Origin of the sequence: Micromonospora sp. SL4-19 (genome assembly GCF_047921475.1) — a bacterium.
Taxonomy (GTDB): domain Bacteria; phylum Actinomycetota; class Actinomycetes; order Mycobacteriales; family Micromonosporaceae; genus Micromonospora.
In genome coordinates this window covers 112,649-169,121 of record NZ_JBLROB010000006.1, presented here as the reverse complement: position 1 = coordinate 169,121, position 56,473 = coordinate 112,649, and the positions used below count along the sequence as shown (strand labels likewise).

The window sequence follows — 56,473 nt, the reverse complement described above, 5'->3', positions numbered from 1 at the left end:
CCTCGACCACGTGGTGGGCGTCCGGGTGGCCGCCGGGACGGGCCGCCCGCAGCACGTCGACGTGCAGGGTGATCCGGGCGGCCTGGCCGAACGACTCCCAGATGTGCCGGGTCATGCTGGTCGGGTAGACCGGCCCGATGTACGGCGCGAGGGCCGGCTCGTCGTGCACCACGTACGGCCGGCCGGACAGGTCGACCGCGGCCCGGACCAGGACCTCGTCCATCGGGACGGTTGCCGAGCCGTACCGCCGGATGCCGGCCTTGTCCCCCAGCGCCTGGTCGAAGGCGGCGCCGAGGGCGAGCGCGGTGTCCTCCATGGTGTGGTGGGCGTCGATCTCCAGGTCGCCGACCGTGTGCACGGTCAGGTCGAAGCCGCCGTGCCGGGCGATCTGGTTCAGCATGTGGTCGTAGAACCCGACGCCGGTCTCGATGTCGGCCTTGCCGGTGCCGTCGAGGTCGATCTCGACGAGGACCTTGGTCTCCTTGGTGATCCGCTCCACCCGGGCGGTGCGACTCATCCTGTGCAACCTTTCGTTCGCGACTGCGGGGCTCGCGAGAGCGGCTCACTCCTCGCGCTCACGGACCTTCTCCATGGCGGCGAGGAAGGCGTCGGTCTCGGCGGGGGTGCCGGCGGTGACCCGCAGCCAGCCGGGCAGTCCGACGTCGCGGACCAGCACGCCGGCGTCGAGCAGGGTGCGCCAGGCGGCGGCCTGGTCGCCGCCGACCTCGAAGAGAACAAAGTTGGCGTCGCTGTCGGCGACCCGGCACCCCCGCGCGCGCAGCTCCGCCACGATCCGGTCCCGCTGCTGCATGATCGCGGCGACCGTGCCGAGCAGGGCGTCGCGGTGCGCCAGGGCCGCGCGGGCGGCGGCCTGGGTGAGCGCGGAGAGGTGGTAGGGCAGCCGCACGAGCTGCACCGCCTGCACCACGGCCGGGTCGGCGGCCAGGTAGCCGAGCCGGCCGCCGGCGAACCCGAACGCCTTGCTCATCGTCCGGGTCACCACCAGCCGGGGATGGTCGGGCAGCGCGGCGAGCGCGCTGACCGTGCCGGGCCGAGCGAACTCGGCGTACGCCTCGTCCACGACCACCATGCCGGGCGCCGCGTCCAGCACGGCGGCGACCACCGCCGGGTCGAGCGCGGTGCCGGTCGGGTTGTTCGGCGAGCAGAGGAAGACCACGTCGGGCCGGTGCTCGCGAACCTGGGCCACCGCCTCGCCGGCGGTCAGCCCGAAGTCGACACCGCGCCGGGCCGGGACCCAGCCGGTACCGGTGCCGAGCGCCAGCAGCGGGTGCATCGAGTACGCCGGGGTGAAGCCGAGCGCGGTGCGCCCGGGGCCTCCGAACGCCTGGAGCAGCTGCTGCTGGATCTCGTTGGAGCCGTTGGCCGCCCACACCTGGTCGACGGTGAGCCCATGGCCCAGGTACGCCGCCAGGTCGGCGCGCAGCGCCACCGCGTCCCGGTCCGGGTAGCGGTTGAGGTCGCGCAGCTCGGCCGCGAGGGCCTTGGCGATCGCGTCGACGACCGGCTCGGGCACCGGGTAGGAGTTCTCGTTGGTGTTCAGCCGGACCGACACGTCGAGCTGCGGCGCCCCGTACGGCGTGAGCCCGCGCAGGTCGTCCCGGATCGGCAGGTCGTCCAGCGTGGTCACGACGTCTCCCCCGGAAAACGCACGCTGACCGCCTGGCCGTGGGCCGGCAGGTCCTCGACGGTGGCCAGGGTGACCACGTGCGGGGCCACCTCGCGCAGCGCGTCCTGGCTGTATTCCACCAGGTGGATGCCGCGCAGGAAGGACTGCACGGAGAGCCCCGAGGAGTGCCGGGCGCAGCCGCCGGTGGGCAGCACGTGGTTGGAGCCGGCGCAGTAGTCGCCGAGCGACACCGGCGACCACGCGCCGACGAAGATCGCCCCGGCGTTGCGGACCCGCAGCGCCCAGTCGCGGGCGTGCTCGGTCTGGATCTCCAGGTGCTCGGCCGCGTACGCGTCGACCACCCGCAGCCCCGCCTCGAGATCGTCGACGAGGACGACGCCACTCTGCTCGCCACCGAGGGCGGTGGCGATCCGCTCGGCGTGCTTGGCCGCCGGCACCTGCCGGGCCAGCTCCGCGTCGACCGCGTCGGCGAGCGCCACCGACGGGGTGACCAGCACGCTGGCCGCCAGGGGGTCGTGCTCGGCCTGGCTGATCAGGTCGGCGGCCACGTGCGCCGGGTCGGCCGTGTCGTCGGCGAGGATGGCGATCTCGGTGGGGCCGGCCTCGGCGTCGATGCCGACCACCCCGCGCAGCAGCCGCTTGGCGGCGGTGACCCAGATGTTCCCCGGGCCGGTGACCAGGTCGACCGGCGTGCAGCGCTCGGCGCCGTACGGGTCGACGGCCGCCCCGTACGCCAGCATGGCCACCGCCTGTGCGCCGCCGACCGCGTAGACCTCGTCGACGCCGAGCAGCGCGCAGGCCGCGAGGACGCGCCGGTCGGGCAGGCCGCCGTTGTCCTTCTGCGGCGGGCTCACCACCACCAGCGAGCGGACCCCGGCCGCCTGCGCGGGGACCACGTTCATCACCACGGTCGACGGGTACATGGCCAGGCCACCGGGGACGTAGAGGCCGACCCGGTCGACCGGCACCCAGCGCTCGGTCACCGTGCCGCCCGGCACCACCTGGGTGGTGTGATCGGCCCGGCGCTGGTCGGCGTGGACCTTGCGGGCCCGGGTGATCGACTCCAGCAGCGCGGCGCGGACCTGTGGGTCGAGATGTCCCTCGGCTTCCCGGATCGCCTCCACCGGCACCCGCAGGCACTGCGGGGAGATGCCGTCGAACCGTTCGCTCGCCTCCCGGATCGCCGGGTACCCATGCTCCCGGACCGCCTCCACCAGCGGACGGATCCTCTCGACGGCCACCGAGACGTCGAGCTGGGCACGGGGCAGCAGGTGGCGCGGGTCGCGCTTCCCGCCGCGCAGGTCGATCCGAGTCAACACCCCTGCGAGTCTAGGCGGGCCGACCCGGAGCCGACCCGCACCGCCCGCACGGCGGGACGGTGAGCCGGGACACGCCGATCGGGTCGGGTCGGACTACGCTCGGACGCGTGACCGCACGGCTGCCGGTGTTTCCGCTCGGGACGGTCCTCTTCCCCGGGCTGGTCCTCCCACTGCACATCTTCGAGGAGCGCTACCGGGCGCTGGTGCGCCACCTGGTCGGGCTGCCGGAGGGCGCACCCCGGGAGTTCGGGGTGGTGGCGATCCGGGCCGGCTGGGAGGTCGCCCTCGGCACGGGCCCGGCCGCGCCCGGCGGCGACGTCGCCCTGCACGAGGTGGGCTGCACCGCCGAGCTCCGGCAGGTCACCGAGCTGGCCGACGGCGGCTTCGACATCGTCACCGTGGGCCGCCGGCGGTTCCGCATCGCCGGGGTCCACGAGGGCGCCGCGCCGTACCTGACCGCCGAGGTGGAGTGGCTGCCCGAGCCGGCCGGCACCGACGAGGTCGCCGGCCTGCTCGCCGCCCGGGTGATCTCGGTCTTCCGGCAGTACCTCGGCCTGATCAGGCCGGGCCCCGAGGAGATCTCCGAGCAGTTGCCGGAGGATCCCGTCGTGCTGTCGCACCTGGTCGCCGCAACCGCCGCCCTGACCGTCGCCGACCGGCAGCGGCTGCTCGCGATCGACGACACCGCCGCCCGGCTGCGGGCCGAGCTGCGACTGCTCAACCGGGAGACGGCGCTGCTGCGCCAGGTCCGGGCGGTCCCGGTCCCGCTCAGCGAGCTGGCGGGTCCCCCGGCGCCGAACTGAGCTCCGGGCCGGCCGGCGGCCAGCCGGCGTCGGGCTCCGGGCGCAGCGACGGCCACCGCGACCAGCCGGCCAGCAGGGTGTAGGTCACGGCCGCGCCGAACGCGGGCAGCAGCAGGTTGCCGTACGGCAGCACGGGCAGCACGCCGAGGAGCCGCTCCACCCCGCCGGCCCGCAGGTCGGCCGGTTTGGTGAAGGCCGCCCCGTCCGGCGCGGTGGCCAGCAGTCGGTGGTAGGTGGCCAGTCCGACGCGGCGGCCCAGCTGCCAGGCCACCACCGCCGCGCCGAGGCCGCCCAGGGCCCCGGCGAACAGGCCCACCGGACCGCGCCGGCGACGCAGCAGGAACCACAGCGCGATCGCGGCGAGCACCCCGAAGCCGAGCCCGAGCAGGCTGAACCAGCCGTCGGCGGCGATCGGCTGCTCCGGCTGCGGGCTGGCGTAGATGGCGCCCTCGGCGGTCTTCCGCACCGGGGTGCCCGGCGCCACGGCCGCCCAGAGCAGCCCCAGCGGCGCACCCAACCCGGTCAGCAGGAACGCGGCGCCGAGGGTGATTCCGACCCCCCGACCCAGGCCGGCGGCCCGCCCTGTCGTGGGTGCCACACCGGGCATCGCCCCGGCGACGTCCGGGTGCCCGGCGAGCGGGTCCGCGCCGGGCGCGTTGACCGGGGTGCCGGCGGGCACCGGCAGGCCGGCCGGCCACTCGGGGAGATCCCCCTGGACGGGTGAGCCGCCGTGGGTCGGACGGTCGGGGGCCGGCATGGAACGGTGGAAGGCCTGCGGGCCGCCGGACGGGCGGTCGGCGGCACCGGGCTCGCGGGAATGATCGGCGGCCCGCTCGGGGTCAGGGGTGTCCGGACTCACCCGGTGATCCTCTCAGGCGGCGGGCCGAGGCGGGGCGGTGGTCAGCGGGTGAACGGCTCCAGGATCACCGCGGCGGCCTTGAGCCAGGCCTGCCGGGTCTCCGCCTGCAGCTGGTGGTACTCGATCGAGGAGCCGGTTTCCAGTGCCGGGTCGTAGGGCACCACCGCGACCGCCCGGGTCCGCGTGGCGAAGTGCCGCTCCAGGTCGCTCTGCAGCGAGCTACGCCCCGGCGTCGGGCAGGAGATCAGGGTGACCGCGTTGTCGGCCAGCTCGCCCATCCCCACCTCGTGCAGCAGGTCGAGCATCCAGTCCGCGCTGAACGCGGCGTCCTCGCGCGGCACGGTGGTCACCACGAGCTGGTCGGCGGCCTGCATGACGGTCCGCCAGTTCGGGCTCTCCACGTTGTTGCCGGTGTCCACGCAGACCACCTCGTGGGTACGCCCCAGCAGCTCCAGCACCCGCTTGACGGTGAACTGGTCCAGCCGCTGGGCGAACCGGGGGCTCTCCTCGCCGGCCAGCACGTCGTACGAGCCGTCGGAGGCGTGCCGCAGATAGTCGTCGAGCCGCTCCAGCAGGGCGGCGCCCTCCAGGATCTCGATCTGCGCGAGGTCGTGGACCAGGTGCCGGATGGTGCGGGCGTGCCGGGCGCTGCCGGCCCGCAGCCCGAGGGTGCCGCGCAGTTCGTTGTCGTCCCAGGCGAGCACCCCGCGCCCGCGCACGCTGCCCACGGTCGCCGCGGCGAGCACGGTCGCGGTGGTCTTGTGCACCCCGCCCTTCGGGTTGGCGAAGGCGAGCACCCGTGGGCGGCCCAGCTCGCGGCGGAGCACCGAGGTGGACCGGTCCAGCTCGCTCTCCGGCGCCGGGGCGCGCCACCCGACCCGGGCCGACTCGACCCGGCCGGCGTAGCCCTCCGCAGCCGGTGCCTGGTAGGTCGGCGGCGGGTAGGTCGGGGCGGACGGGACCGGCTCCGGGGGCGGCGGGGGCTCCGGGCGGTAGCGGCCCCGATCCAGCAGCGCGTACCGGGACTCCTCGGGCGGGTCGGGCTGGTAGCCGTTGTCGAGCAACGCGTACCGGGAGTCGACGGAGGCGGTGCCCCGGCCGCGCGCCGTCGGCTCCGGCCGGCTCGGCTCCGGGTCGGTCCGGTACGCCGGCTCGGCTCGCCAGGACGGCTCGGCCCGGTTGTCCGGCCCGGTGCGGTACGCCGGCTCCCCCTGGTACGCCGGTTCGGCGCCGTACCCGGGCTCGGCGCCGTACCCCGGGTCGGCCCGGTAGGCCGGCTCCACCCGGTAGGTCGCCTCGACCCGGTAGGGCGGCTCGGCGCCGTACGACAGCTCGGCGGGGTGCTCGACGGGCTGCGCCCGGCCGGTCCAGCCGGTGCCGGCGGCACGCCGGGGCAACGGCTCGGCGGGCGGCAGGGGCTCCTCGACGCGGCGATCCGCCTCGGTCTGCTCCGCGCCGCGGCCGCCGAGCCGGGCCCGGTCGAGCAGCGCCCGCCACCGAGGCGCCGGCTCGGCCTGCCGACTCCAGCCGGTCTCGCTGCGGTCCACGGCTCCGCCCCTCCCCAGACCTGTCGATCTCCGCCCGACAGGCTACGAGCGAAACCCTATGCGGACCACACCCTGCTTCGCACCTCCCCCCGGCACCTCTCGTCACCGCCGGTCCGGCGGCGGTCCGGCGGCGGCCACGTCTCAGGAGGTGGCAGCGGGATTCGGCGGTTCCCCGCCCGCCGCCGCCGGACCGCTGGGTGAGGATCCACTCACCGTCGGTGCGGCTTCCGACGAATCGCCCGCCTCGGAGGCGGCCGGGTCGGCCAGTCCGGTATCGGCGGGCGGCCGGACGACGTCCCGCTGCTCGGGCAGCGGCGGGGTGAACACCGTGCGGTCCAGTCGCCGCACCTCCGGCGCGGCGTCGACCACCCGTACGCCCGGCCGGGCGGCCAGCGCCCGCAGCGCTTCCGGGGTGTCCCGGACCACGGCGGCGTACACGCAGGCGCAGCCCGACCGGTACTCGGCCGCCTCCCGGGCCGAGACCGAGGCGCCCGTGTCGTACACCCGGCGGAGCTCGGCGTCGGCGGCGGCCGCCGGGGTGGCGGCGCGGGCCCGGTAGTCGGCGGCCTCCCGGTCCTTGCGGGCGGCCACCTCGGCCATCCCGGCGACCACGTCGTCGGGCAGGCGCATCGCGGCGATCCGGACGATCTCGGTCTGCCGGCCGGGCAGCGGTACCCGGGCGACCACCGCGGAGACCGGGGTGTCGCCGAGCGTGCCGGCCAGCCGCGCCGGCGTCAGGTACGCCGCGAACGAGACCAGGGCGTAGTCGCCCGGGCCCGGGGTGGCCGGTGCGGGCAGGGCGGCCAGCTCGGCGGCGGCCGCCCGCTGGTAGTCCGGGATGACGTCGCCGTCCGCCACGCCGACCCGGGTGACCTCGCCGACCGTGCGGTCCCCCACCGGCTCCCGCCGGCGGTCCCAGAACCCGGCGGCCAGCACCGCCAGCGCGCAGGCCAGCGCGATCCAGCTGAGCAGCCCGGAACGCGACGGCCCGCGCCGGGACGGGCGCGGCGGTACGTCGGCGGTCACGTGCTTCCCCTGTCGGGCGGGCGGTCGGGCGGCGGGCGCGGGTCAGTCGCGGAGGAGCTCCAGCGCCCGGGCCAGGTCGTCCGGGTACTCGCTGACGAAGGTGACCTCCTCACCCGTACGGGGGTGCAGGAAGCTCAACGACCGGGCGTGCAGCCACTGCCGGGCCAGCCCGAGCCGGGCCGAGAGCGTCGGGTCCGCGCCGTAGGTGAGGTCGCCCACGCAGGGGTGCCGCAGCGAGGAGAAGTGCACCCGGATCTGGTGGGTACGCCCGGTCTCCAGCCTGACGTCGAGCAGGCTGGCCGCCGGGAACGCCTCCATGGTGTCGTAGTGGGTGACGCTCGGCTTGCCGCCGGAGACCACCGCCCAGCGGTAGTCGTGGTGCGGGTGCCGGTCGATCGGCGCGTCGATGGTGCCGCGCAGCGGGTCCGGGTGGCCCTGCACCACGGCGTGGTAGCGCTTCTCCACCTCGCGGTACTTGAAGGCCCGCTTCAGCGCGGTGTACGCCTGCTCGCTCTTGGCCACCACCATGATTCCGGTGGTGCCGACGTCGAGCCGGTGCACCACGCCCTGTCGCTCGGCGGCGCCGCTGGTGGAGATCCGGTGGCCGATCCCGGCCAGCCCGCCGATCACCGTCGGGCCGGTCCAGCCGGGGCTGGGGTGGGCGGCCACCCCGACGGGCTTGTCCACCACCACGATGTCGTCGTCGGCGTGGACCACGGTCAGCCCCGGCACGGCCTGCGGGACCACGGTCGGCGGGGCGGCCGGCGCGGGCAGCGTCACCTCGAGCCAGGAGCCGGCCTTGACCTTGTGCGAATTGGGCCGGACCACGCCGTCGACCAGCGCGTCCCCGGCGTCGACCAGCGCCGCCGCGGCGGTCCGGGAGAGCCCGAAGAGCCGGGCGACGGCCTGGTCGAGCCGCATCCCGTCGAGGCCGTCCGGGACCGGCAGGGACCGGTGGTCGCCGCCGACGGCGAAGGCGGAGGTCACGCCCTTCCCCGCTGCTCGCCGCCGCTGGCCGCCTCGCTCAACTCGGCACCCTCCGCCGGCTCCGCGCCGGCCCGGCCGCCGTTGCGCTGGCGGCCGGTCAGCTCGAGCAGCACCGCCAGGATCACCCCGCACACCAGGGAGCTGTCGGCCAGGTTGAAGATCGGCCAGACCTGCCCGTACGGGTCGAAGAGGCTGACCATGTCGACCACGTGCCCGACGAAGTGCCCGGGTGCCCGGAAGATCCGGTCGGTGAGGTTGCCCAGCGCCCCGCCGAGCACCAGCCCGAGCGAGATGGCCCACGGCAGCGAGCGCAGCCGCAGCGCCATCCAGCCGATCCAGGCGATCACGCCGAAGGTGATCAACGGGAAGGCCCAGGTGTAGCCCGAGCCGATGCTCCACGCCGCGCCGCTGTTGCGGGTCAGGGTCAGATAGACGGTGCCGCCGAGCAGCGAGACCGGACCCCGGCCGGTGAGCGACGTGAGCGCGAGCTGCTTGGTGATCAGGTCGGCGACGAGCGAGGCCAGGGCGACGCCGAGGAGAACCCCGACCGCCCGGCGTCGGGGCGTGCCACGGCCCGACTCAGCGGTGCCGGACCCGGCGGGCGGTGCTGCGGTCATCTGCTCCCCATCGACGCTCGCGACGGTGACCCTCACCGCCTCCGGTCAAGCCGCCGGGGAGCACGCCTCAGCGCCGCTCCTCCAGCTGTTTGCAGGTCACGCAGAGGGTGGCCGACGGGAAGGCGGCGAGCCGCTCGACCGGGATCGGGTTCCCACAGCGCTCGCACCAACCGTACCCGCCCTCGTCGAGGCGCTCGAGGGCCCGCTCGACCTGCGTGATCCGTTCCTTGATGCTGTTGGCGAGGGAGATCTCCTGCTCGCGCTCGAACGTCTTGGTGCCGGTGTCGGCCTGGTCGTCCCCGGCCGAGTCGGTCAGCCGATCGCGCTGCAGCTCGGTGATCTCGCTCAGCGTCTGATCGTACTCGGCGCTCAGCTCGTCCCGCCGGGCCGCCAGCGCCGCCCGGATCTTCTCGGTCTCCGCCGCGCTGCGGGTGGCCTTCGCGACCGGCTTGCGGCCGGCGGTCCTGGTGTCCGCTTGCTTCGCCATCGTCAGCTCCCTCGGCCGCGTGTCGCGGCGGTCGGCGGTGCCTGGGCAGGGTCCACCGGGGTCGGCGTTCCCCACCTACGGAACGGGTGCACGGCGACAAACGCCGCGCACGCCGGAGGGTGGCAAGAATACGGAACGTACAGGCGTCCGACAACGTGCCGCACCGTCGTACCGCGATTCAGCCCCGGACAGCCACCAATTGGGGCAAAAGGAACGCTAGCAGATCAACCGTCCCGGTCCTCGCCGTACTCGCCAAACCAACGGGCCAACCGACCCCGGCGGCTCACCGCGCGCAGCCGCCGCTCCACCTCGTCGCGGACCTCGGCGGTGGCGACGATGAGCAGGCTGTCCCCGACCTTGAGCCGGGTGTCCGGACCGGGTACGAAGCCCGCCCCGTCGCGCAGCACCAGGGTCACCGAGGCGCCCACCGGCAACCGCAGCTCGTCCACGTGCACCCCGCCCAACCGGGACTCCGGCGGCACCTCCACCTGGAGCAGATCGGCCCGCATCCGTTCCAGCGGTGCCGTCTCGACCCGGATCTCGGCGGCCTCGGCCGGCGCGGTCACCCCGAGCCGCCGGGCCGTCGGCGCCAGCGTCCCGGCCTGGAGCAGCGTGAAGATCACCACCAGCACGAAGACGGCGTCGAAGAGCCGGTCCGCCCCGGGCACCCGGGCGGAGAGCGGGATGGTCGCCAGCACGATGGGCACCGCGCCCCGCAGCCCGGCCCAGGAGAGGAAGAGCTGCTCGCGCGGGTGGAACCGGAACGGCAGCGCGGAGACCGCCACCGACAGCGGGCGGGCGAAGAGCACCAGGGCCAGCCCGGTGACCACGGCCGGCAGCACCGCCTCGCCCAGCCGGCCCGGGGAGACCAGCAGGCCCAACAGGACGAACAGGCCGATCTGGGCCAGCCAGGCCAGCCCGTCGGCGAAACCGAGGATGGCCTGCCGGTGCGGCAGCCGGGCGTTGCCGAGCAGCACGCCCGCGACGTAGACGGCGAGGAAGCCCGAGGCGTGCAGCTCCGAGCCGACCGCGTACGCCAGCACCGTGAAGCCGACCACCGCGATCGGGTAGAGACCGGCGGAGGGAAGCGCGGCCCGGCGCAACGCGTATCGGCCGGCGATCCCGGCGGCCACCCCGACGGCGGCGCCGACACTCAGCTCGTAGCCGACCAGGAGGACCTCGTACCACCAGGGGTGGGCGGCCGCGACGTCCCGGGACAGCAGCAGCACCAGGATGACCACCGGGGCGTCGTTCATGCCCGACTCGGCCTCCAGGGTGGCCACCAGCCGGGGCGGCAGGCGCAGCCGACGCAGGGTGGCGAAGACGGCCGCCGCGTCGGTGGAGGAGAGCACCGCGCCGTAGAGCAGCGCCATCCGCCAGTCCAGGCCGAGCAGGAGATGCACCACGACCCCGACCACCAGGATGCTGACCAGCACGCCGATCGTGGAGAGCGCGGCGGCCATCCCGAGCACGGGACGCAGCGTGCTCCAGCGCGCGCTCAGCCCGCCCTCGGCGATGATCACGATCAGGGCGCAGAACCCGAGCACCCGGGTCAGCTCGACGTCGTGGAAATGGATGCCCAGCCCGGCCTCGCCGATCGCCACCCCCAGCGCGAGGTAGACCAGCAGACTCGGCACGCCGAGCCGGGTGGAGAAGCGCACCGCGCCCACCGCGACCAGCAGGACGGCCGCGCCGAGCAGCAGCGCGAGATTCAGCCCGGGGGTCATCCGCGGCCGGCCCGGGCGGTCCTCACTCGGCCGATCCGTCCCGCAACCGACGCAGCACGTCGGGCAGCCCGGGGCTCGGGCGCTCGACCAGGAAGAGCTTGTCCCGGCTGGCCGCGCCGGTGCGTAGGGAGACCACCGCCGGCCGGACGCCGAGGGCGTCGGCGAGGGCCCGCCGGGCCGCCTCGGTGGCGCGTCCGTCCACGGCGGGGGCGGTCACGGCGATGACCAGCGCCGGCCCGTGCGGGCCGTCGAACCGTCCGCCGACCCGGGCCCGGGAGGCACCGGGCTTCACCCGTACGGCGACGGTGAGCGTGTCGTCCACGGCAGCCATGATCAACCGGACTGGGCGTCGGTGAGCAGGACGGTGGCCGGGGCGCAGCGGGCACACGGGGTGAAGCCGCTCCCGACCGCCTCGGCGACGGTCAACGCCTCGTCGTCCCGGCCCACCAGGTGGGGGCAGCCGGGCAGGTGGAACCGGGCGCGACCGTCGACCACGCGGACCGCGTCGTCGAGCCGGGCCAGCCGGGCGACGTCGGCCGGCGACACGTGCTGCGCGGGCGGGTCGGCGTCGAAGGGGCCCTCGGCGGCCGGTGAGGTGGGTGCCGGAGCGGCGTCCCGGGAGCGGGCCCGCGGGCCGGGCGGGGAGTAGGGATTGGCGGCGTACCGCTCGGCCGGGTCGGTCACCGGGGACTCGGATGGTTGCCGCCACCCGGGTCCACCGGTGCCGACCGTCGGCGGGATGTGTTGAGTGGGGATCCCCGGCTCACCGAGCCGAGGCCCGTACGCGGCTCCGGTCGGCCCGGTCCGGGTGCGGCCGCGGGGGCCGGCGGTCCGGCCCCCCGTGGCCTGGTCGGCGACCACCCGGCGGGCACGCGCGACGAGAGCGACGGCGGCCAGCATGCTGGCCGCGATGGACGTGACCAGCAGCGGGCTGGACCCGTCGGCCAGCCCGGCCACCAGGAGCACGACCGCGACGAGGATGAGCAGGATGCTGGCGGCTGTCACAGCTCACCCCCGCCGCGTCGTGTCGGTCTGCGCGGTCGGCGGCCATCCACGGGACGACCGCCGATGGCGGGATCAGCGGCCGGACTCGAGCGAGCCCGCGCGGCTGCCACCGTAGGAGCCGGCGAGGCTTGCCGAGGCGAGGCCGTTGCCGCTCCCGGCGGCGCGGTTGCCCTCGGTGCGGTTGATCTCCGCATCGAGGCCCTGACCGCGGCCGTCGAGATCGCGCAGCTGGCTCTCCAGGTAGGCCTTGAGGCGGGTGCGGTACTCGCGCTCGAACTGCTTGAGCTCCTCGATGTGCTTCTGCAGCGCGGTGCGCTTGGCGTCCAGGCCGCCCATGGCCTCCTGGTGCCGCTGGCGGGCGTCCCGCTCGAGCGCGTCGGCCTTGGCACGGGCCTCGCGGGTGACCTCCTCGGCCTTGGAGCGGGCCTCGGAGAGCAGCTGGTCGGCCTCGCGGCGGGCGTCCGAGACGTGGTCGTCGGCGGTGCGCTGGGCCATCATCAGCACCCGCAGCGCCTGCTGCTCGCCGTCGGCGGCGGTGGCCGGACCACCCTGGCCGCGGACCTGCTCCAGCTCGGCCTGCATCGCCCGGGCCGCCTGCTCGGCGGCCGCCTTGTCGCGCTGCACCCGGTCCAGCTGGGCCTTGACGTCGTTGAGCTCCGCCGCGAGCCGGGGGTCGCCGCCGGGGCCGGCGGGAGCGCCACCCCGACCGCCGCGCTCCACCTGGGCACGCAGCTCGTTGTTCTCCTCGATCAGACGGGCGAGCTCGCGCTCGACCTCGTCCAGGAAGGCGTCGACCTCCTCCTCGTCATACCCCCGCTTACCGATCGGCGGCTTTTTGAAGGCGACGTTGTGGACGTCGGCCGGGGTCAGCGGCATCGAAACTCCTCGGGTCAGTTGCGGCCGCGAAAGCGCGCTGATCAGGCAAATGCCAGGAACAGGCGCCTAAACACGAACTCCATCAGCACGAACAGGATAACCAGGAGCACAAGCGAGGCCAGGTCGATGCTCACGGTACCAATTCGCAGTGGTGGGATCACTCGCCTCAACGCGCGCAGGGGCGGATCAGTGACGCTCCACACCAATTCAAGTCCTGCGGACGCTCCCCGGCCCGGTTGCCAGCGGCGACCGTAGGCCAGAACGGCGCTGAGGACGAATCGGGCTAAAAGCACAAGTAGGAACAGGTAGGCAAGCAGGTAGAGCACCTGGAACAGGATCGACAACACGGTAGGCGACGTCCCTCGGTCGAGCGGGCCTAGCTCAGGCTGAAAAAGCCGCCCTCAGCGATCTTGGCCTTGTCCTCCGCGGTGACCTGGACGTTGGCCGGTGAGAGCAGGAACACCCGGTTGGTCACGCGCTCGATCGTACCGCGCAGACCGAACGCGAGCCCGGCGGCGAAGTCCACCAGCCGACGGGCGTCCGCCTCGTCCATCTCGGTGAGGTTGATGATCACGGGCACGCCGTCCCGGAAGTGCTCACCGATGGTGCGCGCCTCGCGGTAGGTGGTCGGGTGCAGGGTGGTGATCTGGTAGCGCTGCTCCTCCTCGGCCACCACCGCCCGCTCCCGGGACTGCACCTGCGGCGCGAGGGCGAGGTTGTCCCGGGTGTGGTAGGTCAGGGCGCCGGAGGTCTCCCCCGCTCCGGAGCGGGTGATCGACCGGACGCTGGACCGCTCGGCCCGCTCCGGGCGCTCGAGCTCGGCCCGGTCGTTGTCCACGGCGCGGCTCGCGGCACGCTCGGACAGCCGGCCGCGGTCGCTGACCCGGGTACGGGTCGCCGGCGGCTCCTCGGACTCCTCGTCCTCGTCGTCGGCGAACTCCTCCGAGTACCGGCTGGACCGGTAGCGCGACTCCCGGTAGCCACCCTTGTCGTAGCCACCGTCGTCGTACGCCCGCTCGTCGTCCTCCTCGACGAGCCCGAGCCAGACCCCCGCCTTGCGCAGTGCACCCATCCCCGCGCCCTTCCGTCCGCCGTGCGGCACGCGCCCCCGTGCCGTGTCGCTTGATCACAAGTGGACACCCAAGTGCCCACCGGACCGGATCGGCAATCCCCCGGCGAGCGGTTCGCGGTCCGCCCGCCACGGCCCCCGGCTGCGGGAACGCCGTTCCTAACCACACTGATGTAATTTGCTTCTCTCGCGGTCAGGCTACCCCAGCGTGGGGCGCATTCCGAGCAACGCGCTGCCGACGCGGACATGTGTCGCGCCGTACCTGATCGCGGTTTCCAGGTCGCCGCTCATCCCGGCCGAGAGCGCGGTCGCCTCCGGGTGCCGGTCACGGAACCACTGCGCCACCACGGCCAGCCGGGCGAACGCGCGTTCCGGCTCCCAACCCAGCGGAGCCACCGCCATCAGCCCGCCCAGCCGCAGCGCCCCGGCCCCGGCCACCGCCTCGGCCACCGGGCCGAGCCCCCGGTCCGGATCCGCCGAGTCGGGCAGCGCTCCGCCCCGGACCGGGTCGCCGTCGATGCTCACCTGCACCAGCACCTCCAGCGGGCGGTCCCGGCCGGCCGCCGCTGCGGTGCCGAGGGCGGCGGCCAGCCGCGCGCTGTCGACCGACTGGACGACATCGGCGTACCGGACCACCGACCGGCACTTGTTGCGCTGCAGCTGGCCGATGAAGTGCCAGCGAGGCGTCGCCCCGGCCGCCGCCACCTCGGCGGCCTTCGGAGCCGCCTCCTGGTCGCGGTTCTCCCCCACGTCCGTCACGCCGAGCCCGGCCAACGCCACCACATCGCCGGCCGGATACGTCTTGGTCACGGCGACCAGGGTGACCTCACCCCGGTCCCGGCCGGCGGCGGCGCAGGCGTCGGCGATGCGCGTGCGTACCCGGGAGAGGCCGGCCGCGAGCTCGGCGCGACGGTCGGGTCGCACCGTGGCAGGTGTGTCGGTCATCGGCGCGGCTCAGGACCCGTTCTTAAGGAAGTCGGGCACGTCGACGTCGTCGAAGAGCACCCGACGCGGCGACTGCTGCGGGGCCGGCATGGTGGCCGGCGGCGTGACCGAGGCGCTCGGCTGGGCCGGCTGGTTCTGGTTGGACTTGCGGGGCTGCTCGGCCGCCTTGTACGCGGGCGTGCCGCCGTCGAAGCCCGCGGCGATCACGGTCACCCGGACCTCGTCGCCGAGCGCGTCGTCGATGACCGCGCCGAAGATGATGTTGGCATCTGGGTGGGCCGCGTCGGTGACCAGCTGCGCGGCGTCGTTGATCTCGAACAGACCCAGGTCGGAGCCGCCGGCGATGGAGAGCAGCACGCCACGGGCGCCGTCCATGCTCTGCTCCAGCAGCGGGCTGGAGATGGCCGCCTCGGCCGCCTCCACGGCACGGTTCTCGCCCCGGGCGCTGCCGATGCCCATCAGCGCGCTGCCCGCGCCGCTCATCACGCTCTTGACGTCGGCGAAGTCCAGGTTGATCAGACCCGGCGTGGTGATCAGGTCGGTGATGCCCTGGACACCGGAGAGGAGCACCTGGTCGGCGGTGCGGAAGGCGTCCATCATGGAGATGTTGCGGTCGCCGAGCGCGAGCAGCCGGTCGTTTGGGATGACGATGAGCGTGTCGCACTGGTTGCGCAGCTCCTCGATGCCCGACTCGGCCTGCACCTGGCGGCGCTTGCCCTCGAACGAGAACGGCCGGGTGACCACGCCGATGGTGAGCGCACCGAGCTTGCGGGCGATGTTCGCCACCACCGGTGCGCCGCCGGTGCCGGTGCCGCCACCCTCGCCGCAGGTCACGAAGACCATGTCGGCGCCCTTGAGCACCTCCTCGATCTCGTCGCGGTGATCCTCGGCGGCGTTCTTGCCGACGTCCGGATTCGCCCCGGCGCCCAGCCCCCGGGTCAGCTCGCGGCCGACGTCGAGCTTGACGTCGGCGTCGCTCATCAGCAGCGCCTGCGCGTCGGTGTTGATCGCGATGAACTCGACGCCCTTGAGCCCAACCTCGATCATCCGGTTGACGGCGTTGACGCCGCCGCCCCCGATGCCGACGACCTTGATGACCGCCAGGTAGTTGTGCGGAGGTGTCATCTCCGGTCCTTTCCCTTCGAGATTGGCATGGGCCGACCCCACACGGCTTGGCCGGACCAGCGGCCGAGCAGTTCCCCAGCGAGGCCGACGATCGAAACCCTCACCCTCTACTAGAGGCTTAGAGCAATGTCAACCACTGATCTCTTCGGGGCAACGTATGCGCCGCCGCGCGATCAGCCAAGGACCTTTCCGGCGTGTCGCAGCCCGGAGCGGGCCCACTCACTCTCCCGACCGGTGGATCACTGGAAGGTGACCACGTCCGGGGCGCTGACGTCGATCGTGTCGGCCTTCCGACTGAGCAGGGCGGTGGCCACCTTGGACTTTTCCGCCCCCCGGGTGGCATCCCCCCAGACCACCTTCCGGTCCTCGTGCAGCTGCAGCGTGATCCGGGCCAGCCCGGCCACGTCCACGGCGACCAGTTCGGCGCGCAACTGCGGGCTGAGCGCGGCGAGCACCTCCAGCCCCGCCCGAGTGCCCGGGTCGTCCGGGGCCGGCCGGCCGACCTTGATCACCGGAAGCCCGTCGGGGAGCCGGGGCACGGTCCGGAAGACCACGCCGGCACGGTCGACCACCGCGTACCCGTCCCCCTGCGGGACCGCCGCCACCGGGGTCCGCTCCACCACCCGGATCACCAGGGTGTTCGGCCAGTCCCGCTCCACCGTGGCCCGTTCCACCGGGGCGAGGGTGCCGACCCGCGCAGCGGTCGCCGCGAGGTCCACCCGGGCCAGCGGCGCGTCGTCCGGGACGGCGGCCGCGTCGCGCACCTCGACCGGGGTTACCAGCGCGGCGCCGACCACCCGTACCTCCCGGACGCCGAACAGGCCGGTGCCGAGCACGGTCCAGGCGACCAGCCCGGCGGTGGCGAGCACGGCGACCGTGACCGCCCAGGGCAGGGCCGCCCGCATCCGCCGCTGCCGGGCCCGTGCCATGAAGCGCCGGGTGGAGGGCGGGACGGCATCGGTGCCGGCCCGGACCAGCTGCCATCGCCGCACCGGGTTGCGCCGGCCGGCCCCGCCGTCCTGGCCGGGAGTCCGGCCGCGGGCCGGGCCGGGGCTCATCCGGCCGTGGCCGCCGCGCCGCCCGCGTCGACGCCGGTGCCGACCGTCGCCCCGCCACCCGCCACCCCGGCACGGGCCAGCAGCGCGTCGAGCAGCTGGTCGCCCATCAGCGAGATCGGTGGCGCGCCCATGGTCACCACGACGTCGCCCGGGCGGGCCCGGCGGGCCACCTCGGCCGGCACGTCGTCCCACGCCTCGACGAAGACCTTCCGGTCGGCCGGCAGCGGCACCGCCTCGATCAGCGCGACCGAGCCCTCACCCGGCTGGCGCAGCTCGCCCGGGCCGAAGACCTCCAGCAGCACCAGCTCGTCGGCGATGCCGAGGGCGGCGGCCATCTCCGCCTGCAGGTCCCGGGTGCGGTAGAGCCGGTACGGCTGGAAGACCGCGATCAACCGGCCCTCGCCGGCCACCTCACGCAGCGTCTGCAGGGCCAGCGTCATCGACGTCGGGTGGTAGGCGTACTCGTCGTAGACCAGCACGCCGTCGGCGACGCCCTTGCGCTCGAAGCGCCGCCGCACCCCGGGGAACGCGCCCAGCGCCGCCTCGGCCGCCTCGATCGGCAGGTCCAGCAGGTAGGCGGCGAGCACCGCGGAGGCGCTGTTGAGCCCCATGTGCCGCCCCGGCACCGGCAGCCGGATCTCGCCCAGCGACCGGCCGTCGATCTCGGCCAGATAACGCACCCCCTGGGAGGAGGAGGCCATCCCGCTCAGCCGCAGGTCGGCGTCGGGCGACTCGCCGTACGTCCAGACCCGGCGCCCCTCGGCCCGCAGCGTCGCGGCCAGCCGCCGGCCGCCCGGGTCGTCGGCGCAGGTGACGATGAACCCGTCGGGGTCGGTGAGCCGGGCGAACTCGACGAACGCCGCCTCCAGGGTGGCCAGATCGCCATAGGTGTTGAGGTGGTCCGCCTCGATGTTCGTGATGATCGACACGTACGGGCGGTAGATGAGGAACGAGCGGTCGCTCTCATCGGCCTCGACGACGAAGTGCTCGCCGGTGCCGTGGTGCGCGCCCGAGCCGACCTCGGAGATCTCCCCGCCGATCACGAAGGAGGGGTCGGTGCCGGCCTGCTGGAGCACCATGGTGACCATCGAGGTGGTGGTGGTCTTGCCGTGGGTGCCGGCGACCGCCACCGTCCGCCGGCCGGTCATCGCCGCGGCGAGGGCCTCGGACCGGTGCAGCACCCGCAGCCCGCGCCGGCGCGCCTCGACCATCTCCAGGTGGTCCTGCGGGATGGCCGAGGAGTAGACCACGGTGTCCACGCCGTCGAGGTTGGACGCCTCGTGGCTCATGTGGATGGTGCCGCCGAGCGCCCGCAGGCCGGCCAGGGAGGGCCACTCCCGCAGCTCGCTGCCGGAGACCGGCAGGCCCCGGGTGAGGAAGAGCCGGGCCAGGCCGCTCATGCCGACCCCACCCACCCCGATCAGGTGGATCCGGCCCAGGTCCTCCGCCGTCGTCGTGCCGGCGGGGGTGAACTGCACGGTGTTCATGGGCGGTACCTTCCCGTCGCGGTGGCCGGCCTCATCGGGCCACCGCCTCGTAGACGAAGTTCAGCAGGGCGACGTCGCCGTCACGCCGACCGTACGCGGCCGCCGCGGCGCCCATCGCGGCGAGCCGCTGCGGGTCCCGGACCAGCGGGATCACCGTCCGCTCCAGCCAGTCCGGGGTCAGCTCGGCGTCGTCGACGAGCAGCCCGCCGCCGGCCTCCACCACGGGCAGCGCGTTGCGCTTCTGCTCCTGGTTGCTGTGCGGGTACGGCACGTAGATGGTGGGCAGCCCGATCGCGGCCACCTCGGCGCAGGTCATCGCGCCACCCCGGGCCAGCATCAGGTCGGCGGCGGCGTAGCCCAGCTCCATCTCGGACAGGTAGGGCAGGGTCACGTACGGCACCGGCAGGTCGGTGGGGACGGAGACCGGCTCGTTGCGGGCGCCGATCACGTGCAGCACCTGCACCCCGTGGCGGGCCAGCTCCTTGGCCGCCCCGGAGACCGCCAGGTTGATCGAGCGGGCGCCCTGCGAGCCGCCGGCGACGAAGAGCACCGGCAGGTCGGGACGGAGTCCGAAGTGGGCGCGGGCGGCATTGCGCATGGCGGCGCGGTCCAGGCCGGCGATGCCCCGGCGCAGCGGCACCCCGACCACCCGGGCGTCACGCAGCGACTCCGCCTGGGACGGCTGGTGCGGGAAGCCCGCCGCGACGTGCTTGGTGAACTTCATCCCGAGCCGGTTGGCCACGCCCGGCGGCACGTTCACCTCGTGGATGACGATGGGCAGTTCCCGCCGCCACGCGGCCAGGTAGCCGGGCACCGAGACGTACCCTCCGAAGCCGACCACGACGTCGGCCCGCACCTCGTCAATCACCTTGCCCGCCGCGCGGGCCGCCTTCCACATCCGGTCCGGGGTGCGGACCAGGCTCATGTTGACCGAGCGGGGCAGCTGGTAGGCGGGGATCTGGCGCAGGTCGTAGCCGGCCGGAGGGATCAGCTCGTTCTCCAGGCCCTTCGGGGTGCCCAGGCAGGTGATCCGGACACCGGGGTCGTGCCGGCGCAGGCAGTCGGCAAACGCGAGCAACGGGTAGATGTGTCCTCCCGTGCCCCCTCCGCAGAGCACCACCGAACGCAGCGGACCCATCAGCGTCTCCTCTCGCTCGCCGTGCCCCCACGCGTCCGGCTCGGCCGGGCGCCGCGGGCTGCGGCCTGGTCGTCCTCCCGCCGCGTCCGGGACCGGGGTACGGCACCACGGTCCGCCGATGGCGACGCCGGTCGGCGGCGCCGGCCGGGAAGCGGCGGCAACGGGGCCCAGACTAGTCGGACCCATCGGGCCGGCGGACGGGCATGCAGGGCCCGGGCCGCGTCCGGCTCGGCCCGGGCGAAGGAGGCGAGCATGCCGACCGCGGCCAGGGTCACCACCAGGGCACTGCCGCCGTCGGAGATGAACGGCAGCGGGACGCCGGTCAGCGGCAGCAGCCCGGTGACCCCGCCGATGTTGATCACCGCCTGGCCGACCAGCCAGGCGGTGACGCCGGCGGCGGCGAGCCGGCGGAACGGGTCCTCCACCCGCCGGGCGATCCGCAGCCCCGTGTACGCCAGCACGGCGAAGAGCACCAGCACCACCGTGCAGCCGACCACGCCCAACTCCTCGGCGATGATCGCGAAGATGAAGTCGTTGTGCGCCTCGGGCAGCCAGTCCCACTTGAAGCTGCTCTTGCCCAGCCCGACGCCGAACCAGCCGCCGTGGTCGATGGCGTTGCGGGCCTGCATGGTCTGGTAGCACCAGTCCTCGAAACACTTGGCCGGGTCCGGCGGGTTGAAGAACACCGTGAGTCGGGCCAGCCGGTAGTTCTCCTCGCCACGCGCCCCGGATCCGGCGCCGAGGGAGGCCGCGGCGACCAGCAGACCGATGCCGAGCAGGCCCAACACGGAGAGCCCGGCGAAGACCTGGAGCCGGACGCCGGCCGCCCAGAGCAGGCCGACCACCAGGGCCAGCAGGCAGAGCATGCTGCCCAGGTCGTTGTAGCCGACCAGCACGAAGAGCAGGCCGACCACCGGGAAGAGCGGGGTGGCCAGTTCCTTCCACCAGCCCAGCGCGGCGCCCTTGCGAGCCAGCACGTGCGCGCCCCACAGCGCCAGCGCGAACTTGGCCAGCTCGGCGGGCTGCACCGAGATCGGGCCGAGATAGAGCCAGAGCAGGTTGGCCTCGAGCGGGCCCACCGACTTCACCCGGAACAGCGCCTCCAGCGCGACCAGCAGGTTGAGGATCAGCAGCAGCACCACCGCCACGCCGAGCGCCGGCCGGCTCAGCGCCCGGAAGCTGCGGGCGGGCAGCCGCTGGCAGGCCCAGAACGCCACGATGCCGATCACCGCGAAGATCGCCTGCTTGACCAGCGAGGCGGAGGCGTCACCGCCCTTGGCGTAGTCCCGCACGCTGGTCGCCGAGAAGACCATGGTCAGGCCGATCAGCAACAGCAGGCCGCCGCTGGAGAGCAGCAGATAGTAGGAGGCCATCGGCCGGGCAAGCAGCCCGCGCAGCGCGGCCAGCCCGCCGGCGGCGTCCCAGCCGAGCGGTGGGGCCGGCGGGTCCGCCGTCCGGATCGCGGCGGGCGGCCGGCGGGCCGGCGTGTCGGTGGTGCCCTCGGTGTCTCGTCCCTCCCCCACCCGCTCATCATCGCGGCTCGGCCCGCCCGCCCGTGGCGCAACCGCCCGGTCGGCGTGTCGGAACGCGAACGGGAGGGGCCCCGGCACCCCGGGACCCCTCCCCACGGACGGACGCCGCCGGCTCAGGTGACCGCGGCGAGGAACTCGCTGTAGAACAGGCCCAGCGCGATGGCCACGCCGATGCCGGCGATGATCCAGAACCGGACCACGATGTTGACCTCGCTCCAGCCGGCCAGCTCGAAGTGGTGCTGCAGCGGGGACATCCGGAACACCCGCTTGCCGGTGGTCCGGAACGAGATGATCTGGATCACCACGGACATCGTGATGATCACGAACAGCCCACCCAGGATCGGCAGCAGCAGGATGGTCCGGGTCGACATCGCCATGCCGGCGATCAGGCCGCCCAGGCCGAGCGCGCCGGTGTCGCCCATGAAGATCCGGGCCGGCGAGGTGTTCCACCAGAGGAACCCGACGCAGGCGCCGGCCGCCGCCCCCGCGATCAGCGCGATCTCCAGCGGGTCGCGGACCGTGTAGCAGTAGGCCTCGGTGTAGTTCGGGTCGGCGCACCAGTGCCGGTACTGCCAGAAGGCGATCAGCGAATACGCGGCCAGCACCATCACCGAAGCGCCGGTGGCCAGGCCGTCCAGGCCATCGGTGAGGTTCACCCCGTTGGTCGCCGCCATCACCACCATGATGATCACGATCACCGCACCGATCTTGCCGATCTCCAGGGCCGGGATGTCCCGGATGAAGCTCAGCGTGGTGCTGGCCACCGTCTCGGCGTTGGTCCGGTTGCCGGCGGGTCCGTACATGGTGCTCGGGAAGTACAGCGCCACGATGCCGAAGACCGCGCCGACGATGATCTGGCCGGCCAGCTTGCCCCGCTTGTTCAGGCCGCCGCTGTGCCGCTTGCGCACCTTCAGGAAGTCGTCGATGAAGCCGACCGCACCGGAGAACACCATCAGCCCCAGCAGCACCAGCGCGGTGATGGTCGGCTCGACCTGGGCGATCTGCGCGTCCGGCAGGGTGGTCAGGGCCAGGTGGCCGGCGACGTACGCGATCACCGTGGCCAGGATGAAGACCACGCCGCCCATCGTCGGCGTGCCCTTCTTGCCCTGGTGCATGGCCGGGCCCTCGGCCCGGATCGGCTGGCCGGCCTTGAGCCGGGTGAACACCTTGATCGCGATCGGGGTGCCGAAGAGCGAGATGAGGAAGGCGACCCCGATGGCGACGATGACCGCCCTCATGCAGCGCCGCCCTCGGGCGCGTGCTCCGTGGCGTCGGCGCGCAGCGCGTCGGCCACCTCCCAGGTGCGGTACCGGGAGCCCTTCACCAGGACCACGTCACCCGGACGTAGCTCGCTCCGCAGCACCTCGACGGCCGCCGCCTGATCGGTGAGCAGCACCGACTCTCCTCCCCAGTTGCCTACCGCTGTCGCGCCTTCGTGGATCGGCGCCGCCGGCTCGCCCACCACGAGCAACCGGTCGACACCCAGCTCGGCCGCGAGCCGGCCGACCTGCTGGTGCCCCTCCTGTTCAAAGTTCCCCAGCTCGGCCATGTAGCCGAGCACCGCGACAGTACGCCCTGACCCACGCATGCTGACCAGCGACCGCAGCGCGACCGCCATCGAGGCCGGGTTGGCGTTGTACGAGTCGTCGATCACGGTCACCCCGTCGGGGCGCTCGAAGACGTCCATCCGCCGGGTGGAGACGAGGCCCAGCTCGCCCAGCGCGGTGGCCAGCTCGGCCAGGGGCATCCCCAGCTCGCGGGCGACCGCCGCGGCGGCCAGGGTGTTGGAGACCTGGTGCCGCCCGGTCAGCCCGAGCCGCACCGGCACGCTCCCCTCCGGGGTCACCAGCGTGTACGCCGGCCGTCCCCGCTCGTCCAGCGTCACGTCCGCCGCCCGCACGTCGGCCCGCTCCGACTCGCCGTACCGGATCACCCGGGCCTCGGTACGCGTGGCCATCGCGTCCACCAGCGGGTCGTCGGCGTTCAGCACGGCCAGCCCGTCGGCGGGCAGCGCCTCGACCAGCTCCCCCTTGGCCAGGGCGATGGTCTCCACCGAGCCGAACTCGCCGATGTGCGCGACCCCGACGTTGAGCACCACCGAGATCCGGGGCGGCACCACCTCGCACAGGTAGCGGACATGCCCCACGCCGCGGGCGCCCTTCTCCATCACCAGGTAGCGGGTCTCCGGGCCGGCCTGCAACGCGGTGTACGGGTGCCCCAGCTCGTTGTTGAACGAGCCGGGCGGCGCCACGGTCGGGCCGAGCCGGACGGCGAGCTGGGCGATCAGGTCCTTGGTGGTGGTCTTGCCGGAGGAGCCGGTCAACCCGATCACGGTCAGCCCGGGCAGCCGGTCGACCACCGCGCGGGCCAGCCGCCCCATCGCGTCGAGCGCGTCGGCGACCAGCACCATCGGCACGCCGGGCACCTCGCGGGTGCCGAGCACGGCCACCGCGCCGGAATCGACCGCGGCGGCGGCGTAGTCGTGCCCGTCCACCTTCTCGCCGGGGAAGGCGACGAAGAGCCCGCCGGGGCCGATCTTGCGGGAGTCGAACTCGACCGATCCGCTGACCCGGGCGTCCGGGTCGGCGGCGACCAGCCGGCCGCCGACGGCGGCGGCGATCTCGGCCAGGGTCAGCGAGATCATCGCCGCCCCACCATGTCACCGAAGCGGGCGCGCAGCGCCGCCGCCAGCTCCACCCGGTCGTCGAACGGCAGCACCTCGCCGTTGATCTCCTGACCGCGTTCCTGGCCCTTGCCCAGCAACGCCACCACGTCGCCCGGTTCGGCCAACCGGACCGCCTCCTCGATCGCGCCCCGCCGGTCGGGCACCTCGATGATCCGCGCGGCGGTGCTCGCCGCGTACGCCCCGGCGAGCACCTCGGCCCGGATGGTGGGCGGATCCTCGGTGCGCGGGTTGTCGTCGGTCACCAGGACCAGGTCGGCGCCCTGGGCCGCCGTGGCGCCCATCACCGGCCGCTTGCCCCGGTCCCGGTCGCCGCCGGCGCCCAGCACGCAGATCAGCCGGCCGGCGGTCAGGTGCCGCAGGGCGGCCAGGACCGCCTCGATGGCGTTGGCCTTGTGCGCGTAGTCGACCACCCCGCGGACCGGGGCGTCGCCGCTGACCAGTTCCAGCCGCCCGGGCACGCCGCCGCAGGCGGCCACCCCGGCCGCGGCGGTGGCCGGGTCGACCCCGGCGGCCACCAGGATGGCGATGGCGAGCAGCGCGTTGGCCACGTTGTGCCGGCCGGGCAGCGCCACGCGGGTGGGCAGGGTCAGCCCGTCCGGGCCGTGCGCGGTGAAGCGCTGCGCGTACCCCTCGCCGTCGACGCCGTCGGCCCACCAGGTGGCGGTCGGGTCGCCGGCCGCCGAGAAGCTCACCGTGGCCGGCTTGACCAGCGGCCGCAGCGCCGGGTCGTCGTGGTTGAGCACCTCCAGCTGGCAGCGCCCGTCGAAGAGCTTCGCCTTGGCGGCGAAGTAGTCCGCCTCGTCGGCGTGGAAGTCCAGGTGGTCGGAGCCGAAGTTGGTGTAGCCACCGACGGTGAACCGCACCCCGCCGACCCGCCCCATGGCCAGGGCGTGGCTGGACACCTCCATGACCACCGCGTCGACCCCGCGCTCCCGGGCCACGGCCAGCATGGCGTGCAGGTCGGTCGCCTCCGGGGTGGTCCGGACGCTGTCGATCACCAGGTCGCCGAGCCGGGTCTCCACGGTGCCGATCAGGCCGGTGGTGTGCCCGGCGGCGCGCAGCCCGGACTCGATCAGGTAGCTGGTGGACGTCTTGCCGGCGGTGCCGGTCACGCCGATCACGGTCAGGCCGGCGGTCGGGTCGCCGTACACGGTGGCGGCGATGTCGCCGAGCACCGCCCGTGGGTCGTCGACCACCAGGGTCGGCAGGCCCGCGCCGGCCGCCAGCTCCAGGCCGGCCGGGTCGGTCAGCAGGGCCACCGCACCGGCCTCGGCCGCGGCGGCCGCGAACTCAGCGCCGTGCCGGCGGGCGCCGGGCAGGGCCGCGTACAGGTCGCCGGGGCGGACCTCCTGGCTGGCGTGGGTGACCCCGGTGACGGCCACCCCGGCGGCCCCCTGGGGCGGCGAAACGGACACTCGGGTGGCGAGGTCGCCGAGCCGGACGGGATTCACGGTACGGGGACGTGGATTGCCGGACACGGCGTCAGACCCTACCCGGTCGTCCGGTCCCGACCGCACAGCCGCCCCGGTGGTTCGTCGCCACTCACCGATGATGTCCCTCCGTGCCCGCTCAGCGCGGAAAAGCCTCGAACTTGGGTGACTTGTCGGTCGCCGACGGCGGCACCCGGTAGTGCCGGAGAGTGAAGCCCATCATCTCCCGGAAGGCCGGTGCGGCCACCGCGCCACCCTCGCCGCCCGGGCTCCACACGAAGACCGCGACCACGTACCTCGGCTTCTCCGCCGGGGCCATCCCGATGAACGAGCCCACGTCGCCGGGCTGCTTCTTGCCGTTGTCGTACCGCCACCCGGTGCCGGTCTTGCCGGCCACCCGGTAGCCGGGGACCGCCGCGGCCAGGCCGGTTGCCTGCCCGTCCGGGCCGTCGATCGTGGTGACCGCCTCCAGCATCCGGCGCAGCGCGGCCGCGTTCTGCGGGCTGAGCACCGACCGGGTGACCGGGGCGGCGCCCGGCGTCCGCTTCCCGTCCGGGCCGATCACCTCCTTGATCAGGTGTGGCTGCACGTACGTCCCGTCGTTGGCGATGGCGGCGTACGCGGCGGCCATCTGCAGCGGGGTGGCGTCCACGCTGTGCCCGATCGGCACCGACCCGTACGACGAGCCGCTCCACTCGTCGGCGGGAAGCAGCCGGCCGGAGGCCTCGCCGGGCATGCCCTCGCGGGTGGGCTGCCCCAGCCCGAACCGCTTCTGGTAGTCGATGAGCCGGTCCTTGCCCAGCTTGTCGGCGATCTCGATGGTCGCGACATTGGAGGAGAAGGCGAGCATGCCGGGGATGCTCATCCGCCGCCCGTTCGCCGGGTGGGTGTCCTCGAAGCGCTGACCGCCCATGGTGATCGTGTTGGCGACCGGGAACACGGTGTCCGGGGTGATCACGCCCTCCTGGAGGGCGGCGCCGTAGGTGATCGCCTTGTGGATCGAGCCCGGGTCGACGATGAAGCTGGTGGCCGCGTCGTCCCGGTCGGTCGGGGAATTGACCGCCGTCGGGTCGGCCGCGTTGTAGCCGGGGTAGCTCGCCTGGGCCAGCACCTCACCCGAGCCCACCTCGATGACCACCGCCGCGCCGACGCTGCCCCGGGTCCGGGCCATCTGGGTGGCCAGGATCCGCTGCGTCTGGAACTGCAGGTCGCGGTCGATCGTGAGTTCCAGCGAGCCGCCGGGCTTGGCCGCGGTGGTCTGGCTGTAGCCGCCCGGGATCGGCGCGGCCAGGTCGCCCTGCCCCACCTCGTACCGCTTCTTGCCGGGCTGGCCCCGGAGCAGGTCGTCGTACTTGGCCTCCAGGCCCTCCAACCCGTTCATGTCCGGGCTGACGAAGCCGATCAGGTTGGCCGCCAGATCCCGGCCGGGCACCTCGCGCCGCTCGTCGCGGTGCACGCGGATGCCGGGCAGTTCCAGCGCCATGATCTCCTTGGCCTTTTCGATCTCGACCCCGCGGGCCAGGTACGCGAACTGCGACTGGATGGTGGTGCCGGGAAGCGTGCGTTGCCGCATCTTCTCGGCCAGTTCGGAGGCGGGCACCCCGAGCAGCGGAGAGAGCTGCCGCGCGGTGGCGAACCGGTCCTTGACCCGGGTCGGGTCGGCGTACACGTAGCGCGCCTCGACGCTGTGCGCCAGCGGCGCGCCGGTGCGGTCGTAGATCGACCCACGCGGGGCCGGCAGCTCGACCACGGCGGTTCGGTTGCGCAGCCCGCCGTCGGCGTACGCCGGGGTGGTGACGGTCTGCAGGACGACCAGCCGGATGCCGATGGTGGCGAAGAGCGCCAGCGCGAGCAGCGTGCCGAGCCGCAGCCGGCGGCGCGGGTCGGCGAGCCTGGGCGGGCGGCGCGGCTTGCGGGACGGCCGCCGGGCGGCCGGGCGATCCGGGCGGCGCGGACCGGGCCGGCGGCGCGGCGGCTCGTCGTCGTCGAAGGGCTCCCGCACCGGACGGGCCGACACGGTCCGCACCACGCCGCCCCGGCCGCCCGCGGCGGTCTCCCGGCGGCCGGCGCGGGTGGTCCCGGCCCGGCCGCCGTCGAGCACCTGCAACGCCGGCCGGAACGGGTCGCCGGATCGGCTGCTGCGCGGGGTACGCCGCTGCTCGGCGCCCCCGCCGGCCCCGGTCCGGGCGGCGCCGCCCCCCTCCCGGATGGTCCGCCCCCGGGGCGTGTACGCCCGGGCGTCGGAGATCCCGCCGATGCCCGGCTCACCGGAGCGGGAGTCGGCGCCCCGACCGCCCCGGGACGAGCCGCGCCGGGAGCCTGTGGCGTCCCGGCGCGGTTCCTCCGATCTCGGCGACACTGCTCAGCCCCCGTTGCCCTGCTGGCTGGTGATGGCCGGCTCGCCCTCGGCCGGGCGCGGAACGCCGATCACCTTGCCGTCCGGCAGCCGGATGTACGCGGGATCCCCCGACTCGATCAGGCCGATCTTCTTGCTGTTCGCGACCAGGTTGCCCGGGGCCTCCTGGTCGGCGATCTCCTTCTTCAGCTGCTGCTGGTCCACGTCGAGCTTGGCCTGCTCCTGCTGGAGCTTCTCCAGCCTGAAGGCGTTCTCGTTGATCTTGGTGTTGATCGCCAGGATGCCAAGCACCCCACCGACCACCAGGACCAGGATCAGCCCGACGAACGGCGCCCGCGGCACGCGGACCGGCGGCGGCGGGGCGACCCGCAGCCGCGGGGATGCCGCATCGGTGGTCCGGGTCCGCTCCGCCGGCCGCAGCGCGGCGGCGCCCTGGGTGGGGAACTCGCGCGCCCCCCGGGCGCGAGTCTCCCTCTGGCGGTCGGGCCGGTCGGCCCCCGCCGTCGCGGTCGTGGTCCGCGTGGTGCGCTGCGCCGCGATCCGGCCCCCCGACCGCGGTGCGCGCTGCCCGACGGCTTCCCGGCCGTCGCGCGTGTTGACGTTCATGTCCCCTCCCCCTCTTCGTCCGTCCCGTTGCCGTCCCCCGGGGCCGGCCGCGGGTCCGTGGCGGACCCCGGTGACCCCGTCCCCGGTTGGTGCATCGCCTTCACCCGGCGGCGGTACCGTTCGCGGTCGGTACGCCCCTGCCGGGTCGCCTCCGGGTCGAGCCGCTCCGCGGCCCGCAGCCGCACCGAGGCGGCGCGCGGGTTCGCGGCGACCTCCGCGTCCCCGGGAAGCTCGGCGCCCCGGCTGAGCAGCCGGAACGTCGGGCCCGACCCGGGCAGCTCGACCGGGAGGTCGACCGGGCCCTTGCTGCGGACCCGGTCGGCGAGCGCCTGCTTGGTGAGCCGGTCCTCCAGCGAGTGGTAGGACAGGACCACCACGCGACCGCCCACGGCGAGCTTGTCGAGTGCGGCCGGCAGTGCCGTCTCCAGCGCTGCCAGTTCCCGGTTTACCTCGATGCGTAAAGCCTGAAACGTTCTCTTTGCCGGGTGTCCCCCGGTTCGTCGGGCTGGTGCCGGAATGCTCTCCCGGACCAGCTCGGCCAGTCGCGCCGACGAGGTGATCGGGGCGCGCTCGCGCTCCCGGATGATCGCCGAGGCGATCCTCCCGGCGAACTTCTCCTCGCCGTACACCCGCAGCACCCGGGCCAGGTCCGGGTGGGAGTAGGTGTTGACCACCTCCTCGGCGGTCACCCCCCGGGTCTGGTCCATTCGCATGTCCAGCGGCGCGTCCTGCGCGTAGGCGAACCCGCGGTCGGGCGCGTCCAGTTGCAGCGACGACACGCCGAGGTCGAACAGGATCCCGTCGATCGCCGGGTACCCGAGCCGCTGGAGCACCTCGGGCAGTTCGTCGTAGACGGCGTGCTCGAGGTGGATCCGGTCGGCGAACCGGGCCAGGCGGACCCGCGCGTGGGCGAGGGCCTCGGTGTCCCGGTCCAGGCCGATCAGCACCGTGTTCGGGTGCGCCTCGAGCACCGCCTCGGCGTGGCCGGCCAGGCCCAGAGTCGCGTCGACGTGCACGATGCGTCCGTTCCGACCCAGCGCGGGGGCCAGCAACTCGAGACACCGCTCAAGCAGCACCGGCACGTGCGTGCCGCGTAGCTCCCCCATGTCGACCCCCACTGGTTGAAACCTTCCGTCCCTGTTGCGTCCGTCGTCGCCACGACGCCTCGCCATACCGCCAGATCCCCATCCGCTCCCGCCCGCCGGAGGCCGCGGCCCTCCCATCGGATCGTGCGCCTGGCACCGGGGAAGGGGTGCCAGGAACTCGAAAGCGGCTGGAGATCTCGCAGTACGTCGGGCGCCGTCACGCCCTACAGACCGCCCGGCAACACCCCCTCCTCGATGTCGGCGAAGTCGTCTTCGCTCTCCGCGAGGTAGGCCTCCCAGGCCGCCTTGTCCCAGATCTCCACCCGGGTGCTCGCGCCGATCACGACCAGGTCGCGGTCGAGTGCGGCGTACGAGCGCAGATGCCCGGGGATGGTGACCCGTCCCTGCTTGTCGGGCACCTCGTCGTGCGCGCTGGCGAAGAAGACCCGGCTGTAGGCCCGGGCCGTCTTGCTCGTCATCGGCTGCGCGCGCAACTGGTCGGCGATCCGCTGGAACTCGGGCATCGGGAAGACGTAGAGGCAGCGCTCCTGCCCTTTGGTGATCACGACACCCCCCGCCAGCTCGTCCCGGAACTTCGCCGGAAGAATCAACCGGCCTTTGTCGTCCAGGCGCGGAGTGTGGGTGCCGAGGAACATCGGCCCAACCCCCTCGCCCTGAGCGGCGTTCACGGCGCCGCTGACCCCCCGGGCCGGTGCGGCCCTCCCGGCCTCACCATCGCGCCCCACTCTACTCCACTTCCCTCCACCTGCAACCAGAAACGCCCGCGCGGCGCGGCGTTTTCGCGCGCAAAAGAGCACGTCAAATGGGGTGGGGCGGAGTGGAGGGCGGTGGCACCCGCCGGCGCGCGTCCGCTACCCGACATAGATCGACTCCATCCGGCGGAGCGCCCGCTGACCGTCCGCCGGGCGGCCCCGCCCGAACGGTTCGCCGTCGGCGGCGATCTGGCGGGCTCCAGGGTCCGGTAACCTCGCTCGCGTGACGGACGCGAAAATGCCCCTGCGGGCAAAGGTGGCCAGCTCCGTGTCACGGACCGCCGCGGCGCTGTCCCGGGCCGCGGGCCGTGGCGACGGCTCGGTGATCGGCGGCTGGATCGGCCTCAAGATCGACCCTGACCTGCTCGCCCACCTCTCGACAGGACGCGCCATCGCCCTGGTGTCCGGCACCAACGGCAAGACCACCACGACCCGGCTCACCACCGCCGCCGTCGGCGTGCTCGGTCGGGTCGCCACCAACTCCTTCGGCGCCAACATGCCCACCGGCCACACCTCCGCCCTGGCCAAGGCCGGCAGCACCCCGTACGCGGTGCTGGAGGTCGACGAGCACTACCTCGCGCAGGTGCTGGAGGCCACCGAGCCGCACGTGGTGGCGCTGCTCAACCTCTCCCGCGACCAGCTCGACCGGGCCAAGGAGGTCGCCATGATGGCGCAGCTCTGGCGCGCCGCGCTGGCCCGGCACCCCGACGTCCGGGTGGTCGCCAACGCCGACGACCCGATGGTGGTCTGGGCCGCCACCCCGCCGGCCGACCCGGCCCGGGGCCACGTCCCGCCGCACGTCACCTGGTTCAGCGCCGGCCAGCGCTGGCACGACGACTCCTGGGTCTGCCCCGCGTGCGGTTCCACCATCCAGCGCTCCGGTGAGCGGTGGTGGTGCACCGGCTGCCCGCTGCGCCGCCCCGAGCCGCAGTGGACCGTCGAGGACGACGGCGTGCTCGACCCGACCGGCGCCTGGCACAAGGTGCAGCTCCAGCTCCCGGGCAAGGTCAACCTCGGCAACTCGGCCACCGCCCTGGCCGTCGCCGCCGAGTTCGGCGTACGGCCGGTGGACGCGGTCCACCGGCTCGGCCACGTCACCTCGGTCGCCGGCCGCTACGCCCAGGTCGACCGGGACGGGCGCAACATACGGCTGCTGCTGGCCAAGAACCCGGCCAGCTGGCTGGAGGCGTTCGACATGGCCGACGAGGCCCCCACACTGCTCTCCATCAACGCGCGCGACCCCGACGGGCTGGACACCTCCTGGCTCTTCGACGTCGACTTCGCGCCGCTGCGCGGTCGGCAGGTGCTGATCACCGGCGACCGGGCGTACGACCTGGCTGTCCGGCTGGACGTCAACGGCGTGCCGTTCCAGCACGTGCGCAGCTTCGACGAGGCGGTCCGGGCGGTGCCCCCGGGCCGGCTGGAGGTCATCGCCAACTACACCGCCTTCCAGGACATTCGAGCGGAGCTGGACCGTGTCAACTGAGAGCCTGCGCATCGTCTGGATCTACCCCGACCTGCTGTCCACGTACGGCGACCGGGGCAACGCGCTGATCCTGGCGCGGCGGGCCCAGCTGCGTGGCATGCCGGTCGAGGTGCTGGAGGTGCGCTCCGACCAGCGGCTCCCGTCGACCGCCGACATCTACCTGGTCGGCGGCGGCGAGGACGGCCCGCAGGCGCTGGGCGCGCAGCGGCTGATCGCCGACGGCGGCCTGCACCGGGCCGTGGCCCAGGGTTCGGTGGTGTTCGGGGTCTGCGCCGGCTACCAGCTCCTCGGCACCTCCTTCTTCGCCAAGGGCACCAAGTACGCCGGGCTGGAGCTGCTGGACGTCTCTTCCGACCGGGGCCCCACCCGGGCGGTCGGCGAGCTGGCCGGCGAGGTCGACGGGCGGCTGGGCATCCCGTACCTGACCGGCTTCGAGAACCACGGCGGGCGGACCCAGCTGGGACCGGGCGTGTCGCCGCTGGCCCGGGTGACCGCCGGGATCGGCAACGACGGGGTGACCGAGGGCGCCTGGCGGGGCAAGCTGCTCGGCACGTACTCGCACGGCCCGGCGCTGGCCCGCAACCCGGCCCTGGCCGACCTGCTGCTGCGCTGGGCGACCGGCATCCACCAGCTCCCCGCGCTCGACGACACCTGGGCCGACCGACTCCGGTCCGAGCGCCGCGCCGCGGTGGCCGCCGCCGCCCGGCCATGATCCCTGCCGCCCGACGGCTGCTCCGGCAGCCGTCGGCGCGCCGGTTCGCGCTGCTGCTCCTGCTGCTCGCCGGCTTCGCGGTGGCGCTGCTGCTGGCGCCCCGGCCGGAGCCGGCCCAGTTGCCCCGGCTCGCCGATTCCCTCGGCGGGTACGCCCCGGCCGCCGCGGTCGTCGGCGGCGCGCTGCTGCTGGTGGCGCTGGTCCCCCGTACCTTCGTCACGCTCGCCGCGGGCGCGATCTTCGGCCCGCTGGAGGGCGCCGTGTACGCGCTCGGCGCGGCGCTGCTCGCGGCGGCGGTCGGCTTCGCGGTCGGCCGCCTGCTGGGCCGGGAGTTCGTGGCCGGGCGGGTCCGCGGTCGGTTGGCCCGGCTGGACGGCTGGTTCGCCCGGCAGAGCGTGCTCGGGGTGATCACCGTTCGGCTGCTGCCGATCGCCGGCTTCGGGCTGGTCAGCTACGGCTACGGCACCACCGGGGCACGGGTGCTGCCGTTCCTGGCCGGCAGCGTGATCGCCGCCGTCCCCACCGCCGTCGGGTACGCGGCGATCGGCGCGGCGGTCAGCTCCCCCGGTCAGATCAACTGGTACGCCGCCGCCCCGGCCGGCCTCGGCCTGATCGCCAGCGTGGTGATCATCCATCACTGGTGGCGCGCCGAGCGGCGGCGCCGGCCGGCCGCGAGCTGAGCCGGTCGCGACCGATCGGGAGCCGGCCGCCGACGCCCTGGTCGCCATGGCCGTCGTCCACCGCCGCGAGCCCTGACCCGGGTCCGCCGCAGGCGCGCCCCGGGCACGGGACACGCCTGCGGCGGACGGGCAGGGTCAGGCGACGACCGAGACCATCCGGCCCTTCACCACGATGACCTTGCGGGGTTCCTTTCCGCCCAGCGAGCCGGCCACCGCCTCCAGCGCGGCGGTCCGGACGGCGTCCTCGGACGCGTCCGCGGCCACCTCGATCCGGCCGCGCACCTTGCCGTTGACCTGCACCGGGTAGGTCACCGTCTCGGCGACCAGCAGCGCCGGGTCGGCGGCCGGGAAGTCCGCGTACGCCAGGGAGGTGTCGTGGCCCAGCCGGCGCCACAGCTCCTCGGCGACGTGCGGGGCGAACGGCGCCAGCATCAGCACCAGCGGCTCGGCCACCTCGCGCGGCGTGGCCGACAGCCGGGTCAGCCCGTTGGTCAGCTCGATCAGCTTGGCGATGGCGGTGTTGAACCGCATCGCCTCCATGTCGCCGCGGACGCCGTCGATCACCTTGTGCAGCAGGCGGCGGGTCTCCTCGTCGGCCGGCACGTCGGTGACCCGCGATTCGCCGGTCTGCTCGTCGACCGCCGCCCGCCAGACCCGCTGCAGGAACCGGTACGACCCGACCACCGCGCGGGTGTCCCAGGGCCGGGACACCTCCAGCGGGCCCATCGACATCTCGTACACCCGGAACGTGTCCGCGCCGTACGCCGCGCACATCTCGTCCGGGGTGACGACGTTCTTCAGCGACTTGCCCATCTTGCCGTACTCGCGCTGGACCTCGGTCTCGCCGTGGAAGAACCGGCCGTCGACCTCGACGACCTCCTCGGCCGGCACGTAGGTGCCGCGCGCGTCGACGTAGGCGTACGCCTGGATCATGCCCTGGTTGAACAGCTTGCGGAACGGCTCGAACGACGAGACGTGGCCCAGGTCGTACAGGACCTTGTGCCAGAACCGGGCGTACAGCAGGTGCAGCACCGCGTGCTCGGCGCCGCCGACGTACAGGTCGGTGCCACCGCAGTCGCCCGGCGCGCGCGGCCCCATCCAGTACGCCTCGTTCTCCAGGTCGACGAACCGCTCGCTGTTCGTCGGGTCCAGGTAGCGCAGCTCGTACCAGCAGGAGCCGGCCCACTGCGGCATCACGTTGGTCTCCCGGGTGTAGCGCTTCGGCCCGTCACCCAGGTCCAGCTCCACCTCGACCCAGTCGCGCCGCCGGGACAGCGGGGTCTCCGGATTGCTCGCGGCGTCCTCCGCGTCGAACGTCTTCGGCGCGAAGTCGTCCACCTCGGGCAGCTCGACCGGCAGCATCGACTCGGGCAGCGCGATCGGCGCGCCGGTCTCGTCGTACACGATCGGGAACGGCTCGCCCCAGTAGCGCTGCCGGGAGAACAGCCAGTCCCGCAGCCGCCAGGTCACCGCCCCGGTGCCGTGCCCGTTCGCCTCCAGCCACTCGATGATCCGCGCCTTCGCGTCGGCCACCCCCAGGCCGTTCAGATCCAGGCCGCGATCGGGCGCGGCGCTGTTGATCGCCGGGCCGTCCCCGGTGTACGCCTTGCCGGCGAAGCCCTCCGCCGGCTGCACGGTCCGCACGATCGGCAGGTCGAAGACCTCGGCGAAGTCCCAGTCCCGCTCGTCCTGCCCGGGCACCGCCATGATCGCACCGGTGCCGTAACCGGCCAGCACGTAGTCGGCGATGAAGATCGGGATGCGCGCCCCGCTGACCGGGTTGGTGGCGTAGGCGCCGACGAAGACGCCGGTCTTCTCCCTGGTCTCCGCCTGCCGCTCCACGTCCGTCTTGGCCGCGGCGGCCTTCCGGTAGGCCTCGACGGCCGCCCGCGGGCTGGCGTGCCCGCCGGTCCAGACGTCCTTCGTCCCCTCCGGCCAGGCGGCCGGCACCAGCACGTCGACCAGCTGGTGCTCGGGCGCCAGCACCATGTAGGTGGCCCCGAAGACGGTGTCCGGCCGGGTCGTGAACACCCGCACCGGCGCGGCGTCGGTCGGGAAGTCGATGTGCGCGCCACTGGACCGGCCGATCCAGTTGCGCTGCATCAGCTTGATCGGCTCGGGCCAGTCCAGCTTGTCCAGGTCCGCCAGCAGCCGGTCACCGTACGCGGTGATCCGCATCATCCACTGCTTCAGGTTCCGCTTGAAGACCGGGAAGTTGCCCCGCTCGGAACGGCCGTCGGCGGTGACCTCCTCGTTGGCCAGCACGGTGCCCAGCCCCGGGCACCAGTTCACCGGCGCCTCCGACACGTACGCCAGCCGGTGGTCGTCGACGATCGCGCGCCGCTCGCCCACGGTCAGCTCGGCCCAGGGGCGGCCGTCCGGGGTGGGCCGGACACCCCCCTCGAACTCGGCGATCAGCTCGGCGATCGGCCGGGCTCGGCCGGCCTGCGCGTCGTACCAGGAGTTGAAGATCTGCAGGAAGACCCACTGGGTCCAGCGGTAGAAACCGGTGTCGATGGTGGCCACCGAGCGGCGCTCGTCGTGGGCCAGCCCCAGCCGGCGCAGCTGCGCCCGGTACCGCTCGATGTTGGCCTCGGTGGTGGTCCGCGGGTGGGTGCCGGTCTGCACCGCGTACTGCTCGGCGGGCAGGCCGAAGGCGTCGAAGCCCATCGCGTGCAGCACGTTGCGTCCGGCCATCCGCTGGTAGCGGGCGAAGCAGTCGGTGCCGATGTAGCCCAGCGGGTGACCGACGTGCAGACCGGCGCCGGACGGATAGGGGAACATGTCGAGCACGTACAGCTTCTCCGCGCCCGCCCGCGGGTGCGCCGGGTCGGCCAGCGGCCCGGACGGGTTCGGTGCGTGGAAGGTGCCCTCCCGCTCCCAGGTGTCCTGCCAGCGGTGCTCGATCTCGTCGGCCATCGCCGCCGTGTACCGGAACGGGGGGATGTCGGTCGCCGGTGCGGCTGCCTCACTCATGGCGTCTCCTCGGCGCGGGTCATGTCGGATATGGGGGGTCTGCTGCGGGCACAAAAAAGCCCCTCGCGCAGGAGGGGCCGCCGTGCTGTCGCGCGTTCAGCGCATCAGCACGGCTCGGTAAGAAGCAGGAAGACTCCGGCCATGACCGGCAGTGTACCCCTGCGGCCCGTCGGCCAGCTCGCCCGCTCCACAGGTCGGGACGTTCCCCCGGTCCGGCGAATATTCCGGGCGTAACCGACGGACCGGCTGCGGGGGTCGGCGGCGACGACAAACATGGTTAGCCTGAGAGGCCAGTGAGATTTCTGCGGCAGACGAGGCTCGGTGTCCGCGAACCCAACGGCGGGTCCAGGTGCTCTATACAGAGCTGCCGTCAAAGGCGACGAGGAGGAGGCCCCGTGACACAACAGACCTGGGACGAGGTGGGCGGTCTGCTGCCGCACGACGAGTTCCGTGCCGCCAGCGAGGCCATCGTGGCCAACATCGAACAGGTCATCGAGGGCAAGACGGCCACCGTCCGGCTCGCCCTGGCCGTCCTGCTCGCCGAGGGTCACCTGCTCATCGAGGACGTGCCCGGCGTCGGCAAGACGAAGCTCGCCAAGGCCCTCGCCCGCTCGATCGACTGCTCGGTACGCCGGATCCAGTTCACCCCGGACCTGCTGCCCAGTGACGTCACCGGGGTCAGCGTCTACAACCAGGAGACGCACGACTTCGAGTTCCGCCCGGGCGCGGTCTTCGCCAACCTGGTGGTCGGCGACGAGATCAACCGGGCCTCGCCGAAGACCCAGTCCGCCCTGCTCGAGTGCATGGAGGAGCGGCAGGTCACCGTCGACGGGGTCACCTACGAGCTGCAGACCCCGTTCATGGTGATCGCGACGCAGAACCCGATCGAGATGGAGGGGACGTACCCGCTGCCGGAGGCGCAGCGCGACCGGTTCACCGCCCGGATCGCGATGGGCTACCCGGACGCGGGGGCCGAGCTGGCCATGTTGGACGGCCACGGCGCCACCGATCCACTCAAGGAGCTGCGCCCGGTCTCCGACGCGGCCACCGTCCGCCAGCTCATCGGCCACGTCCGGCAGGTGCACGTCGCCGACGCCGTCAAGCAGTACGCGGTCGACCTGGTCACGGCCACCCGCGAGTCGCCCGACCTGCGGCTCGGGGCGTCGCCGCGGGCAACCCTCCAGCTGCTGCGCACCGCCCGCGCGGTGGCCGCCCTGGAGGGGCGGGACTACGTCCTCCCGGACGACCTGCAGACCCTCGCGGTCCCGGTGCTGGCGCACCGGATCATCCCCACCGCCGACGCCCAGTTGGCCCGGCGCACCACCGACGCGATCGTCGCCGAGCTGGTGCACCGGCTGCCGCTGCCGCAGGAGCGCCGGCGCTCTCCGTACGACACCCGGCCGGGCGGCAACGGCCGCGGGCCGTTCGAGCCACGGAGGCCGTGAGGTGCGCGACGGGCTGCGCGGACTGACCACCCGCGGTCGCTCCTTCCTGGCGGCCGCGGTCGCCGCCGCCCTCTCCGCCGCGATCCTCGGCGAGAAGGACCTGCTCCGGGTGGCCATCCTGCTCGCCATCCTGCCGCTGCTCGCGGCGGCGTACGTCGGTCGCAGCCGCTACAAGCTCGCCTGCAACCGCTCGCTGGAGCCGCACCGGGCACCGGTCGGGGCCAGTTCCCGGGTCGTGCTGCGCCTGCAGAACCTGTCCCGCCTGCCCACCGGCACCCTGCTGCTGGAGGACCGGCTGCCGTACGCGCTGGGCAGCCGGCCCAGGGTGGTGCTGGAGCGTCTCGGCGCGCACCAGGCCAGCTCGGTGGCGTACACCGTCCGGGCCGACGTGCGCGGCCGGTACGAGGTAGGCCCGCTGGTGATCCGGCTGACCGACCCGTTCGGGCTCTGCGAGCTCAGCCGAGCCTTCCCCAGCATCGACCACCTCACCGTCATCCCGCAGGTCACCCCGCTGCCGGCGATCCGCCTCCCCGGCGAGTACGCCGGCAGCGGCGACAGCCGGGCGCGCTCGGTCGCGGTGCACGGTGAGGATGACGCCGCCACCCGGGAGTACCGGATGGGCGACGATCTGCGCCGGGTGCACTGGAAGTCGACGGCCCGCACCGGCGAGCTGATGGTGCGCCGGGAGGAGCAGCCCTGGGAGAGCCGGGCCACGGTCGTCCTGGACACCCGCGCCTTCGGGCACCGCGGCGACGGCCCGACGGCGAGCTTCGAGTGGGCGGTCTCCGCCGCCGCCAGCATCGCCGTGCACCTGCGTCAGGCCGGCTACAAACTGCGCCTGGTCACCGGCTCGGGCGCGGACGTGGACGCCACCGAGGCCGGCGGCGAGGGCCTGTTCCTCGACCACCTCGCCGAGGTGAGCCTCGATCGGCGCGGTGAGATCACGACGCTCGTGCAGCAGGTCCGGCAACGGGCCGACGGCGGCCTGATCATCGCGCTGTTCGGCACGCTGAGCACCGCCGAGGCGGAGCTGCTGGCCAGCCTGCGCGGCAACGGCGCGACCTGCGTCGGCTTCCTGCTCGACAGCACCACCTGGCTGAACCTGCCGGAGAAGGCCCGGACCGAGGCGGAGCACGCGCACGGCAGCGCCGCGCTCGCCCTGTTGCAGAGCGGATGGCGGGTGATCGGCGTGGAGCACGGCAGCCGGCTGCCCGTGCTCTGGCCGCAGGCGGCCCGCGGCTCGCAGGGCTTCGCGCTGCGGGCGGCGCTGGCGGAGACGGTGGCCGGAGGCATGCGATGAACGAAAGGGTGGACCTGTGACCGCGCACCGGAACCTGGGCTTCGTCGCGGCGGCGGCGACCCTGCTGGCCGCGGCGCCGCTGTCGGCGATCTTCGAGCGTTGGACGTGGCTGATCCAGGCGGCCATCGTGGTCGCCGTGGTGGCCGGGGCCGCCGCGTTGAGCCGACTGGTCCGCGCCCCCCTGTGGGGACAGGTCCTCGCCATGCTCGCCGGCCTGACGCTCGCCCTGAGCTGGGTCTTCCCGGGCGGCACCGAGCTGCTGGCGTTCATCCCCACCCCGGGCACCTTCGTCCACTTCGGCGAGCTGCTCAGCGCGTCGATGCCGGACATGCGCGCGTACGGCGTGAAGGTGCCGGACGTCGACTCGCTGCTCTTCCTCACCGTGCTGGGCGTCGGCGCCGTGGCCGTGCTGGTGGACGTGCTGACCGTCGGGCTGCGCCGGCCGGCGCTGGCCGGGCTGCCGATGCTGGCCATCTACTCGGTGCCGGTGGCGGTCTACACGGACAGCGTCCCCGCCACCCCGTTCGTGGTGGGCGCCTGCGGCTACCTGTGGCTGCTGGTCACCGACAACGTCGACCGGGTGCGCCGGTTCGGCCGGCGGTTCACCGGCGAGGGCCGCGACGTCGACATCTGGGAGGCGTCGCCGCTGGCCGCGGCGGGTCGCCGGCTGGCCGTGGTCGGGGTGGCTCTCGCGGTGGCGGTGCCGCTGGCAGTACCTGGGATGACCGGCGGGCTGTTGAACACGGTCGGCAACGGCACCGGCGACGGCACCGGACGGCCGGGCCACGGCGGCGGCCCCGGACGGATCAACCTGTTCGCCGCGCTCAGCGGCCAGCTCAACCAGACGCAGGTATACGAGATGGTCAAGGTCAGCACCAACGAGCCGACGCCGTTCTACCTGCGCATCGGGGTGGCCGACGAGCTGCGGGGGGACGGCTTCCATGAACGCGTCCCCACCGGGCGGCCGGCAAACCGGAACCTGCCCGACCCCACGGAACGCGATGGGCAGGGCGTCGAGCGGCAGCGCTACCGGGCCTCGGTCGAGGTGACGAAGAACCTCGACATGCCGTACCTGCCGGTCTACGCCGAACCGGTGAAGACCGAGGATCTCAGCGGCAGCTGGCTCTACGACCCGAACCTGCAGATCTTCTTCTCCAACCGGGACAACTCCCGGGGCAAGCGCTACTCGTTCGACTACGTCCGCTCGACGTACAGCCCGTCGGCGCTGCGCCTGGCGCCGTCCCTGCCGGCCGACGACCCGGTACGGCGCCAGCAGACCAACACGCCGCCGGCCCCCGCGGTCGAGAAGCTGGTCGGACAGCTCATCAAGGGCAAGCAGAACGACTACGACAAGGTCCGGGCGATCTACGACCACTTCGCGGTGGAGAACGGCTTCACCTACTCGCTCGCCACCCGGCCCGGCACCAGCGGGGACGACATCACCGACTTCCTCGCCACCAAGGCGGGCTTCTGCCAGCAGTACGCCGCCGCGATGGCCTGGCTGGTCCGGGTGGCCGGCATCCCGGCCCGGGTGGCGCTCGGCTTCACCAACGGCAGCAACTCCGGCGGCGGCACGTACGTGCTGACCAACAAGAACCTGCACGCCTGGACGGAGGTCTTCTTCGGCGGGGTCGGCTGGGTGCCGTTCGACCCCACCCCGGCGGCGGCCGTGCAGGGATCGGTCCGGTCGGCCTGGGCCCCGGACAGCGACGCTCCGGAGGAGGTCGCCCCCCCGACGGGCAACACCAACACCCCGGGCGGGGTCGACGCGTCGGCCGGCCCGAACGGCCCGGACCGGCTCGACAAGGACGCCGACCAGGGCCTCTCCGTCGGCGGCGGCGGCCCGACCCGGAAGAGCCCGACCTGGCCGTGGTGGGCGGCCGGGGCGCTCGCCCTGCTGATGCTGCTCACGGCGCCGGCACTGCGCCGCTCCGTGCTGCGTCGCCGGCGGCGCGCCCGGGCCACGGTGCCGGCGGCCACCACCGTGGCCGCGATACCCGGCCCTCGGGGCGGGACACGCGACATCGTGGTCGGGGTGGATGCCGACCGGGTCCGCGCGGACGCGCATGCCGCCTGGGACGAGCTGCTGGACACCCTGGTGGACTTCCAGGTCCGCGTCGACCGCACGGAGACACCCCGGGCGACCGCCGAGCGGCTGGCTCGGGAAACCCTCACCGAGGATGCCGGGGCCGCGACCGGGGTCCGGCTGCTCGGCCGGGCGGAGGAGCGGGCCCGCTACGCCCGCGACCCGCTCACCGGCGAGGAGCTGCACCCGGCCCTGCGGGCGGTACGCGGAGCGCTCGCCGCGCGAGTGGACCGGCGTACCCGGATCATGGCGGCCCTGCTGCCGCCTTCGGTGCTGCTGCGCTGGCGGATCGCGGTGGCGGAGCGCTCGGCCCGGTTGGTCGCCACCGGCGGGGAGGTCCGGCAGCGGCTGCTGCGCTGGAATCCCCGGCGCCTCATGGCGGGCCGCCCGGCTCGTTGACCGGTTCCCGGCCGCCGGCGCTCCCCCGCCGGCGGCCGGGGCCACCGCGGCGCGCGCTCACACCACTTCCGCGAGACAGCCGTGCTCTTTCCGGGACATCCTGGGCGCGAAGAAGCGACCGCGCTCGCCGGTGGTTCCGGGACGCGCCGTCGCGTGCAAGCCCGCGTCAGCGGCGGGACGTGGTCAGCGATGCCCCTCGGGGCGCTGCCGCCAGCGATCCTCCATCCGATCGAGGAATGAACCCCGCCGGCCGGTCCGGCCACGGGGACGCCCGCGGCTCGTCGTACCCCCCACCACGTGCAGGTCGGGCGACTGGGACCGCCGGTGCGACTGCACCGCGTAGCCCAGTGAGGCCAGCATGACGACGAAGCCCGCCACGGCCAGCGGGGGCGTCTTGATCACGGCACCGTAGATCAACAGGGCCAGACCAGCGATGACCACGCCGGCAGCGACGAGCAGGCGACGCCGCGCGTGGAAACGCGGGTCGCTGGCGCGCACGGCCGAGGCGAATTTGGGGTCCTCGGCAAGCGACCGCTCGATCTGCTCGAACAGCCGCTGCTCGTGCTCCGAGAGCGGCACGGCACTCCTCCCCGGTCACGTTGGTCGACCCGGGCGGGTCGACAGACCGTGGCAGCCAACCGGCTGCTTACCCGCAAGTCTACGAGGGGGCTCGCGCGTCGGAAAGCGGGACGACCTACGGCCGGGCCGGTTTTTCGACACGTTGCGGATCGCGCCTCCGGAGAAGACTGGCCGGACCTATGACGGACCGCCCGAATCGGGCAGCCGCCGCGTCCGCCGCCGCCTCCGCCTCCCGCCAGCCACGCTCCGGCGCGCCGAGGGTGAGCTGGCGCGGCGTCTCCTCCGCGGCGGCCAGCCCCTCCATCCGTACGCCGACCAGGCGGACCGGCTCGCCGGGGGCGAGAGCGGTCCACAGCGTCCAGGCCGTGTCGAACATCTCCCGCGCGGTGTCGGTCGGCACCGTGAGGGTGCGGGAGCGGTTGACCGTGCGGAAGTCGGCAAACCGGACCTTGAGCGACACGGTGCGCCCCACCTGGCCCGCCGCGCGCAGCCGGGTGCCGACCTTCTCGGCCAGCGCCAGCAGGGCGCGGCGGATCTCCGTCGGGTCGGTGACGTCGGTGTCGAAGGTGACCTCCGCCCCGATCGACTTCTCCACGTGCTCCGGGGAGACCCGGCGCGGGTCCCGACCCCAGGCCAGCTCGTGCAGGTGGGTCGCGGACGCTTCGCCGACCGCCCGGCGGAGCATGCCCACCGGTGCCTCGGCGAGGTCGCCCACCGTGTTCAGGCCGAGCCGGCGCAGCGCCTCGGCGGAGCGTTCCCCCACCCCCCACAGCGCCGCCACGGGCAGCGGGTGGAGGAAGTCGAGCACCCGGGCGGCGGGCACCACGAGCAGACCGTCCGGCTTGGCCCGGGTGGAACCCAGCTTGGCCACGAACTTGCTCGACGCCACGCCGACCGAGCAGGTGAGCGACTGTTCCTCGGCGACCCGGTGGCGGATCAGCCGGGCGATCCGGGCCGGGGACCCGAAGAGCCGGCGGGCGCCGGCCACGTCGAGGAACGCCTCGTCCAGCGAGAGCGGCTCGACCAGCGGGGTGACGTCCCGGAAGATCTGCATCACCGCCCGGGAGGCTGCCGAGTATTGCGCGAAATCCGGCGGCAGGTAGACCGCGTGCGGGCAGAGCGCCCGGGCCCGGGCGGTGGGCATGGCGCTGCGCACGCCGTAACGCCGGGCCTCGTAGCTGGCCGAGCTGACCACCCCACGCGGCCCGATCCCGCCCACCACGACCGGCCGGCCGCGCAGCTCGGGCCGGCGGCGCACCTCGACCGAGGCGAAGAAGGCATCCATGTCGACGTGCAGGATCAGGCAGCCGGTGTCGTCGGCGTCCGGCCCGAAACGCGGATCACCGCCCCGAGGCAACGACTGACTGCGACCCATCCCCGCAGGCTAGCCCCCCACCCCGACACTCTCCCCGTCCCGCCGCCCCGCCACGGGGTCAGCCGCGGACGACCAGCAGTGGGATGGTCATCTCGGCCGCGGTGTCCGCGCCGTGGTACGCCACCAGCCGGGACTCGATCGGCTTCTCCGAGCGGGTGGCGACCACGGCGTACGTGCCCCGGCAGACCACCACCACGTCGCCGATCCGGCGCAGATGCTCCTCGGGCACCGGCCCGAACCAGCCGGTGGCCACCGCCTCGTCCCGGGCCATCACCCGGGCGGCACCGTCGAGCACCGCCGACCAGGCGGCCACCACGTCGGCGGTGGCCCCCGGCTCGACATGCAGATACCGGACCCGGGGTTCGCCGGCGACCACCCGGATCCCGGCGCGCAGCCGGGGGTCCGTGTCCAGGTCGATCCGGTGGGCGGCCGGCACGTTGAGCTGGCCGTGGTCGGCGGTGACCAGCAACGCGGCGTCCGGCGGCAGCCCGTCGACCAGCCGGGCGAGCAGCCGGTCCACCTCGGCGGCGGCGAGCCGCCAGGGCGCGGAGTCGACCCCGCTCAGGTGCCCGTGCCGATCCAGGTCGGGGTGGTACCCGGAGACCAGGGCCGGCCCGGCGCCGGCGGTGAGGGCGGTGAGCATCTGCCCGGCGAGCGCGTCGGCGTCGGACGCCCCCCGGTAGTCGCCGCCCCGGTTCGCGGCCAGGGTGAGCCCGCTGCCGCCGTACTCGGGGCGGCTGACCACGGTCACCGCGAGCCCGGCGGCGCGGGCCCGCTCGTACTGCGTCGGGACGGGCTGCCAGCGCAGCGGCTCCGGATCGCCGGTCCACTCGATGTGGCTGAGCACCCGGTCGGTGTCGGGGACCCGGACCTTGAAGCCGAGCACGCCGTGCACGCCGGAGGGGGTGCCGGTGCCGAGGCTGACCAGGCTGGTCGGTGTGGTGGAGGGAAAACCGGAGGTGAGCGGGACGCCGACGGTGGCGGCCAGGCCGGCCAGGGTCGGGGCGTACGGGGCGGCGGTGGGGATCTGGTACCAGCCCAGTCCGTCGACCAGCAGCACGGCGATCCGGCGTACCCCGGCCAGCCGGGGCCCCAGGCCGAGCAGGTCGGCCGCGCCGGGGACGCCGAGCACCGCGAGGGCGCTGGGCAGGACGTCGGCGAGGCTGCCGCCGCCGTAGCGGGGGGCGATCGGGTCGAGCGGATCCGCCGCCGGGCCGGTCATGCCGGACGGCGGGCGAACAGGTGCAGCTGGGCGGCGAGGTCCCGGTACGGCGGCCGGGCCGCCAGGGCCCGCTCCAGCTCGACCAGGGCGGCCGGCTGACCGTCGGCCACCGCGGCCGGAAGCAGGTCGGCGAGGACCCGTACGCCGTGGATCTCCTCGACGACGAGCCCGGCGGCGGCGAGCAGGGCGGCGGCACCGTCGGCGTCGTACCGCCGGCGCAGGGTGTCCCGCGGGCCGGCGCTGCCGTCCGGGTCGGCGGCCAGCGCGGCGGCGACGTCGAGGTGACCGTTCATCGCCCGGGTCAGCACGGCGGCGGCCCGGCCGGCGACCAGGACGCTGGCCGCACCGCCGGGGCGCAGGGCGGCCACCAGCGCGGCGACCACCGGAGCGGGGTCGTCGACCACCTCCAGCACGGAATGGCAGAGGACCAGGTCGACGGTGGCCGGCTCGACCAGCCCGGCGAGCGCGTCGCCGTCGCCCTGGATCGCGCGTACCCGGTCGGCGACCCCGGCCTCGGCGGCCCGGCGGGTCAGTGCGGCAAGCGCGTCGGGGCTGGCGTCGACCACGGTGACCCGGTGGCCGGCCTCGGCGAGCGGGACGGCGAAGCCGCCGGTCCCGCCGCCGACGTCGAGCACGGTGAGCTGCTCGCCGGCCCGGCGGTCCAGCTCGGCCCGGAGCACCGCCCAGATCACGGCGGTACGGGGGGTCAGGGTTCGGGTCTGCTCCACCCCGCCGAGCCTAGTCACCCGCGGCACCGGGGTCAGGAGTCGCCGCCTCCGGCGGGGTCCTCCTCGGCGCGGGAGCGGCGGGCGTTGGCCACCGGCCCGTCGGTCACCGGGTATTCGTGCACGTCGGTGTCGTGCGCCGGGACCCAGTCCGCACCGAGTCGGGTGCGTCGGGCGTTGGCGACGCCGTGGTAGGTGTTGCTCCCCGTCATCGTTCTCCACCTTTCCTGCGTGGGCCACTCTGCCCACGCCGGCGGACCGTATCTCCGGCCCGTCGATCCTTGGAACGGAAATGTGGCCCACGACATGCCCGCGACCGGGCCGATGTGGCGAAGATCTCCACGAAGTGGGCCTGTCGCCGGCTCACCGCCGACCGGATCAGGCTGAGCGGGTGGTCGTCCTGCTCACCGTCTTCGGCATCGTGCTACTCGGGGCCTTCGCCCAGGCGGTCAGCGGCTTCGGGTACGCGATGCTGACCGTGCCGCTGCTGGCCGCCGCGATCGACCCCCGCAGTGCGATCGTGCTCTCCGCGCTGACCGGCATCGGGCTCACCCTCACGGTGGCGGTCCGGGAGCGCGGGTTCGCCCGGTGGCGGGTGGCGGCGGCGCTCAACGCGGCCGCCCTGCTCGGTCTGCCGGCCGGCCTGCTGGTGCTCGCGTACGCGCCGGAACGGCTGCTCAGCGCGCTGATCGTGGTGGTGGTGCTCGGCTGCGTCGCGCTCGTCTGGAGCGGCACCCGGATCCGCACCGGTCCGGTCGGACTCGGCGCGGTCGGGGTGCTCGTCGGCGTGCTCACGGCCGCCACCGGCACCAACGGGCCGCCGCTGGTCGCCGCGTTCCACTCGCTCGGCTACGACCCGCGTACCTTCCGGGCGACGCTGGCGGCGACCTTCTCCGGCACCGGGCTCGTCGGGCTGGCGGGGTTCCTGCTCACCGGTCAGGTGCACGCCGACCTGGTGCGCATCTCCCTCGTGGCGCTCCCCGCCGTGCCGCTGGGCTGGTGGTTGGGGAACCTGCTGTTCCACCGGATCGACCCGGTGGTGTTCCGGCGGATCGTGCTGGTCGGGCTGCTCGGCAGCGCCGGTACCGCGCTCACCGCCCTCGCCGGCTGAGCCGGGTCAGCGGAAGTCGCGGGAGGCCGGGGTGACCGGCGGGTCGATCGCGTCCAGCCGGTCGGCGGTGAGGCTGGTGACGCCCTCGTGCCGCTGCAACCGGCCCCGCACCACCAGCCCCCCGCTGGTGCGGGCGACCCGCCGGTAGCGCTGCCACAGCCCCGGGGAGCAGGTGACGTTGAGCATCCCGGTCTCGTCCTCCAGGTTGAGGAAGGTGACCCCGCCCGCGGTCGCCGGCCGCTGGCGGTGGGTGACGATCCCGCCGACCCGGATCCGCCGCCCCGGCTCCACCTGCCCGAGCCGGGCGATCGGCACCGCACCCAGGGTGTCCAGCCGGTCCCGGATGAACCGGGCCGGATGGCTCTCCGGGGACAGGCCGGTGGCCCAGACGTCGGCGACCAGCCGGTCCACCGCCTCCATCCCGGGCAGGGTGGGCGGGGCCGCGCCGGTCACCGTGCCGGGCAGTCGGCCCGGCCGATCCTGGGCCGCCGCGCCGGCGGCCCAGAGGGCCTGCCGCCGGGCCAGCCCGAAACAGGCGAAGGCGTCCGCGGTGGCCAGCGCCTCCAGCTGCGCGGCGGTCAGCCCGGCCCGCCGGGCCAGGTCCGGCATGTCGCGGTACGGCCCGTGCGCCGCCCGTTCCGCCTCGATCCGCTCGGCCACGTCGTCGCCGAGGGTGCGTACGCTGCCCAGCCCGAGCCGGACCGCCGGGCCGCCCAGCCCCCAGGCGTGCGGCGGCTCCCCCGGCTGGCTCCCCCACCGGGTTTCGGGGGTGGACTCCAGCACCGCCTTCGCGCCGCTGGCGTTGATGTCCGGCCGGCGTACCTCGACGCCGTGCCGGCGGGCGTCGTCGACCAGCGTCTGCGGCGAGTAGAAGCCCATCGGCTGGGCGTTGAGCAGGGCGGCCAGGAACGGGCCCGGGTGATAGCGCTTGAGCCAGGAGCTGGCGTACACCAGGTAGGCGAAGCTCATCGCGTGGCTCTCCGGGAAGCCGTAGCTGGCGAAGGCGGTGAGCTTGCGGTAGACGTCGTCGGCCAGCTCGCCGGTGATGCCCCGCTCGGCCATCCCGGCGTAGAGCCGGTCGGCGATCTGCGCCATCCGCTCCACCGAGCGTTTCGCTCCCATCGCCCGGCGCAGCTGGTCGGCCCCGGCCGCGTCGAAGCCGGCCAGGTCGATGGCGAGCTGCATGAGCTGCTCCTGGAACAGCGGCACGCCGAGGGTCTTCTCCAGCGCGTTGCGCATCAGCGGGTGCGGGTACGTCACCGGCTCCTGGCCGTTCTTGCGCCGGATGTACGGGTGCACCGAGCCGCCCTGGATCGGGCCGGGACGGATCAGCGCCACCTCCACCACCAGGTCGTAGAACTCGCGGGGCTTGAGCCGGGGCAGGGTGGCCATCTGGGCGCGGCTCTCCACCTGGAACACCCCGACCGAGTCGGCCCGGCAGAGCATGTCGTAGACCTCGGGGTCGTCCAGGGTCATGTCGCCCAGGTCGAGCCTGGACCCGATCATGTCGTAGCCGTAGTGCAACGCCGACAGCATGCCGAGGCCGAGCAGGTCGAACTTGACCAGCCCGACGGCGGCGCAGTCGTCCTTGTCCCACTGCAGGACGCTGCGGCCGGGCATCCGCCCCCACTCCACCGGGCAGACCTCGATCACCGGCCGGTCGCAGATCACCATGCCGCCCGAGTGGATGCCCAGGTGCCGGGGGAACCTCTGCAGCTCGTTGGCGTACGCGATGACTTCCTCGGGGATGTCCGCCACGTCCACCGTGGCGACCGAGCCCCACCGGTCGATCTGCTTGCTCCAGGCGTCCTGCTGCCCCGGCGAGAAGCCGAACGCCTTGGCCACGTCCCGCACCGCCGACCGGGGCCGGTACGAGATGACGTTGGCGACCTGGGCGGTGTGCTCCCGGCCGTACCGGGCGTAGACGTGCTGGATCACCTCCTCCCGGCGGTCGGACTCGATGTCCACGTCGATGTCGGGCGGGCCGTCGCGTTCCGGGGCGAGGAACCGTTCGAAGAGCAGCCGGTGCCGGACCGCGTCCACGTTGGTGATCCGCAGCGCGTAGCAGACCGCCGAGTTGGCCGCCGAGCCCCGGCCCTGGCAGTAGATGTCCTGCTCCCGGCAGAAGGTGACGATGTCGTAGACCACCAGGAAGTAGCCGGGGAAACCCAGCTCCTCGATCATCCGCAGCTCGTGCTCCAGCTGCGCGTACGCCTCCGGGTGCGCCTCGGGCGGGCCGTAGCGTTCCCGGGCGCCGTCCATGGTCAGCTGGCGCAGCCAGCTCATCTCGGTGTGCCCGGGCGGCACCGGGTACGCCGGCAGCTGCGGCGCGACGAGTTGCAGGTCGAAGGCGAGCTCCGCGCCGAACTCGGCGGCCCGCGCCACCGCCCCCGGGTACGCGGCGAACCGCGCCGCCATCTCCGCGCCGCTGCGCAGATGGGCGGTGCCGGCGGCGGGCAGCCAGCCGTCGATCTCGTCCAGGCTGCGCCGGGCGCGCACCGCGGCCACGGTGGTGGCCAGCCGCCGCCGGCCCGGGGTGGCGTAGTGCACGTTGTTCGTGGCGACCGTGGGCAGCCCCGCCGCGGCGGCCAGCTCGGCCAGCGCGTCGTTGCGGTCGGCGTCGATCGGGTGGCCGTGGTCGGTCAGCTCCACCGCCACCGTCTCCGGCCCGAAGAGCCGGGCGAGCCGGTCCAGTTCCCGGGCGGCGGCGTCGACGCCCTCGGTGAGCAGGGCGGCGGGCACGTGCCCCTTGCGGCAGCCGGTGAGCACCAGCACGTGGTCGCGCAGCTCCGCCGCGACCTCCTCCAACTCGCCGTAGACCGGGCGGCCCTTCTCGCCGCCGCGCAGCTGGGCGCGGGAGATGGTGGCGGCCAGCCGGGCGTACCCCTCGTGGCCGTGGGCGAGCACCAGCAGGTGCGATCCGTACGGATCGGGCTCCCCGTTCTGCGGGCCGGGCAGCCCGAGGGAGAGTTCCGCGCCGAAGACCGTCGGCAGGTGCAGCGCGCGGGCCGCCTCGGCGAACCGCACCACGCCGTAGAAGCCGTCGTGGTCGGTGACGGCGAGCGCGGTGAGCCCCAGCCGGACGGCCTCCTCGGCCAGCTCCTCGGGGTGGCTGGCACCGTCGAGGAAGCTGAAGTTGGAGTGCGCGTGCAGCTCCGCGTAGGGCACCACGTCGTCCGGGCGGGGCAGCTCGGGCGGCTGGTAGTGGTCCCGCTTGCGGCTCCACGCCGGGGAGTCGCCGCCGTCGGCGTCCACCGCGAGGGGGTCCACCACGTGCAGGTGCCGCTCACCCCGGGACCGCCCCTTGCCGGGCTTTCCGTCGCCGGACCGCCCGGAGAGCACCCGCTCCAGCTCCGACCAGGGCAGGTTCGGATTGTGGAAGCTCACCGCCCTACCCCTCGCCCGGCCTGCCACGAGATCTCGCAGCGCTTCGCCCCGGCCTTTCCGCGCTGGGTCGCTGTCAGGTGGCGGATGGCTGGTCGCCGCCTACGAACTTGATGACGCAGATGGATCGCCGGACGGCAGACGACCTGCGGTGGCCTACGAACATGGTGGCGTAGCTGAATCAGCGGGCCGGAGATGGGCGGCGATTCGTTCACGTCATCAAGTTCGTAGCGTCCGACGGGTCGTGTCCGGCGCGGCGGGTCCGCGCGCCGCTGGGCCGGGACCGGCCGTGCAGCGGGGGCGAGGGGCTCAGTCATAGATCGCCTCCACCAGCCACTGGCCGCCCTCGACCGCGAGCAGCAGGGCGGCACCGTCGGCCAGGCAGACCTGGAACCGGGCCCGACGCCGGGCCTCGGCCGGCGCCCACCAGCGCTCGTCCACCGGCCACGGGCCGGCCCAGCCGACGATCTCGGCCGGTCGGCCGGTGCCGACGACCAGTCGCGCGGGCGCGGCGCTCACCGCCAGCCGGGCGCTGACCACGACCGGCTCACCGGCGGCGTCGTGCACGGTGGCGAGAAGAGGGGCCGGCAGCACCACGGCCGGCGCGGGCGGCGGCAGCCGCCCCGGCCACGGCGGGACCGGCACCGCCCCACCCGACCGCACCACCCCACCGGGCAGGGGCGGCTCGCCGGGGCGGGCGGGCAGTCGTTCGTCGCCCCACGGCACCAGGCGTACCTGGTCGGCCGGGGAGCGCCCGCCGCCGAGCACGGCGGTGACCACCGCCTCGGGGCCGAGGATGCCCTGCACCCGGCTCAACGCGCGGTGCGCCCGCTCCCGCTCCTCGCCGGTCTCCCCCCACAGCCCGGGTTGCAGGCCGGCCTGGGCGAGCACCCCGTCCGGCACCAGCCGCAGCCGGATGATCCCGGCGGTCGGGCGGGCCGGGCGGGCGCCGCCCCGACCGTTGCTCCCCGAGAGCCAGCCGTCCAACTGCCAGCGGACCCGGTCGGCGATGGCCGCGGCGGTGAGCAGGCCGTCGTGCCGCCAGACCCGGTGCAGCTCCTGGCCGTGCGCGGTGACCGCCTCGATGCCGAGCCGGGTGCAGGCCAGCCCGTACGCGGCCAACCGCTCGTGCAGCTGCTCGGCCAGCGTCCGGGCGGCGAACGCCGCGGCGTCGACCCGGTCGATCGGCTCGTCGTGTTCGGCGGTGACCGTCAGGTCGGCCGGGGGTTGCCGGACCGCGAGCGGCCGGTGGTCCCGGCCGGCGGCGAGCCGGTGGGCCAGTGCCCCGTCGAAGCCGAACCGGGCCAGCACGTCGCCGGCGGGCAGCGCGGCGAAGTCGCCGAGGGTACGCACCCCGAGCCGGCGTAGCAGATCGGTCAGGGCAGGCCGGCCGAGTGCCTCGACGGGCAGGGCGGCCAGGAACTCCGTGGCCCCGCCGGGCGGCACGATCCGCCCGTCCCGGGCGGCCAGCCCGGCGGCGAAGACACCGTCGGCGATGCCGACCTGGCTCTCCACCGCACAGGTCTGGGCGACGTGCTCGACGATCCGCTCGGCCGCCGCCGCCTCCCCGCCGAGATAACGGCTCGGCCCCCGGGCGGCCAGCGCACAGGACCCGGGACGGATCACCTCGACCCCGACGGCCACCTCCTCGACGGCGGCCACCACCGGCTCGAACGCCCGGGCGTCCCGGCCGGGATCGTGGTCGACGACGGTGAGCTGCGGGCAGCGCCCCTGCGCCTCCCGCTTGCGCAGTCCTCGTCGTACGCCCTCGGCGCGGGCCCGCTCGGAGCAGGCGACCACCCGGTTGGCGTGCAGCACCGCGACCGGGTCGGTGGCGGGCACCCCGTCGACGATCTCGGCGGCGAGGACCGGCCAGTCCGGGCACCAGAGCAGCAGGGTCCGCACCGGCGCACCGGTCATGCCGACCCGACCACGGTGAGGGACCGGGCAGCCGGAGTGGACGGCGCCACCGCGCGGAGCCGGGGCGGGGTGGTGCGGGCGGCGGTGCCGGTTGCCCGCGGGATGACCCGGGTCAGCTCGTCGCCGGGCAGCCAGACCTTGATCTCCTTGGGGCGGGCCGCCGCGCCCCGCCCGCGCGCCGAGACGGTCACCTCCCGGCGGCGCAGCCGCCCCCGGCCCGGCCCGAGCCCCTCCCAGACCCCCCGGACCACCTGGAGCGTGACGTCCGCGCCGTCCCACCGGCCGTACGGGACGAGCACGCTGCCGCGCTGCCGGGCCCGGGCGGCCAGCCGGCCGGCGACGGAGGCGGAGACCGCCGCCGGCACGGCGGTGACCACCACGTCGACCCCGTCGATGAGCGCGGCGACGACGGTGGGCCACTCGGGCCCGGGGTGCGGCACCAGGGCGAGCCGGTCCAGGGCGATCCCGGCCTCGGCCGCCGCGCCGGCCCCGAAGGTGGGCACCCCGACCACGGCGCACCACGAGCCGGCCCGGGACGCCTCGGCGAGCAGGGCGAGGATCAGCGACGTCCCGCCGCTGCGCCGGGGCTGCCCGACACCGACCGCGATGGTGCTGCCGCGCCGTAGCCCACGATGGGGCAGCAGCCCGGTCAGCTCGGGCCGGACGGGCAGCACCCGGTGACCGCCCGCCGGGTCGGGCGCGCTCGCCGGGCGCACCAGTTCGGCCAGGGCGGCGGAACCGACCACCATGCGGCCCGCCATCCGACCTACCCCCTGTCGTGTGTCGCCCACGGGTACCGACCCCCGTGGTGGTGCTGGATCTCCAAGTGCGGCGGACACCGCCGGACCGGGCACGGCGCGTCCGGCCACCCGCCTCCCCGTCGGGTGGCCGGACGGACGCCGCCCGGTCAGGCGGCGGCTGCTCCGGGTCGCGGCGTGGCGTCAGACACGCCGAGCCGGAGTGGCCGGTGCAGGCCGTCGAGCGCCGGTTGGTGCGCCAGGCCGAGGGCGGTCTCCACCACGGCCACGAACTGCTCGGCGGCGCGGAGCAGGTCGTCGGCCTCCCGGGCGGTGACCACCCGGGGGATGCCGGCCTCGGCGGCGGCCCGCTTGCTCGCCCCGGCGGCGAAGTAGTTGGCCCACTCGTCGAGCTCGGGGGCGACGGCGGCGAGCAGGATCCAGACGCTGGTGATCCGGTTGCGGCGGGTGGGCGCGGGGCGGGCGCGAGCGGCGAGCAGGGCGGCGGCGGCGCGCAGCGCCGCGAGGTGGGCGGCGGCGTACCGGAGGCCGTCGGGGCGGGTCCGGGTCGCCTCGGCCAGCCCGTGGCGGGCCACCGCGAGCAGTTGGGCGGGGGTGCGGTGCGGCAGCACGTGCGCGGGCACCGTGGGCGCCTGGGCCGGACTGGTCGGCATGATCTCTCCTCCGCGTGGGCCGGGGCGGGGCGGGCCGCGCGGCGGATCGGATCCACCGGCGGGACGCCCGGAGCGGGTGGTGCGGAGGAAGACGCACCCGGGTGGGGGCCGGCCGGGTGTGGACGCTTCCCCACACCACACCCGGCCGGCGTACCGGCGGGTCCGTCGCCCGCCGCCCGGGGGTCGTGGGCGGCGGGCGACGATCCTGCCTGACGGGTCCGGACTCGCGACCGTCCGGAGCCCGGTGCGGTCTGCGGAACCGCACCTCCCGGGAGCCGGCGCCGCGAAACACCGCTCCCGGACGTTGGAACGAGCGTACGACTGAATCGAACACTCGTTCTAACTGCCCTGACAGTACACCCCCCCTCCGACGAAAATGCAACGTGTGACGTACCGACGCGCCGACCGCCGACCGCCCAGCGGGTCGGCGGCGACACGCCGGACGATCGAGGGATTCTCAGGCGGGACACAGCATCGGCATAGGGCACACCGAGTTCTCCGGCCCAGGGTTGACGCCGTGAACGTCAGCCATATCGAGAAGACCGTCCGGTGACCGCCGCCGTCGCCGGCCGGCGGGCCGTGCGCCGCACCCTGCCGGCCGCTCCCGCCTGGTGGGCCGACGTCGCCGGCAGCGCCGCGGTGCTCAGCCTGCTGGTGGTCACCGCCCTCTGGACCGCCGACCGCGGGGTGCAGGAGCTGCTGGGCGGCCTCGCCACCGGCCTCACCTCGCTCGGCCGGCTCGCCGGGCTGGTCAGCGCCGACCTGATGCTCATCCAGGTGGTGCTGATGGCCCGGGTGCCGCTGATCGAGCGGCGCTTCGGCCAGGACCGGATAGCCCGCTGGCACCGGCTCGCCGGCTTCACCTCCTTCCACCTGCTGCTCGCCCACGTGGTGCTGACCACCCTCGGGTACGCCGGCACCGCCCGGAGAGGCGTGCTGGCCGAGACCTGGGACCTGGTCGTCACGTACCCCGGGATGCTGCTGGCCGCCGCGGCGCTGGCCCTGCTGGTGCTGGTGGTGGTGACCTCGGTCCGCGCGGCCCGGCGCCGGCTGCGCTACGAGTCCTGGCACCTGCTGCACCTGTACGCGTACCTCGGCATCGCGCTGGCGCTGCCGCACCAGCTCTGGACCGGCGCCGACTTCGTCGGCTCGGCGGCCGCCCGCGCCTACTGGTGGACGGTCTACCTGCTGGCGCTGGCCAGCGTGCTGGTCTACCGGCTCGGGCTGCCCGCCTGGCGGTCGCTGCGGCACCGGATCGAGGTGGCCGCGGTGGTCCCCGAGGCGCCCGGGGTCACCTCGGTCTGGCTGCGCGGACGCGACCTGCACCGGCTGCCCGCCCGAGCCGGGCAGTTCCTCCTCTGGCGGTTCCTCGACGGCCCCGGCTGGTCCCGGGCGCACCCGTACTCGCTGTCTGCGCCGCCGAACGGGGACCTGATGCGGATCACCGTCAAGGATCTCGGCGACGACAGCGCCCGGGTGGCCACCCTGCGCCCCGGCACGAAGGTGCTGGTCGAGGGGCCGTACGGGCGGCTGACCGGGGAGCACTGGCGCGGCGGCGGGATCACCATGCTCGCCTGCGGGGTCGGGATCACCCCGCTGCTGGCGCTGCTCTGGGAACTGCCGTACGCCCCCGGCGAGGCGGTGCTGCTCTACCGCGCGCGTACCCCCGAGGACCTGGCCTTCCGGGCGGAGCTGGACCAGCTCGCCGCGGAGCGCGGGCTGGTCGTGCACTACCTGGTCGGCCCGCGGGCGCAGCGCCCGACGTGGCTGCCGGCGTACGCCGAGGGGTTGTCCGACGCGGAGGCCCTGCGCCGGCTCTCTCCCGGCATCGCCGGTCACGACGTCTTCCTCTGCGGGCCGGACGGCTGGATCGACGCCGCCAGCGCCGCAGCCCGCGCGGCAGGGGTTCCCGACGCGCACCTCCACGACGAACGTTTCGCCTGTTGACATCCTCCCGCCCCTAAAGGGCGGGAATTCCCCCGGTCGCCCGAGAGAGTTCCTGGTTCATCGCAGACCGCACGGAAGGAGGCCCCCCATGTCTGACGTCTGCTCCGCAGGCGTTTATCGTCTCCGCCAGCCCGGCGGCGACGGCAATGTTCTTGGCGGCGTTGACGTCCCGGTCGTGCCGGGTGCCGCAGCTCGGACACGTCCAATGACGCGTTCCGAGCGAGAGTCTGGCGAGCAGGTGCCCGCACGCCGAGCAGGTCTTGCTGGACGGGTACCAGCGGTCGACGATGGCCAGGTGCCGGCCGTCGCGGTGTGCCTTATAGGTCAACAGCTGCCGGAATTCGGCCCAGCCGGTGCGGGAGATTGCCTTGGCGAGACCGCGGTTACGGACCATATTCGCCACGGCGAGGTCTTCCACCGCGATCGCGTCGAACCGGCGCACCAGAGCGGTGCTGGCCTTGTGGAGGAAGTCCCGGCGGGCATCACGTACCCGGGAGTGCGAGCGGGCGACCCTCTGCTTGGCCTTGGCCCGGTTGTTGGAGCCGCGCTGCTTGCGGGCCATCATCCGCTGGTACCGCTTGAGTCGGCGCTCCCGGCGTTCCATGTGCTTCGGGTGGGGGATGCGTCCGCCGGTGGACAGGACGGCGAAGTCGGTCAGCCCGAGGTCGACGCCGACGACCTGGCCGGTCGGCTCGGGAGCCGGCGAGGTATCGACGTCAACGGCGAAGGTGACGTACCAACGGCCGTCCGGGTCTCGCGACACCGTCACGGTAGACGGGTCGAGGGTGGCCGGGTCGATGTTCGGCCACGACCAGACGAACGCCAGAGTGCCGGGGGTCTTGCCGAGGCTGAGATGCCCATCGCGCATCCGGAACGCGGACCGGGTATAGGAGGCGGACTGCCGGCCGTGGCGGGACTTGAACCGGGGGTACCGAACCCGCTTCGCGAAGAACGCGGTCATGGCATTGTGCTGGTGCCGCAGCGTCTGTTGCAGCGGCACCGACGACACCTCGTTGAGGAACGCCAGATCGGGCAGGTTCTTCATCTCGGTCAGCGCCCGGTCAGTTTCGGCGTACGAGGTGCCCTTGCGCTCGGCGTGCCAGCGGGCGTGGCGGGCGGCGAGGGTCCGGTTCCAAACGACGCGCACGCACCCGAACGTGCGGTTCAGCACAACCGCCTGTTCGGGTGTCGGGTACGCCCGGCACTTGTACGCCGTCCTCATAGGACACATCTTACCAAAGGTGACGATCATGGCTGAGAGCAGGAAGGCCATCCCCAGCCCTGAACGGCCGGGCTCGCGGGTGGCAATCTGGTGACAGGCGCGAAAGGAGGATCCGTGCGGCGCATCACCCTCTGGCTGCTTTCCACCGTGGCCGCGCTGATGCTGCTGTTCAGCTACCGGACCAGCACGATGGGCCCGGGCGGGCAGAGCAGCGCGATCGCCGACGGCTCGGCCGGCAGCTCCTGGAGCGGCACGGACGACGGCTCCACCGCCGACTCCACCGGGTCGGGCCCGTCGAACGG

General features: G+C 74.2%; 49 protein-coding genes (2 of these 49 cut by a window edge). 10 read left to right on the top strand and 39 right to left on the bottom strand.

Translation table 11 applies throughout. The features are described 5' to 3' along the window. The 3 genes in view from hisB to hisD are tightly spaced (at most 45 nt apart) and all read right to left on the bottom strand, a layout consistent with a single transcriptional unit that may run on beyond the window. Window positions 1–517 carry the 5' portion of an imidazoleglycerol-phosphate dehydratase HisB gene (hisB, locus tag ACNAVT_RS11620; protein ID WP_416295448.1) on the bottom strand. Its footprint begins 95 nt before the window's first position, so the window shows 517 of its 612 coding nt (coding positions 1–517); the start codon lies at window positions 515–517; its stop codon lies off the left edge, out of view. A 45-nt stretch (window positions 518–562) separates the two neighbouring features. Continuing rightward, on the bottom strand, window positions 563–1,648 hold the full coding sequence (locus tag ACNAVT_RS11615; RefSeq protein WP_416295447.1) for a histidinol-phosphate transaminase: 1,086 nt from the start codon (window positions 1,646–1,648) through the stop codon (window positions 563–565). Beyond that, window positions 1,645–2,967, bottom strand: a complete 1,323-nt coding sequence (gene hisD / locus ACNAVT_RS11610) for a histidinol dehydrogenase (protein ID WP_416295445.1) — start codon at window positions 2,965–2,967, stop codon at window positions 1,645–1,647. Before hisD ends, ACNAVT_RS11615 begins: the two co-directional genes overlap by 4 nt. A 107-nt stretch (window positions 2,968–3,074) precedes the next feature. Between hisD and ACNAVT_RS11605 the strand changes: the two genes are divergently transcribed. After that, a complete protein-coding gene (locus ACNAVT_RS11605) occupies window positions 3,075–3,770 on the top strand; it encodes an LON peptidase substrate-binding domain-containing protein (RefSeq protein WP_416295444.1) in 696 nt (231 codons plus the stop codon). On the opposite strand, the gene ACNAVT_RS11600 is transcribed toward ACNAVT_RS11605, so the two are convergent. The 25 genes from ACNAVT_RS11600 to mraZ form a co-directional block, all read right to left on the bottom strand. Then, on the bottom strand, window positions 3,736–4,629 hold the full coding sequence (locus ACNAVT_RS11600) for a DUF2567 domain-containing protein (protein ID WP_416295442.1): 894 nt from the start codon (window positions 4,627–4,629) through the stop codon (window positions 3,736–3,738). The genes ACNAVT_RS11605 and ACNAVT_RS11600 overlap by 35 nt on opposite strands. A gap of 41 nt (window positions 4,630–4,670) precedes the next feature. After that, a complete protein-coding gene (locus tag ACNAVT_RS11595) occupies window positions 4,671–6,176 on the bottom strand; it encodes a MinD/ParA family ATP-binding protein (protein ID WP_416295440.1) in 1,506 nt (501 codons plus the stop codon). A 141-nt stretch (window positions 6,177–6,317) separates the two neighbouring features. Continuing rightward, complete coding sequence (locus ACNAVT_RS11590) at window positions 6,318–7,202, bottom strand: hypothetical protein (RefSeq protein WP_416295439.1); 885 nt, start codon at window positions 7,200–7,202, stop codon at window positions 6,318–6,320. Between the two features lie 42 nt (window positions 7,203–7,244). Further along, a complete protein-coding gene (locus ACNAVT_RS11585) occupies window positions 7,245–8,189 on the bottom strand; it encodes an RluA family pseudouridine synthase (protein WP_416295437.1) in 945 nt (314 codons plus the stop codon). Then, on the bottom strand, window positions 8,186–8,806 hold the full coding sequence (gene lspA, locus ACNAVT_RS11580) for a signal peptidase II (RefSeq protein WP_416295436.1): 621 nt from the start codon (window positions 8,804–8,806) through the stop codon (window positions 8,186–8,188). Before lspA ends, ACNAVT_RS11585 begins: the two co-directional genes overlap by 4 nt. A 67-nt stretch (window positions 8,807–8,873) precedes the next feature. Beyond that, window positions 8,874–9,293: a TraR/DksA family transcriptional regulator gene (locus tag ACNAVT_RS11575; RefSeq protein WP_416295435.1), complete on the bottom strand. Its 420-nt coding sequence runs from the start codon at window positions 9,291–9,293 to the stop codon at window positions 8,874–8,876. Window positions 9,294–9,517: 224 nt separating this feature from the next. Next, window positions 9,518–11,020 (bottom strand): potassium/proton antiporter, encoded by a 1,503-nt coding sequence (locus ACNAVT_RS11570; protein ID WP_416295433.1) that lies wholly within the window; start codon window positions 11,018–11,020, stop codon window positions 9,518–9,520. Between the two features lie 22 nt (window positions 11,021–11,042). Continuing rightward, on the bottom strand, window positions 11,043–11,351 hold the full coding sequence (locus tag ACNAVT_RS11565; protein WP_416295431.1) for a DUF167 domain-containing protein: 309 nt from the start codon (window positions 11,349–11,351) through the stop codon (window positions 11,043–11,045). 2 nt (window positions 11,352–11,353) lie between these two features. After that, entirely contained in the window at window positions 11,354–12,025 is a 672-nt protein-coding gene (locus ACNAVT_RS11560; RefSeq protein WP_416295429.1) for a hypothetical protein, read from the bottom strand. 72 nt (window positions 12,026–12,097) lie between these two features. Continuing rightward, a complete protein-coding gene (locus ACNAVT_RS11555; RefSeq protein ID WP_416295428.1) occupies window positions 12,098–12,901 on the bottom strand; it encodes a DivIVA domain-containing protein in 804 nt (267 codons plus the stop codon). Between the two features lie 41 nt (window positions 12,902–12,942). After that, entirely contained in the window at window positions 12,943–13,248 is a 306-nt protein-coding gene (locus tag ACNAVT_RS11550) for a YggT family protein (RefSeq protein WP_416295427.1), read from the bottom strand. Between the two features lie 29 nt (window positions 13,249–13,277). Then, window positions 13,278–13,973 (bottom strand): cell division protein SepF, encoded by a 696-nt coding sequence (locus tag ACNAVT_RS11545; RefSeq protein WP_416295425.1) that lies wholly within the window; start codon window positions 13,971–13,973, stop codon window positions 13,278–13,280. A 195-nt stretch (window positions 13,974–14,168) separates the two neighbouring features. Then, window positions 14,169–14,915, bottom strand: a complete 747-nt coding sequence (locus ACNAVT_RS11540; protein ID WP_416295423.1) for a YggS family pyridoxal phosphate-dependent enzyme — start codon at window positions 14,913–14,915, stop codon at window positions 14,169–14,171. A 9-nt stretch (window positions 14,916–14,924) separates the two neighbouring features. Next, the gene (ftsZ, locus tag ACNAVT_RS11535) at window positions 14,925–16,040 is read right to left on the bottom strand and encodes a cell division protein FtsZ (RefSeq protein WP_416295422.1); all 1,116 of its coding nucleotides are present in this window, start codon (window positions 16,038–16,040) and stop codon (window positions 14,925–14,927) included. A 239-nt stretch (window positions 16,041–16,279) separates the two neighbouring features. Next, window positions 16,280–17,098 (bottom strand): cell division protein FtsQ/DivIB, encoded by an 819-nt coding sequence (locus tag ACNAVT_RS11530; protein WP_416295421.1) that lies wholly within the window; start codon window positions 17,096–17,098, stop codon window positions 16,280–16,282. Further along, the gene (gene murC / locus ACNAVT_RS11525; RefSeq protein ID WP_416295419.1) at window positions 17,095–18,585 is read right to left on the bottom strand and encodes a UDP-N-acetylmuramate--L-alanine ligase; all 1,491 of its coding nucleotides are present in this window, start codon (window positions 18,583–18,585) and stop codon (window positions 17,095–17,097) included. Before murC ends, ACNAVT_RS11530 begins: the two co-directional genes overlap by 4 nt. Window positions 18,586–18,616: 31 nt before the next feature. Next, on the bottom strand, window positions 18,617–19,723 hold the full coding sequence (gene murG / locus ACNAVT_RS11520) for an undecaprenyldiphospho-muramoylpentapeptide beta-N-acetylglucosaminyltransferase (protein ID WP_416295417.1): 1,107 nt from the start codon (window positions 19,721–19,723) through the stop codon (window positions 18,617–18,619). Further along, window positions 19,723–21,096 carry an FtsW/RodA/SpoVE family cell cycle protein gene (locus ACNAVT_RS11515; RefSeq protein ID WP_416295639.1) on the bottom strand — a complete coding sequence of 458 codons (1,374 nt, stop codon included), beginning with the start codon at window positions 21,094–21,096 and terminating at the stop codon, window positions 19,723–19,725. Before ACNAVT_RS11515 ends, murG begins: the two co-directional genes overlap by 1 nt. Window positions 21,097–21,368: 272 nt before the next feature. Beyond that, window positions 21,369–22,493 (bottom strand): phospho-N-acetylmuramoyl-pentapeptide-transferase, encoded by a 1,125-nt coding sequence (gene mraY, locus ACNAVT_RS11510; RefSeq protein ID WP_416295415.1) that lies wholly within the window; start codon window positions 22,491–22,493, stop codon window positions 21,369–21,371. Further along, window positions 22,490–23,899 carry a UDP-N-acetylmuramoyl-tripeptide--D-alanyl-D-alanine ligase gene (locus ACNAVT_RS11505; RefSeq protein WP_416295413.1) on the bottom strand — a complete coding sequence of 470 codons (1,410 nt, stop codon included), beginning with the start codon at window positions 23,897–23,899 and terminating at the stop codon, window positions 22,490–22,492. The genes mraY and ACNAVT_RS11505 overlap by 4 nt, the downstream gene beginning before the upstream one ends. Then, window positions 23,896–25,458, bottom strand: coding sequence for a UDP-N-acetylmuramoyl-L-alanyl-D-glutamate--2,6-diaminopimelate ligase (locus tag ACNAVT_RS11500; protein WP_416295411.1), 1,563 nt, complete (start codon window positions 25,456–25,458; stop codon window positions 23,896–23,898). Before ACNAVT_RS11500 ends, ACNAVT_RS11505 begins: the two co-directional genes overlap by 4 nt. A 52-nt stretch (window positions 25,459–25,510) precedes the next feature. Beyond that, window positions 25,511–27,730: a peptidoglycan D,D-transpeptidase FtsI family protein gene (locus ACNAVT_RS11495; RefSeq protein WP_416295409.1), complete on the bottom strand. Its 2,220-nt coding sequence runs from the start codon at window positions 27,728–27,730 to the stop codon at window positions 25,511–25,513. Window positions 27,731–27,733: 3 nt separating this feature from the next. After that, complete coding sequence (locus ACNAVT_RS11490; protein WP_416295407.1) at window positions 27,734–28,333, bottom strand: hypothetical protein; 600 nt, start codon at window positions 28,331–28,333, stop codon at window positions 27,734–27,736. Then, window positions 28,330–29,439: a 16S rRNA (cytosine(1402)-N(4))-methyltransferase RsmH gene (gene rsmH, locus ACNAVT_RS11485; protein WP_416295637.1), complete on the bottom strand. Its 1,110-nt coding sequence runs from the start codon at window positions 29,437–29,439 to the stop codon at window positions 28,330–28,332. Before rsmH ends, ACNAVT_RS11490 begins: the two co-directional genes overlap by 4 nt. Before the next feature lie 203 nt (window positions 29,440–29,642). After that, window positions 29,643–30,074 carry a division/cell wall cluster transcriptional repressor MraZ gene (mraZ, locus tag ACNAVT_RS11480; protein ID WP_148796546.1) on the bottom strand — a complete coding sequence of 144 codons (432 nt, stop codon included), beginning with the start codon at window positions 30,072–30,074 and terminating at the stop codon, window positions 29,643–29,645. Between the two features lie 355 nt (window positions 30,075–30,429). Between mraZ and ACNAVT_RS11475 the strand changes: the two genes are divergently transcribed. Genes ACNAVT_RS11475 through ACNAVT_RS11465 form a run of 3 tightly spaced genes read left to right on the top strand, consistent with a single transcriptional unit; the run spans window position 30,430 to window position 33,069 of the window. Beyond that, a complete protein-coding gene (locus ACNAVT_RS11475; RefSeq protein ID WP_416295635.1) occupies window positions 30,430–31,677 on the top strand; it encodes a MurT ligase domain-containing protein in 1,248 nt (415 codons plus the stop codon). Further along, window positions 31,667–32,389 carry a type 1 glutamine amidotransferase gene (locus tag ACNAVT_RS11470; protein ID WP_416295405.1) on the top strand — a complete coding sequence of 241 codons (723 nt, stop codon included), beginning with the start codon at window positions 31,667–31,669 and terminating at the stop codon, window positions 32,387–32,389. Before ACNAVT_RS11475 ends, ACNAVT_RS11470 begins: the two co-directional genes overlap by 11 nt. Beyond that, window positions 32,386–33,069 carry a TVP38/TMEM64 family protein gene (locus ACNAVT_RS11465; RefSeq protein WP_416295403.1) on the top strand — a complete coding sequence of 228 codons (684 nt, stop codon included), beginning with the start codon at window positions 32,386–32,388 and terminating at the stop codon, window positions 33,067–33,069. The genes ACNAVT_RS11470 and ACNAVT_RS11465 overlap by 4 nt, the downstream gene beginning before the upstream one ends. A 135-nt stretch (window positions 33,070–33,204) precedes the next feature. On the opposite strand, the gene leuS is transcribed toward ACNAVT_RS11465, so the two are convergent. Further along, window positions 33,205–36,045: a leucine--tRNA ligase gene (gene leuS, locus ACNAVT_RS11460; RefSeq protein WP_416295401.1), complete on the bottom strand. Its 2,841-nt coding sequence runs from the start codon at window positions 36,043–36,045 to the stop codon at window positions 33,205–33,207. Window positions 36,046–36,440: 395 nt separating this feature from the next. Here leuS and ACNAVT_RS11455 point away from each other — a divergent pair, with 395 nt between their 5' ends. Genes ACNAVT_RS11455 through ACNAVT_RS11445 form a run of 3 tightly spaced genes read left to right on the top strand, consistent with a single transcriptional unit; the run spans window position 36,441 to window position 41,275 of the window. After that, a complete protein-coding gene (locus tag ACNAVT_RS11455; protein ID WP_416295399.1) occupies window positions 36,441–37,490 on the top strand; it encodes an AAA family ATPase in 1,050 nt (349 codons plus the stop codon). 1 nt (window position 37,491) lies between these two features. Beyond that, window positions 37,492–38,790, top strand: a complete 1,299-nt coding sequence (locus ACNAVT_RS11450; RefSeq protein ID WP_416295397.1) for a DUF58 domain-containing protein — start codon at window positions 37,492–37,494, stop codon at window positions 38,788–38,790. Between the two features lie 16 nt (window positions 38,791–38,806). After that, the gene (locus tag ACNAVT_RS11445; protein WP_416295396.1) at window positions 38,807–41,275 is read left to right on the top strand and encodes a transglutaminase TgpA family protein; all 2,469 of its coding nucleotides are present in this window, start codon (window positions 38,807–38,809) and stop codon (window positions 41,273–41,275) included. A gap of 183 nt (window positions 41,276–41,458) precedes the next feature. Here the strand turns inward: ACNAVT_RS11445 and ACNAVT_RS11440 are convergent, their stop codons facing one another. The 5 genes from ACNAVT_RS11440 to ACNAVT_RS11420 form a co-directional block, all read right to left on the bottom strand. After that, complete coding sequence (locus tag ACNAVT_RS11440) at window positions 41,459–41,854, bottom strand: DUF3040 domain-containing protein (RefSeq protein WP_416295394.1); 396 nt, start codon at window positions 41,852–41,854, stop codon at window positions 41,459–41,461. A 115-nt stretch (window positions 41,855–41,969) separates the two neighbouring features. Continuing rightward, on the bottom strand, window positions 41,970–43,229 hold the full coding sequence (locus ACNAVT_RS11435; protein WP_416295392.1) for a DNA polymerase IV: 1,260 nt from the start codon (window positions 43,227–43,229) through the stop codon (window positions 41,970–41,972). Window positions 43,230–43,287: 58 nt separating this feature from the next. Further along, a complete protein-coding gene (locus ACNAVT_RS11430; protein WP_416295390.1) occupies window positions 43,288–44,451 on the bottom strand; it encodes an alkaline phosphatase family protein in 1,164 nt (387 codons plus the stop codon). Beyond that, entirely contained in the window at window positions 44,448–45,197 is a 750-nt protein-coding gene (locus ACNAVT_RS11425; RefSeq protein WP_416295388.1) for a methyltransferase domain-containing protein, read from the bottom strand. The genes ACNAVT_RS11430 and ACNAVT_RS11425 overlap by 4 nt, the downstream gene beginning before the upstream one ends. A gap of 14 nt (window positions 45,198–45,211) precedes the next feature. Continuing rightward, complete coding sequence (locus ACNAVT_RS11420; protein WP_416295386.1) at window positions 45,212–45,388, bottom strand: hypothetical protein; 177 nt, start codon at window positions 45,386–45,388, stop codon at window positions 45,212–45,214. Window positions 45,389–45,567: 179 nt separating this feature from the next. On the opposite strand from ACNAVT_RS11420, the gene ACNAVT_RS11415 reads away from it, so the two are divergent. After that, entirely contained in the window at window positions 45,568–46,287 is a 720-nt protein-coding gene (locus ACNAVT_RS11415; RefSeq protein WP_416295384.1) for a sulfite exporter TauE/SafE family protein, read from the top strand. Between the two features lie 6 nt (window positions 46,288–46,293). On the opposite strand, the gene ACNAVT_RS11410 is transcribed toward ACNAVT_RS11415, so the two are convergent. From ACNAVT_RS11410 to ACNAVT_RS11395, 4 genes are all read right to left on the bottom strand, one after another. Further along, window positions 46,294–49,674, bottom strand: a complete 3,381-nt coding sequence (locus tag ACNAVT_RS11410; RefSeq protein ID WP_416295382.1) for an error-prone DNA polymerase — start codon at window positions 49,672–49,674, stop codon at window positions 46,294–46,296. A gap of 306 nt (window positions 49,675–49,980) precedes the next feature. Then, the gene (locus tag ACNAVT_RS11405) at window positions 49,981–51,591 is read right to left on the bottom strand and encodes a DNA polymerase Y family protein (protein WP_416295380.1); all 1,611 of its coding nucleotides are present in this window, start codon (window positions 51,589–51,591) and stop codon (window positions 49,981–49,983) included. After that, window positions 51,588–52,352, bottom strand: a complete 765-nt coding sequence (locus ACNAVT_RS11400; protein ID WP_416295378.1) for a hypothetical protein — start codon at window positions 52,350–52,352, stop codon at window positions 51,588–51,590. The genes ACNAVT_RS11405 and ACNAVT_RS11400 overlap by 4 nt, the downstream gene beginning before the upstream one ends. Window positions 52,353–52,498: 146 nt before the next feature. Beyond that, complete coding sequence (locus ACNAVT_RS11395; RefSeq protein WP_416295376.1) at window positions 52,499–53,002, bottom strand: SAV_6107 family HEPN domain-containing protein; 504 nt, start codon at window positions 53,000–53,002, stop codon at window positions 52,499–52,501. Between the two features lie 549 nt (window positions 53,003–53,551). Here ACNAVT_RS11395 and ACNAVT_RS11390 point away from each other — a divergent pair. Next, window positions 53,552–54,949, top strand: a complete 1,398-nt coding sequence (locus ACNAVT_RS11390; RefSeq protein ID WP_416295374.1) for a ferric reductase-like transmembrane domain-containing protein — start codon at window positions 53,552–53,554, stop codon at window positions 54,947–54,949. Between the two features lie 13 nt (window positions 54,950–54,962). Here the strand turns inward: ACNAVT_RS11390 and ACNAVT_RS11385 are convergent, their stop codons facing one another. Next, window positions 54,963–56,171, bottom strand: a complete 1,209-nt coding sequence (locus tag ACNAVT_RS11385) for an RNA-guided endonuclease InsQ/TnpB family protein (RefSeq protein WP_416295373.1) — start codon at window positions 56,169–56,171, stop codon at window positions 54,963–54,965. Window positions 56,172–56,285: 114 nt separating this feature from the next. On the opposite strand from ACNAVT_RS11385, the gene ACNAVT_RS11380 reads away from it, so the two are divergent. After that, window positions 56,286–56,473 carry the 5' portion of an FMN-binding protein gene (locus ACNAVT_RS11380; RefSeq protein WP_416295371.1) on the top strand. It continues 286 nt past the right edge of the window, so only the first 188 of its 474 coding nucleotides appear in the window; the start codon lies at window positions 56,286–56,288; its stop codon lies off the right edge, out of view.

What these genes read in the sequence shown, in the direction of transcription:
- ACNAVT_RS11490 (WP_416295407.1), bottom strand. Translation starts at nt 28,333, where the DNA reads ATGAACGTCAACACGCGCGACGGCCGGGAAGCCGTCGGGCAGCGCGCA.
- ACNAVT_RS11505 (WP_416295413.1), bottom strand. Translation starts at nt 23,899, where the DNA reads ATGATCTCGCTGACCCTGGCCGAGATCGCCGCCGCCGTCGGCGGCCGG.
- ACNAVT_RS11475 (WP_416295635.1), top strand. Translation starts at nt 30,430, where the DNA reads ATGCCCCTGCGGGCAAAGGTGGCCAGCTCCGTGTCACGGACCGCCGCG.
- ACNAVT_RS11465 (WP_416295403.1), top strand. Translation starts at nt 32,386, where the DNA reads ATGATCCCTGCCGCCCGACGGCTGCTCCGGCAGCCGTCGGCGCGCCGG.
- ftsZ (WP_416295422.1), bottom strand. Translation starts at nt 16,040, where the DNA reads ATGACACCTCCGCACAACTACCTGGCGGTCATCAAGGTCGTCGGCATC.
- ACNAVT_RS11530 (WP_416295421.1), bottom strand. Translation starts at nt 17,098, where the DNA reads ATGAGCCCCGGCCCGGCCCGCGGCCGGACTCCCGGCCAGGACGGCGGG.
- ACNAVT_RS11400 (WP_416295378.1), bottom strand. Translation starts at nt 52,352, where the DNA reads ATGGCGGGCCGCATGGTGGTCGGTTCCGCCGCCCTGGCCGAACTGGTG.
- ACNAVT_RS11420 (WP_416295386.1), bottom strand. Translation starts at nt 45,388, where the DNA reads ATGACGGGGAGCAACACCTACCACGGCGTCGCCAACGCCCGACGCACC.
- ACNAVT_RS11435 (WP_416295392.1), bottom strand. Translation starts at nt 43,229, where the DNA reads ATGGGTCGCAGTCAGTCGTTGCCTCGGGGCGGTGATCCGCGTTTCGGG.
- ACNAVT_RS11395 (WP_416295376.1), bottom strand. Translation starts at nt 53,002, where the DNA reads ATGCCGACCAGTCCGGCCCAGGCGCCCACGGTGCCCGCGCACGTGCTG.
- ACNAVT_RS11540 (WP_416295423.1), bottom strand. Translation starts at nt 14,915, where the DNA reads ATGACCGACACACCTGCCACGGTGCGACCCGACCGTCGCGCCGAGCTC.
- ACNAVT_RS11545 (WP_416295425.1), bottom strand. Translation starts at nt 13,973, where the DNA reads ATGGGTGCACTGCGCAAGGCGGGGGTCTGGCTCGGGCTCGTCGAGGAG.
- ACNAVT_RS11565 (WP_416295431.1), bottom strand. Translation starts at nt 11,351, where the DNA reads ATGGCTGCCGTGGACGACACGCTCACCGTCGCCGTACGGGTGAAGCCC.
- ACNAVT_RS11570 (WP_416295433.1), bottom strand. Translation starts at nt 11,020, where the DNA reads ATGACCCCCGGGCTGAATCTCGCGCTGCTGCTCGGCGCGGCCGTCCTG.
- ACNAVT_RS11430 (WP_416295390.1), bottom strand. Translation starts at nt 44,451, where the DNA reads ATGACCGGCCCGGCGGCGGATCCGCTCGACCCGATCGCCCCCCGCTAC.
- ACNAVT_RS11575 (WP_416295435.1), bottom strand. Translation starts at nt 9,293, where the DNA reads ATGGCGAAGCAAGCGGACACCAGGACCGCCGGCCGCAAGCCGGTCGCG.
- mraY (WP_416295415.1), bottom strand. Translation starts at nt 22,493, where the DNA reads ATGAGGGCGGTCATCGTCGCCATCGGGGTCGCCTTCCTCATCTCGCTC.
- ACNAVT_RS11555 (WP_416295428.1), bottom strand. Translation starts at nt 12,901, where the DNA reads ATGCCGCTGACCCCGGCCGACGTCCACAACGTCGCCTTCAAAAAGCCG.
- ACNAVT_RS11385 (WP_416295373.1), bottom strand. Translation starts at nt 56,171, where the DNA reads ATGAGGACGGCGTACAAGTGCCGGGCGTACCCGACACCCGAACAGGCG.
- leuS (WP_416295401.1), bottom strand. Translation starts at nt 36,045, where the DNA reads ATGAGTGAGGCAGCCGCACCGGCGACCGACATCCCCCCGTTCCGGTAC.
- murC (WP_416295419.1), bottom strand. Translation starts at nt 18,585, where the DNA reads ATGAACACCGTGCAGTTCACCCCCGCCGGCACGACGACGGCGGAGGAC.
- ACNAVT_RS11515 (WP_416295639.1), bottom strand. Translation starts at nt 21,096, where the DNA reads ATGGCCTCCTACTATCTGCTGCTCTCCAGCGGCGGCCTGCTGTTGCTG.
- murG (WP_416295417.1), bottom strand. Translation starts at nt 19,723, where the DNA reads ATGGGTCCGCTGCGTTCGGTGGTGCTCTGCGGAGGGGGCACGGGAGGA.
- lspA (WP_416295436.1), bottom strand. Translation starts at nt 8,806, where the DNA reads ATGACCGCAGCACCGCCCGCCGGGTCCGGCACCGCTGAGTCGGGCCGT.
- rsmH (WP_416295637.1), bottom strand. Translation starts at nt 29,439, where the DNA reads ATGGGGGAGCTACGCGGCACGCACGTGCCGGTGCTGCTTGAGCGGTGT.
- ACNAVT_RS11405 (WP_416295380.1), bottom strand. Translation starts at nt 51,591, where the DNA reads ATGACCGGTGCGCCGGTGCGGACCCTGCTGCTCTGGTGCCCGGACTGG.
- mraZ (WP_148796546.1), bottom strand. Translation starts at nt 30,074, where the DNA reads ATGTTCCTCGGCACCCACACTCCGCGCCTGGACGACAAAGGCCGGTTG.